Source organism: Streptodolium elevatio (assembly GCF_053592165.1).
This window is the reverse complement of sequence record NZ_JBSFVE010000025.1, coordinates 1-57671: the sequence shown is the minus strand read 5'-3', so window position 1 is coordinate 57671 and position 57671 is coordinate 1. Positions and strand designations below refer to the sequence as shown.

Below are 57671 nucleotides of genomic sequence, written 5' to 3'. Positions count from 1 at the left end.
TTCACCGGGACCTCCGCCACGGCCCGGCACCTGCGCGGCCGGATCGCGCAGTTCGCCGCGCCGCCCCGGCAGGACTTCGCCGCGGACGCCCTCGGCTGCGCGGTGCTGGGCGCCGACGCGGCGCCGGGGTCGGCGGCTTTCGACCTGTTCGTGTCCCGCTTCGTGGCGGGCATGACCGCACACGCCGGGCAGACACCCGCGGCGGCGCGGCGCGCCTTCGTACCGGCGACGCTCTTGGACTCCGTTGCGGATGCAACCGCCGCGGCACTGGACGGAATTCGGCTCGGCGACCCGTACGCGACCGGGGTGGACATGGGGCCGCTCGTGGACCAGGCCCACCGGCGCCGCGTATTGTCGAGCGTCGCCCGGTTGCGCGGCGTGGGGCGTACCGTGCGTGGCACGCCGGGCGCGGTCGACGCCGTGGCCCGGGATGAGCGGTTCGGCGCGTACCTGCCCCCGATCCTCCTCGCCGCCGAGCACGCGGAGTACCAAGAACCGCACCAGGTCGAGGCGTTCGGACCCGTCGGCACCCTCATCCCATACCGCTCGTCCGACGACATCGCGCACGCACTGGCCCTCGGCGCACGCGGGTCGCGTGCCTGGGTGGTCACCGGTGAGCCGGCGAGGGCGGCCGACCTCGTACGCCAACTCGCGCCCACCCAGCGACATATCGAGGTGATCGACAGCTCGGCCGCGCCCGGCGGGCCCGTCGACGAACCCCGATACCGTCCGCCGCTCGACCACCTCACCACCACGACCATACGGACCTCGGCGCGGCACCTGGCGGCGGCCACCGACCGGTGGATACCCGGCGCGGCACACGTACACAGCTTCACGCACCCGCTCCGGCGCCACCTCGGCGACCTGCGCATCGGCGACACCATCACGGTGGGGCCGCGCACGGTGACCCGGGCCGACATCGCCCGCTTCGCCGAACTCACCGGAGACCACTACTACTTGCACACCGACGACGCCGCGGCCGCGGAACACCCGTTCTTCCGCGGGATCGTCGCTCACGGCTTTCTGGTCCTGTCGCTGGCGACGGGCCTGTTCGTGCCGCCGGAACCCGGCCCGGTGCTCGCCAATCGCGGGCTCGAGAACCTGCGATTCCTCGCCCCGGTACGCCCGGACGACTCGCTGACCGCCACCCTGACCGCCCGCCGCATCACCCCGCGCCCCGGCGCCGGAAACGGCGACGTGTGCTGGCACGTCGAGGTCGTGAACCAAGACGGCCGCCCTGTCGCGGAGTTCGACCTCATCACCCTCATCGCAGACCGGCCCGCCGCCGGGGACAAGGACGTTCCGCATGCGCGCCACCACCATTCACAGCCCGTATGACATCCGCGTCGAGCACGTACCCGACGCATCCGTCCGGCAGCCCGGCGACGCCGTCGTCCAAGTGCTCCGCTCCTGCGTGTGCGGCACCGACCTGTGGGCCTACCGAGGCGAGTCCGCACGGCAACCGGGCCAGCGGCTCGGCCACGAATTCCTCGGCACGGTGACGGACATCGGGCCAGAGGTGACCTCCCTGCGCCCGGGCGACCTGGTCATCGCACCGCTCAGCTGGTCCGACGGCTCGTGCGTCTACTGCACCGAAGACCTGCCCAGCGCGTGCCCCAACGGCGGGATCTGGGGCGCGGCCGGTTCCGACGGCGGCCAGGGGGAGGCCGTCCGCGTCCCCTACGCCGACAGCACACTCGTCCAACTGCCCGCGGACGCCGCCTCCGACGACCGCCTGCTCAACGCGCTGCTCACGCTGGCGGACGTCCTGGGCACCGGCTACCACGCGGCGCTGAGCGCCGGCGCGCGCCCCGGCGCGTCGGTCGCGGTGGTCGGCGACGGCGCGGTCGGCCTGTGCGCGGTCATGGCGGCGAGGATGCTGGGCGCGGAGAACATCGTCATCCTCGGCCGCCACCCCGCGCGGCTCGAACTCGCGCAGAAATTCGGCGCCACAGCCGCGGTCACCGAGCGCGGCGACGCCGCGGTGGAAGCCGTACGCGAACTGACCGGCGGCCACGGCGTCCACGCCTCGATCGAGGCCGCGGGTACGGCGGAGGCGCGGAACACCGCCATCGCCGCGACGCGGCCCGGCGGCGCGGTCGGATGGGTCGGCGCCCCGCACGGCAGCCCGTTGGACACCGCCATGCTCTTCATCCGCAGCATCACCCTGCGCGGCGGCATAGCACCGGTCCGCGCCCACATCCCCACGCTGCTCCCGCGCATCCTCGACGGCACCATCGACCCGTCCCCGGTCTTCGACGGCACAGTAGCCCTCGACGCAATAGCCGAGGCCTACCAGGCGATGAACACCCGCACCGCCCTGAAAGTCCTCATAACCCCCTGACCCCCGCCGCCTGCACCCCCCGCAGGCAGACAGAAACGCCACCATCCCCCCACCACTGCCCCGAGTTCCACCGCGCGTTCCCACGCTTGGGCCGAACCAGTGATGCGGAGTTGTTCGACTGAGGACGTGGAGTGTTCGAACTAGCCTGAGGCGGCCGGCGGTTCCCGGATCGGCCCGGCGGGGACAGCATGCCTCCTTTAGTAACAGGCCCTTACTGCATAAGAGTTCACCTCAACATCAACTGCCGCATCAGACGGGCGCATCAATCGCCCGATCGAACCCGCTGCGCCAGATGGGGCAGCGCCGCACCCTCATGGACGCTGCAACAGAGCGTGGCGCCGGCTCAGGTGGACTGTCGTGAAGCGGCGGGTCTGCTCGGCAGGACTGGACGTTTCCTGGGGTGCCGGTGGCCTGCGGTGCGGGGTGGAGGGGTGACCCCGCCGTTTTCTGGGCGTCGCCTTGTTGGGACAAGGGATGCGCGGAAAGCGGCGGGGTCGGTGTGGGGGTGGCTTTGTGGGGCTGCTGGAGGCGGGGGTCAGCCTCCGGACCAGTGTTTTACGCCGTGTTCGAGGGCTTCGATGATGCGGGGGCGCATTTCGGCGGCTCGGATTACCGCGTCGACGGAACCCACTTCGACGGCGCGCCGGATGCTGTGGACGCGGTCGAACTCCGCTGCCACCTCGCCGAGCTTCTCCGCCCGTACGGCCGGCTGGAGTTCGACGAGCTGTGCGTGCAGCGCGGCCCGCTCCGTGCCGCCCGCGGCGGAGACGCGGGCGTTCAGCTCGGTCACCCGCGGGTCGGTCGCCGTACGCTTGTCGACCTCGCCGGCGAAGACCACCGCCGCGGCCGGAGCGCCGCCCAGGACCGAGGCGAAGGAGCCGTCCAGGGCCAGGACCGTCATGTTCGGGTTCAGGGCCTTGGAGAACACCACGAAGGCGCCGCCGTGGTAGCGCGAGATGACGCAGAAGACGATCGGCCCGTCGAAGTTCACGATGGCCCGGCCGATCTCCGCGCCGTACTCGAGCTGGAGCTTGCGCATGGACTCCGGTGAGCCGTCGAAGCCGGAGAGGTTGGCCAGGACCACGAGCGGCCGGTTGCCGGAGGCCGCGTTGATCGCCCGGGCGGTCTTCTTCGACGACTGCGGGAACAGCGTGCCCGCGGTGTAGGTGTCCGGCCCGTCGGTGGGCGGGAAGCCGCGCCGCGGTACGGCCCGGGACTCGATGCCGATCAGGCACACCGACTGCCCGCCCAGGTAGACGTCCTGGACGACCGCGGTGTCCGCGTCGGCCATGCCCGCCCATCGCTCCAGCACCGGGTGGTCCTGGTCGGACAGCGCGCGCATCACGGTGCGGATGTCGAACGGCTTCTTGCGGTCCGGGTTGTGCTCCGCGGAGAAGATCTCCCCGACGCTGGTGAAGTCGCTGCCCTCGACCATGTGCGGGAAGGACGAGATGTCGCGGTCGACCGGGTCCTTGGTCTCGGCCCTGCGCGGCGCGCTCTCGCCGGGTGCGATGTACGTGTGGTCGTAGTGCGCCATCAGGATGTTCCGCGCGCTCGCCAGGTTGGGCGCCCAGTACTGCGCCTGGCCGTTCGGGCCCATGACGCGGTCGTAGCCGCCGATGCCGAAGTTGTCCTCGGCCGAGACGCCGCCGGAGAAGTCCAGCGACTGCTTGCCGGTCAGCACCATCGCCGAGTCCGGCGTCATGATGAGAACGCCCTTGGTGTGCATGAGCATTGTGGCTTCGGCGTTCCAGTACGGCTGCGCGCCGACCGTGATGCCGGCCACCACGATGTTGATCTCGCCGCCCTGCTGGGTGAACTCGACGATCCGCTTGAGTGCCGCGGCCACCCAGTCCATGTTCTCGGTGCCCGAGTCCATGGAGATCCGGGCTCCCGCGGACAGCGCGTACCACTCCAGCGGCACCCGCATGCGTTCGGCGAGGTCCAGCGCCGCGATGACGCGGCGGCATTCGGGCTCGGACAGCGCGCCGAGCGACTTCGTCGGGTCGCCGAGCAGCACGACGCGGGTGACGCCCCGCCGGTGGCGCGGCGTCCGTGTGGTGACCACGCCCGCCACGATCGCCGCGGAGTTGCGTCCCTTCGGTCGGTCGGCGGGCACCAGCTGGTGTGCCTCGTCGAGGTCGTACTCGACGAAGTCGCCCAGGAGGCGAGTCAGTTCGTACGGGTAGACGGTGTTGCGGGCGCTGGCCTGCAGCACCTTCTGCCGGTAGTCGTCGACCGGTTCGACCGGCTCGACGGGCGGCTCGCCCACGACCAGCTCGGCGCCGCCGGCCGCGTCGAAGACGAACCGTACGGCGACCTTGGCCAGTTCGCCGGTCTCGCGGTCGCGCTGCCGCGCGATGAACTGGATCTCCTCCAGCCCCGCGCCCGCGGTGGTCGGCAGCACGCGGCGGCCGATCGTCTCCACCTCCTCGCGGGTGAGCTCTATGGCCGGCCAGACGTAGACCACGATGCGGTTGGTGTGGAACCGCTTCTTCGACGGCCGCTGCGACTGGGCGCTGCGGATCGAGTCGAGGCAGGCCGCGACCGTGTCCTCAGTGGTCGGCAGTGCCACCAACTTGCCGTCGTGCTCACGGAGTTCGGTGAGGTCCCGGACTTGTGCGAAGGCGACAAGTCGGTCGTCCGAGGGGTTCTCGCGGGCCACGCACCGGAAGAGGTAGACCTCTTCGTCCGACGACGGCAGCCGGGTCAGGTCGAACCCGCTCAGCCGCTCCATCTGCATCCGCTCGGCGATGTACGGGTGGAGCCCGCGGATCAGGCGTTCCTCGGTCATCCCGGTGACGAGCGACGGGCGGTACGTGAAGTGGTGGTGCATCACGGCGCCGCCGCGGCCCGCGACGGTCATGGTGATGCGGCGGACCGAGCGGGGCAGCGCGTGCGCGACCAGTACGTCGTGCAGGGCCGCGGCCATGCTGTCGAAGTCTTCCGGCTGGTTCTCCCAGGCCAGGTAGATGTCGGCGTCGACGGCGGACTCGTCGGCGGCGAGCGCGGCGAGCCCGCGCAGCGCGTCGTCGAGCGCGTCGAAGCGCACCGCGGTCGAGGCGACGCACGAGTCGGCGCGCTCGGCGACCACGAAGGTGCAGCCGGTGAACTCGCGGGTGTGGATCGCGGTCAGGCCCTTGTTGCCGTAGTACCGCCGGGTCAGCACCTCCAGCATGACCGCGTGGTCCAGGCCGGCACGGATCAGGCGCTGGCCGAGCAGCCGTACGAGCGGCTCGGTACTGCGGACCATCTCGGCCATGCGCTCGGCGCGGTCCGGGGCGTCCGGGAACGCGTCCAGGTGCCGCAGGTGCTTGCGCACCCCGGCGTACACGCGCGCGCGGTTGCGGCGCAGCAGAGGCTGGGCGAACCAGGCGAAGACCACGCCGCGCGCGAGGTCGGCGACCGCGGGGAAGCGGACCTGGGTCGCGGTCACCAGCCGTTCGAGTGCCAGGCCGACGGGCTCACGCAAGGCCTCGCCGGGCGGGGGCTCGCGCAGCCACTCGCGCAGCAGGGCGGTGACGATCTTCGCGTCGGCGGACGCCCGGCGCTGGGCGAGGAAGACCCGGAACACCGCGGCTTCCAGGTCGGGGGAGCGGTCCAGGTCGGTCACGCCGTAGCGGCCGAGCGCCTTGCCGAGCCGGGCGCGGAACGCCTCGGGGAGGGCGGCGCGTTCGGCGTCCAGGCTCTGCAGGTACAGGTGGAAGTACTCGCGGGCGCTGTACGCGTGGCCGTCGTCGCCGTCCTCGCTGGCCGGCCGGTTGCGGCTCAGTTCGGCGAGGTCGGCGAACGCGCCGATGAGGTCGACCTCCTCGGCGAGCAGCCGGTGGCCTTCCTCCGCGGCGGCGGCGCGTGCGGTGAGGAAGTCGCCGAGCACCCGCCCCTCGTCGTACGGGTCGACGTCGAAGCCGAGCACCACGCTGTGCAGGTCTTCCAGGCCGCGTACGGCCCGCTCGCGCGCCGCGACGTCCGCGGGCCGCTCGGGCAGGTCCAGTTCGACCGGCGGCGCGGCCGCGGTCTCCTCGGCCTCCTCGTCGGCGAGCGGCTCCAGCTTCAGCAGCGGCGCCCCGGTCTCGACCTGGCTGCCGACCGAGACGACGCACTCCTTGAGCCGGGCCTTGAACGGCGCCCGGAGCACGGTCTCCATCTTCATGCTCTCCAACACCAGCACGGGCGTGCCGGCCTCCACCTCGGCGCCGACCGCCAGCGGGGTGGCGACGACCAGGGCGGGTGCGGGGGAGCGGACCACGCCGCCCTCGTCGCGGCTGATGCGGTGGGTGACACCGTCGACCTCGACGAGGTGGGTCGGGCCGTGGGTGCCGATGAGCAGGCGGAAGCGGGTGCCGTTGACGACGATCCGCCCGGAGTGCCGGTCGAAGCGGTCGAGTTCGACGTCGGCGGTGCGCACCGAGTCGCCCGCCTCGATGCCCACGTGGAAGCGGTGTGCGCCGACGCGCGTGACCCGCACGCGGTAGCCGACGCCGCGCAGCCGCAGGTCCAGCGGTCGGCCGGACTCGTGCCGCACCTGCGGGCGGCCGCCGAACGCGGTGGACAGCAGCCGTGCCCGCTCGACGCGTTCGTCCTCCTCGTACGCCTCGACGGCGGCGGCCGCGAGGGCGACGCCGGAGTGCCGGTCGCAGACCAGGCGGCCTTCGCCGCGCACCCGGTCGATCCAGCCGGTGTCGGCGGTCGCGCCGACCACCTCGGGCTGGTCGAGGAGGTCGAGGACGAAGCTCTTGTTCGTGGTGCCGCCCTCGATGACGACCGTGGTCTCGGCCATCGCGCGGCGCAGTCGGCCGAGGGCCTGCTCGCGGTCGGCGCCGTACGCGATGATCTTGGCGATCATCGAGTCGAAGTCGGCCGGGATGGTGTCGCCCTCGCTGACCCCGGTGTCCACCCGGATGCCGGGTCCGGCGGGCGGCACGAAGCGTGCGATGCGGCCGGGTGCGGGGGCGAAGTCGCGGTCCGGGTCCTCGGCGTTGAGGCGGGCCTCGACGGCGTGCCCGATCTCCGCGGGGCGGGTACCGGTGAGTTTGCCGCCGTCGGCGACGTGCAGTTGCAGCCGGACCAGGTCCACGCCGGTGGTGACCTCGGTGATCGGGTGCTCGACCTGGAGGCGCGTGTTGACCTCGAGGAAGGCGAACAGCTTCTCGCCGGGGTGGTAGAGGAACTCCACGGTGCAGGCGCCGCGGTAGCCGACGGCCAGCGCGAGCCGTTCGGCGGAGGCCTTCAGTTCGGCGGTCTGCGCGGGGTCCAGCACCGGGGAGGCGGACTCCTCGATGATCTTCTGGTTGCGCCGCTGCACCGAGCAGTCGCGTACGCCGAGCGCCCAGGCGGTGCCCTGGCCGTCCGCGATGACCTGCACCTCGACGTGCCGGGCGCCGGTGACCAGGCGCTCCAGGAAGACCACGCCGGAGCCGAAGGCGCGCAGCGCCTCCTGGCTGGTGCGCTGGTACGCGTCGGCGAGTTCGTCGGGCGAGGCCACCATCCGGATGCCGCGCCCTCCGCCGCCCGCGGTCGCCTTGAGCATCAGCGGGTAGCCGATCTCCTCGCCGGCGCGCAGTGCCTCGTCGAGGGTGGCCACCTCGCCGCGGCTCCAGGGTGCGACGGGGACGCCGACCTCCTCGGCGAGCAGCTTCGCGCCGATCTTGTCGCCGAGCCGGCGCGTGGCGTCGGGGCTCGGTCCGACGAAGGTGACGCCGATGCGCCCGCACAACTCGGCGAACTCGGCGTCCTCGGCCACGAAGCCCCAGCCGACCCAGGCGGCGTCCGCGCCGGTCTCCTGGAGCGCCCGGGCCAGCACGGCGTGGTCGAGGTACGGCCGGGCCGACGCGGGGCCCAGCGGGTACGCGAGGTCGGCTTCCCGGACGAAGGTGGCGTTGCGGTCGGCGTCGGTGAAGAGGGCGACCGTCTCGATTCTTGTCCCGGTTTCTGCCGATAGATCCCGCACCGCGTGGATCAGCCGCATCGCGGCTTCTCCGCGGTTGACAATGGCGATACGACTGAACACCGGTCGAGCCTCCCAAGAACCTACGCACCGCAGGCGACGTCCGGCTGGAGCGTCGCCTGCACCTGGTTATCACCCTGCTTGATCACCGTATGCCCCACCAATGCGCCGCGCCGCACGGCCCGGGGCTCCCATTTTGTAGGAACCCCACAAATGTGTGTGGGGTCCTACGCCGTCCCGAGCCGCCGGAACCGGCTCAGGCCTCCGCCATGCGGTCGGGCGCGCCGGGGATGGCGGCGTCCTCGGCGGGCGCCGGCTTGGGCGCCGCGCCGTTCTCCGAGCGGGCCGGGGCCGGGGGTTTCGCGACGGGACGGGTCGGGCCGGTGCGCGCGTGCGTGGCGTACATCGTGAGCCCCACGAAGGCCAGGCCGCCGATCAGGTTGCCCAGCAGCGTCGGGATCTCGTTCCAGATCAGGTAGTCCATCACGGAGAAGTCGCCGCCGAGCATCAGGCCGGACGGGAACAGGAACATGTTCACGATCGAGTGCTCGAAGCCCATGTAGAAGAAGATCAGGATGGGCATCCACATGCCGATCACCTTGCCCGAGACCGACGTGGAGATCATCGCGGCGACCACGCCGGTGGAGACCATCCAGTTGCACAGCACGCCGCGGATGAACAGCGTCAGCATCCCGGCGGCGCCGTGGTCCGCGTAGCCGACCGTCCGCCCCTCGCCGATCTTGCCGATCGCCTGGCCGACCGGGTTGGGGTCGACGGTGAAGGCGTACGTGAAAGTCACCGCCATCATCACCGCCACCAGGAACGCGCCGGCGAAGTTGCCGATGAACACCAGCCCCCAGTTGCGCAGCACGAGCCGCGGCCGTACGCCGGGCCGCTTGTCGATCAGCGCGAGCGGCACCAGCGTGAACACGCCGGTCAGCAGGTCGAACCCGAGCAGGTAGAGAAGGCAGAACCCGACGGGGAAAAGCAGCGCCCCGGCCAGCGCCTCGCCGGTCTGCACGGTGACGGTCACCGCGAACGCCGCGGCGAGCGCGAGGATGGCCCCGGCCATGAAGGCGCGGATCACCGTGTCGCGCGTGGACATGAAGACCTTGGACTCGCCCGCGTCGACCATCTTCCCGACGAGTTCAGGTGGACTCACGTACGACATGAAGTCACTCCTCCGCTGGGGCAACTGGTAGGTGGCATGGGCCGTCTGGCATGCCGAGACCAGAGTGCGATCCGGCGATCGTGGGCACAGCGGTTTTCCCACCGATGACAACGCGGGGAACAAGTGGTCAAGGCTCTCTCACCTTCGTGGAATGCGGCGGTGAGAATCCAGGGCTATTTTGCGCGGTTTCCGGGCGTGTCACGCTACCGCGACGACTGCTCGCACGGCACGGGGAAGTGCCTTGGGGACAACGGTTTTCGGCAGGTTTGTGCGGAGCCACAGCACGCGCCTTTTCGGGACTATTCCGCGACACCGGGAAGGCGGCGAAGCCGACTCTCCGCAGCGGCTGTTCGCGGGTTCCGGGCATCGGACACGCGGTTCCTCGGCCAAACGTTTTCGCGTGGCAAGGGCACTTCGCGAAGGCGTGGGCACGGCACGGCACTTCGCGAGGACGGGAGCGCGGCACGGCACTTTGCAGACAAGGTTCGTGTGGACCCGGCCCTGCCGCGGACATGCGCACGGCCCGCCGCGGGGGAGTTTGCGGCGGGCCGTGCCTCTCTCTTTCCCGGGGGTGGGACACGCCCCCCCCGGGGACGACGCTCAGTGTGCGCCGACACCGGTGAGCGAACGCACCTCCAGCTCCGCGTACTTCTGCTCGCTCGCGCGGTCGCGCGACAGCATCGTGCCCAGCCACCCGAGCAGGAAGCCGGCGGGAATCGAGATGATGCCGGGGTTCTCCAGGGGGAACCAGTGGAAGTCGCTGCCCGGGACCAGCGACGTGGGGCGTCCCGAGCCGACCGGGGAGAAGACCACCAGGCCGACCGAGACCACCAGTCCGCCGTAGATGCTGCACAGCGCGCCCGTGGTGTTGAAGCGTTTCCAGAACAGGCTGTACAGGATCGTCGGCAGGTTCGCGGACGCCGCCACCGCGAACGCCAGCGCCACCAGCGCCGCGGTGTTGAGCTTGTCGGCGAACATGCTGAGCACGATGGCCACCGCGCCGATCGCCACCGCGGACAGCCGCGCCGCGGCCACCTCTTCCTTCTCGGTGGCCTTGCCCTTGCGGATGACGTTCGCGTACAGGTCGTGCGCGAAGGACGAGGAGGACGCGAGCGTCAGTCCCGCGACCACGGCGAGGATGGTGGCGAACGCGACCGCCGAGATCACCGCCAGCAGGATCGCTCCGCCCGTGGACCCGGCCCCGCCGCCGACCTCCTCGGCGAGCAGCGGCGCCGCGGTGTTGCCGGACGCGCTGGACTTCTTGATCTCGTCCGAGCCGACCAGGGCCGCGGCGCCGAAGCCGAGCGCGATGGTCATCAGGTAGAAGCCGCCGATGATGCCGATCGCCCACAGGACCGAGGTACGCGCGGCCCGTGCCGTCGGCACGGTGTAGAAGCGCACGAGGATGTGCGGGAGCCCGGCGGTGCCCAGCACGAGCGCGATGCCCAGGCTGATGAAGTCGAGCTGGGTGGTGGCGTCCTTGCCGTACTTGAGCCCGGGTTCCAGGAACTTCTGGCCCTGGCCGGACGCGTCGGCGGCGGACCCGAGCATCGACGAGATGTTCCAGTCGAATTTGAACAGCACCAAAATCGTCACCAGCAGCGTGCCGAGGATGAGCAGCACGGCCTTGATGATCTGCACCCAGGTGGTGCCCTTCATGCCGCCGACCGTGACGTACAGGATCATCAGTGCCCCGACCAGGGCGATGACCCAGCGCTTGGCGCCGTCGCCGGACACGTCGAGGAGCAGCACGACCAGCGAGGCCGCGCCGACCATCTGCGCGATCAGGTAGACGATGGACACGACGATCGTCGAGATGCCCGCGGCGGTACGCACCGGCCGCTGGCGCATCCGGAACGCCAGGACGTCGGCCATCGTGAACCGGCCCGAGTTGCGCAGCGGCTCGGCGACCAGCAGCAGCGCGACGAGCCACGCCACCAGGAAGCCGATCGAGTACAGGAAGCCGTCGTAGCCGGACAGCGCGATCAGGCCCGCGATGCCGAGGAACGACGCCGCCGACATATAGTCACCGGAGATGGCCAGGCCGTTCTGGAACCCGGAGAAGGACCGGCCGCCCGCGTAGAAGTCGGTCGCGTCCTTGGTCTGCCGGCTCGCCCACACGGTGACGGCGAGGGTGGCGAGGACGAATGCCAGGAACAGGCTGATGATGAGCGCGCGGTGGTCCCCGGCGTTGCTGGTGGCGGCGAACGTCATCGCACCTCACCTCCGGCTGCGGCGGCACCGGCGTCCGCGGCGGCGGCGCCGTCCATGCGCTCGCGCACGGTGGCGGCGGCGGGGTCGATGTGGGTGCGCGCGTACCGGGCGTACGCCCACGCGATGAGGAAGGTGGTGACGAACTGCAGGACCCCGAAGACGAATCCGAGGTTCACGTTGCCGACGACCTCCGTCCCCATGAAGTCGCGGGCGTAGACGGCAAGGAGCACGTACAGCAGGTACCACGCGCAGAACGCCACCGTGACCGGGAACGCGAAGGAGCGGAACGAGCGCCGCAGCTTCCGGAAGTCGTCGCTCGCCTGCACGGCGAGCGGTCCGTCCGGATTCCCGGTGCCGCCGCCCGCCGCGGCGACCGCGGGAGACCCGGAAGACGCGGGGGACTCGGGAGACGCCGGGGACTCGGGAGACGCCGGAGATGCGGGGGATGCGGCCGCGGGGGGCGCGCCCGCACCCCCGGGCGGCGGTCCGTCGGTACCTGAGGTCCTGCGCATCTGTCCTCCTCGACCGCGGTCGGTCGGTCGGGAGCCGACCGGACCGCCAGGGCGTACGGACCGAACCTGACGCGGCGTCACGCTAGCGGCGCGGGGCGTGCCCGCGGGACCGGGCGGGGCACGCCGTGCGGCGAGCGGACCGGCCGGTGCGCCCGCCGGTTGCCCTGATGCGCCGAACGGTGCCAACGGTGCGCCGAACGGTCAGCGCGGCGACAGGCCCAGCGACTCGGGAGCGTGCAGCCGGGCCAGCGCGCGGCCGGCGCCTTCGGGGATGTGCCGTCGCGTCAGGTACGACACCCCGACCATGACCGCGAACGTCAGCGGCACCGTCCACGCCGCCGGGCGGCTCAGCAGAATGGCCGCCCAGCCCTCGTCCGGCCCGCCCGCCATCGTCAGCACGACGGCGGCCATCGCGGTGCCTCCGCCCACCAGGAGCCCCGCCGCCGCGCCCTGCGGGGTCAGGCCCCGCCACCAGATGCCGAGCAGCAGCAACGGGCAGAACGACGAGGCGGCCACCGCGAATGCCAGGCCCACCACATCGGCCACCGAATAGTGCGTGGCGATCAGCGACAGCAGGCACGGCACCGCCGCGGCGGTGACACCCGACAGCCGCAGCGTCAGCAGCTCGCGCCGCGCGGGCCGGGCGACCGCCTCCCGGGCGCCGCCCCGACCACGATCCGCCCGCCCCCGTTCGATCTCCTGCGCGAACACCCCCGCCACCGACATCGTCAGCCCCGACGCCGTGGACAGGAACGCGGCGAACGCCCCGGCTAGGACGAGCGCACCCAGCAGCGTGCCCAGGGTGCCGCCGACCACGCGGCCCGGCAGGAGCAGCACGGTCGCGTCCGTGCGGCCCGTCATCAGCAACTCGGGTGTGTAGATGCGGCCGAGCAGCCCGTACAGCGGCGGCATGAGGTAGAAGACCGACAGCAGCCCCAGCACGTTGCGCGTCGTGCGCCGCGCGGACGGGCCGTCCGGGCTGGTGTGGAAGCGGACCAGCACGTGCGGCAGGCCCATGGTGCCCAGCAGGGTCGCGACGAGCAACGAGTAGGTGGCGTACAGGGGGTGCTCGGTGCCGGCCAGCGGCAGCGTCCACGAGCGGCCCTCGCGCGGCGGCGTGCCGACCGGGTGCGGAACGTCGGCGCCGGCCGGGAACGTCGCCCTGGCACCGTCCGCGAACCGGTGCGTCCCGGGCGTGAGCAGCACCTGCCCGCCGTCGTACGGGCGGTCGTCCAGATGGCCGCGCACCGTCACCACAACCGGTTCGGTGACCCGGATTTCGACCGGCTGGCGTATCGACACCGTCGTCGTCTCACGGAACCGCGGCGGCGCGTCGGAGTCGGGCCAGGGCGCACCGTCGGCGCGCCACGCCAGCAGCAGGAAGACCACCGGCAGCGCGATGGCGGTGAGCTTGAGCCAGTACTGGAAGGCCTGCACGAGCGTGACGCTGCGCATGCCGCCCCAGGCCACCACCCACACGACGACCACCGTCACGGTCACCGGGCCGGCCCACAGCGGGGCGCCGGAGACGGTGCGCAGCGTCAGACTGGCGCCCTGCAACTGCGGCAGCAGGTACAGCCAGCCGATCAGCACGACCATGACCGCGGCCAGCCGCCGCACCCGCACCGACCCGAGCCGCACCTCGGCGAAATCGGGGAGCGTGTACGCGCCCGAGCGCCGCAGCGGAGCCGCGACCAGCGCCAGCAGCACCAGGTAGCCCGCCGTGTAGCCGATGCCGTACCAGAGCATGTCGGCGCCGAACGCCAGCACCAGGCCGGCGATCCCCAGGAACGACGCCGCCGACAGGTACTCCCCGCCGATCGCCGCCGCGTTCCGCATCGGCGAGACCGTGCGCGACGCCACGAAGAAGTCCGAGGTCGCGCGGCCGGGCCGGAGTCCGTGCACGCCGAACAGCGCCGTCGCGGCGCACACCAGCACGACGGCGACCAGCGGGTGCCCGGAGATCACCCGAGCCGCTCCGGCGCTGCCCCGGACCCGCTGTCGGGACGGTCCATCAGATTGGCGAAATCCCGCTCGTTCGCCTCGGCCTGACGCGTGTTCAGGATGCCCAGCAGCACGAAGACCGGGTGCGGCGCCACCGCGACCAGCAGCCACGGGACCGGTACGCCGCCCGCCGTCGCGTCGCGCAGTTCGGGCACGGTCGCGCAGGCCAGCGGGATGCCCGCGAGCAGCACCACGAGCGCGCCGACCACGGCGAGCCCGAGGCGCAGTTGCGTGCGCATCAGCGACCTGAGATAGAGGTCGCCGAGGCGGGACGGGGCGCCGAGGTCGTCGGCGGTGGCGGCGTAGGGCGGGCGGCCCGGGTCGCCCGCCGCCCCGGTGGGTCCGCCGCCACCTCCCGTGGCCGCCCGGGACAGCGCCGCGAGGGTCCGTGGATGCGCCACCACTTCCCGGCGCGGCGGGAAATCCGTCGGCTCCCGGAACTCCCGTGCGGCGTCGGGTGTTTCGGCGGCCTCAGCCATGCCCCGCCGATCTGGCCGCCGAGGTGCCCGCGTCGGGCCGGAAGCCGGGCGGGGTGTCCGGTCCGACGCGGACCAGGACGTCGCGGACGCCGCGCGTGTGCCGGCGACTGATCGGCAGCACGAAGTCGGCGACGCGCACGAACGCGCGCCCGGACTCCAGGCGCAGTTCGCGCACGTGCCGCACCGCGACCAGGTGCCTGCGGTGGATGCGGATGAACCCCGCGTCCGCCCAGCGTTCCTCGAGCGTCGCCAGCGGCGTGCGGACGAGGTGACTCCCGGCGGCGGTGTGCAGGCGCGCGTAGTCGCCGTGGGCCTCGACGTACATGACCTCGCTGCGGCGGACGAAGCGCGTCACACCGGCGAGTTCGACCGGGATCACCTCGTCGTCGGGGGAGCCGCCGGTGGACGTGCCGGTCGACCCGTCGGCCGGCACGCCCGCCGACCGGCCTGCCCGTACATCGTTCGGCACGCCGTGCGACCAGGCCGCGGGTCCCGAAGGCCGCGCGCCGGAGCCGACGGAACCGCCGGAGCCGCCGGGTCCGACCGGTCCGTGAGGTCCCGCCGGTTCGAGCGCGTCACGCGGGCCCGCGGCGGTCCCGGCGGCCTGCCCGGCATGGGCCGCGACCCGGCGCACCGCCTCCGCCAGGCGGTCCGGGTGGATCGGCTTGAGCAGGTAGTCGACGGCGCGCAGCGCGAACGCGTCGACCGCGAAGTCGTCGTGCGCCGTCACGAAGACCACGCTCGGCGGGTCCGCGAAGCGCGAGGCCACCCGGGCGACCGCGGCCCCGTCCAGGCCCGGCATGCGCACGTCCAGGAACAGCGCCCCGAACGGCCGGCCTTCGGCGAGCGACCGGTCGAGCGCGAGCAGCGCCGTGGCGCCGTCCCGCACCGGCTCGACGTCCGTCACGCGAGCGTCGCGGCGCAGCAGGTACGTCAGCTCCTCCAGCGCCGGAAGCTCGTCGTCCACGGCCAGAATCCGCAGCATACGGGGCAGGCTAGCCGTGCCGGGGCCGCCGCGGAACCCGTCGGCGGGCCGCCCGGTTCAGTGCGGGTCGTTGGCCGAGGGATGGAATTTGGGAATGCGGACGCGCACCTTGGTCCCGGCTCCGGGCGCGGTCTCGACGACGATCCCGTAGACGTCGCCGTACACCTGCCGGAGCCGCTCGTCGACGTTGCGCAGCCCGATCCCGGCGCCCGACCCCCCGCCCCGGACCGGTGGTTCGCCGCCGCTCGGGCCGGCGGACAGCTCCGCCCCCGCCGAGCCGGGCCGGGTCGCCGGGGGGCCGCCGGCCAGGACGGCCGCCAGCGCCGCGGGCTCCATGCCGACACCGTCGTCCTCGACACATATCCAGGCCTCGGTTCCCTTGTCCTCGGCGGTGATGACCAGGTGCCCCGGACCGGGGCTGCGTTCGAGCCCGTGCCGCACGGCGTTCTCCACGAGGGGTTGCAGGCAGAGGAACGGCACGACCACCGGCAGCACTTCGGGGGCGATGCGCAGCGACACCGACAGCCGGTCGCCGAACCGGGCGCGTTCCAGCAGCAAGTAGCGGTCGACGCAGCGCAGTTCCTCGGCCAGTGAGGTGAAGCTTCCGTGCCGGCGGAACGAGTAGCGGGTGAATTCGGCGAACTCGACGATCAGTTCACGGGCGCGCTCGGGGTCGGTGCGTACGAAGGAGGCGATCGCGGTCAGCGAGTTGTAGATGAAGTGCGGCGATATCTGCGCCCGCAGCGCGCGGACCTCGGCGTCCGCGAGGGCCGCCCGGGATCGGTCCAGCTCGGCGAGTTCCAACTGCGTCGAGATCCACCGCCCCACCTCGCCCGCCGCGCGCACCAGCCCGGTCGAGGCCTGCGGCGCGAACACCGCGAACACCCCTTCGACCCGGTCGGACACCACGAGCGGCACCACCACCGCGTGCTGCAAGGGGCACTCCGAGACCCCGCATTCGACCTGGTCGGGGCCCAGCACGGTGACCCGGCCCGGCCGGGACGTACGCTCCGACCCGGCGCGTACCGCCGCCGCGTGGCCGTGGTCGCCGCCCGTCGTGGGCCCCTCCCACGCCAGGACCTCGCCGTCGCTGCGGCACAGTGCCAGCGCCGGAACGCCGAGGAGGGCGCGCAGGTGCCGGGCCGAGCGTCTCGCGGAATCGGCGGTCAGCCCGGCCCGCAGCAGCGGCGCGGCCTGGGAGGCGTGGTGCAGCGTCTCGAACGTGGCCCGCTCCGTCGCGGTGCCCAGATGCCGCCGGCCGCGCGACGCCCACACGGCGAAACCCGCCCCCAGGACCAGCGGACCCGCGATGACCAGGACCGCGAGCGGCACAGCGGAGGACCGCAACATGCGCGCGACGCTACACCCGGTACGCAGGCGGCGGGCAGCGCCCGCCGCCCGCCTCAGGTCCCGAGGGTCGTGAGGTGTTCCTCGACCTTCGGCCACTCGGCCCGCAGGACGCTGTAGAAGATGGCGTCGCGGCGGCGCCCGCCGGGCATGTAGTTGAAGCTCCGCAGGGTGCCTTCCTCCACCGCGCCGATGTTGCGGAGGCCGCGGCGCGCCTGCTCGTTGAGGATGTCGGTCTTGAACTCGACGCGTTCCGCGCCCAGATCCTCGAACGCGTGTTGCAGGAGAAGGTACTTGGCCCAGCGGTTGACGCCCTGGCCGCGGAAGTCCCGCCCGAGCCAGGACCAGCCGATCTCCAGCCGGGCGTCCGCCTCCGCCATGTTGCCGTAGCTCATGCTGCCGGCGATGCGGCCGGAGGCCTTGTCGGTGACGATGAAGACCACGCGCCGGCCGGCCGCCTGGTCCGCCAGGCAGGTGTCGAAGAACAGCTTGAAGTCCTCTTCGTTCTCCACGGCCGAGACGAAGTACCGCCAGATGTCCGGGTCCATGGCGACGGCCCGTAGGCCCTCGCGGTCGGCCTCGGTGACCGGCTGGAGCCGCACGTGGTCGTTCTCCAGGACCGCGGGTGCCATCGTTGCCCAGGTCATGTGTCAGGCTCCGTTGCTCATGTGCCGGGACAGGGCCTTGGTGACGTCGCGGAGGGTGCGCATGTCCGCGAGGTCGTCCTCGGTGAAGTGGGCGAGGTCGACCCCGGTAGCCTCGCACAACTCGGTCAGGAACAGGACCTTGTTGAGCGAGGTCAGCGCGTAGGAGCCGACCATGTCGGCGTCGAGGTCGAGGGTCCCCGGCTCGATGTCGTGGGTCAGGACGGCGGAGAACTGTTCGCGGGCCGCGGTTTCCACGTCAGCGGGCATGGATTCCCTCCTCGGGGTTGTGGACGGCCTGGCGGTAGGCGTCCAGGATCTGCTGCCGTTTCGGCTTGTACTGCGAGGTGAGCAGGCCGTTCTCGATGCTGAACGGCGGGTCGGCGACGACGGCGCGGCTGATCCGCTCGTCGGCGGTCACGGCCGCGTTGGTGGCGTCCAGGCACGCGGCGACCGCCTTCGGGTCGATGTCCGGCGAGGCCGGCGACACCACCGCCACCAGGTCGGTCTGCCCGGGGCAGAACAGCACGCACTCGGCGATCGCCGGATCGGCCTTCATGCGCTCCTCGATCGGCCGGACGACGACCTTCTTGCCGTTGTCGAGCACGATCACGTCGTCGGCGCGCCCGCGGATGAACAGGAAGCCGTCCTCGTCCAGGTGTCCGAGGTCGCCGGTGCGGACGGTGCCGTCCGGGCCGAACACCCGTTCCGAGTCACCGGGCTTGGCGTACATGTAGTGGTCGTTCACCGGGTGGTCGCTGCGCACGCTGACGACGCCGTGCTCGTCGATCAGCACCTCCTTGCCGCGCAGCACCCGGCCGACGCTGCCCTCGCGGTGCGCCGCCGGGTGGTTCTTGGTCACGATGCACGTCTCGTTGAGGCCGTATCCCTCGTAGATGGGCAGGCCGGCCTCGGTGAAGAAGCGCAGCACGGCCGGCGCCGCGGGGGCGGAGCCGGTCCACAGGTAGCGGATGCGCTCGCCGAAGACGGCCCGGGCCTCCTGCCGCAGGACGTCAGCGCCGGTGCCGCCGGAGTCGCCGGTCCGGCGGACGCGGGCCTCGATCTGCCGTTTGGCCGTCTCGTAGAAGGCCGGTACGCCCATTACCACGGTCGGCCGCACCCGGCGCAGGGCCGCGAAGGCCGCCTCGTACGTGCTGACCGTGACGTCGTGGCCGTACAGCAGCGCCGAGTAGACCCAGTACCGCTGCTGGAGCAGGGACAGCGGCAGGAACACGAACAGGTCGTCGCCCGGCCCGTGTTCGAAGATCTCCTGGACGGCCAGCAGCGAGCTGTCGATGCTGCCCGCGGTGGCGCCCAGCCCCTTCGGCTCGCCGGTGCTGCCGGACGTGAACTTGACCGTGGTCACGTCCTTCGGCGCCCAGGTGACCGGCGGCAGCGGCGACAGTTCGCCGGCGTCCCGGCCCGACGAGCAGGCCGCGACCTCGCTCATCGGCACGATGCCGCCGCTCTCGCCCGGGTCCAGGTGGTCGGTGGACTCCGCCGTCTCGGTGGACCGGTCGGTGAACAACAGCCGGATGCCGTAGCGCCGCATCAGCCCGACGCCGGGCACGAACTTGCCCGGTTCCAGCCCCGCGGTCTGCACCTTGAGCCGCAGCGCGGCCAGGTCCAGCAGCACCCACTCCAGACTGTTCGCGGCCAGGATGCCGATCCGGTCGCCGGGCCGGACGCCCTGCTCCAGCAGCCAGTGCGCGACGCGGCCGGACCGCTCGTACAACTCGTGCAGCGTGATGCTCTGCGTGCCGAGCAGACTGGCCACCGAGATCCGGCCGCCGGAGGGGCCGGCCGCGACGAGTTTGCCGAGCGTCTCGTCCGTCATCCGTCCGCCCCCCGGGCATCCGCGGCGGCTCGCGCGGCCGGCTCGTCGGACAGCGTCGCGGGCTTGAAGAACACCGCGTCGGCGAGCCGGATCTCGCTGCCCGGCGGGACCAGCTCGACGGTGTCCGGCCAGGCCGTGGGCGCCGGCAGCCCGAGCGCGGCGGCCAGCCGGCCGGCGAAGCGGGGCATCACCGGGGTCGCGGCATGCGCGAGCAGCCGGGCCGCGGCCAGCTCCAGCGCGACGGCGGTACGCGTCTCGTTCTGCCAGTACGCGCTTTGCGCCGTCAGGGCCTCCCGCCGCGAGAAGCGCAGTGTGTCGTCGACCAGCCCGTCGAGTTCGGCCGCGGCCTGGTTCAGCGAGAACCCCTCGCTGCCCAGCGCGGCGGTGACGGCCGCCAGGCGGTTGCCGAGCCTCGCCAGGAACGCGGAGTGCTCGGGGGTCCAGTTCCCGGCGTCCGGCGCCTTGCCGTCGTAGTGCTTGGCGACCCGGCAGCCGAGGTCGTTGAGCCAGTGCTGCCAGGTGCCGATCAGCGTGTCCCGCAGCGCCGCGTCGTACGCCGGGCGCCGGAAGTCGGTGCGCTCGGCCTCGGGGCGGTTGCGGGAGAGGAAGTACCGGACGGCGTCCACCGAGTCCGGGGTCAGGATCTCCTTGCCCCAGATCGCGTGCCGCCGGCTCGTGGAGAACTTGGCGCCGTCCAGCAGGTAGAACTCGTTGACGTGGTAGTCGATGTCCGGCGACCAGTCGGGGTGGGCAAGCTGGTACAGCACCGGGTAGAGCACCGAGTGGTAGAAGCTGTTGTCGTAGCCGAAGAAGTGCACGATCTTCCAGTCCGCGCCCGGCTCGTCGGCCTGCCACGCGCGGCCGAGCCGGCCGCCCAGCGCCTGGATGCCGTACAGGAAGCCGTACGACATCTCCGGCCACACCCAGATCACCTGGCCGTCGACGTCGGTCTCGGCCGGCGGCACCCCCCACGACGACGGGTGCGTGAGGGGGATGTCCAGCTCGGGCCGGGCGAACAGGCGGTCGGCCAACTCCCGCAGCCGGGCCGGGACCCGGCCGAGGCGGTGGTGCGCGGCGACGTCGTCCCGGAACACGTGCAGCGGCAGGGACCAGCGGGCGAGCGGCGCGCGGCGCGGCTCGGCCGGGGAGATCCTGGACTGCGGCGCCTCGAGGTCCGCCACGGTGTTGGGCTCGCCGCAGTCCTCGCAGATATTGCCGCCGGTCGGCGCGCCGCAGCCCGGGCAGTCCCCGCTGACGTCCACCTCGTAGAGGTACTGGCCGCTCTCGGCGTCGAACAGCGCGTCCTTCGCGGCAACCGAGGCCCATCCCGAGGCGACCATCCGGGAGAAGAAGTCGCGTAGGCCCTCGCGGTACCCCGGGTCGACGTTCGTCACGGTGTACTGGTCGAGGGGTATGTCCATCAGCGCGAGCGTCTCGGCGATCTCGGCGCTGTAGTGGGCCGCGGTTTCGGCCGGCTCGCGACCCTCCTTGCGGGCGCAGGCGATCACGTAGCTCTGGTAGTCGTCGCTGCCCGTCAGGTGCCATGCCTCGGTGCCGTTCATCCGCTGGAACCGGACGAACGCGTCGGCGCCCAGGTAGGGGCCGGACAGGTGTCCGAGGTGGAGATCGCCGTTGGGCGTGGGCGGCGTGGAGAAGACGAACACCGGGCGGTCGCCGAACGCCATGCGCTCCTGGTTGCCGGCGGACTTGAGAGCCCGCCCGGAGTCCCGCCAGTACTGGGTGAGGAAGACCAGGTCGGTGTCGCCGGTGTTCTCCAGCACATGCGACTCGAAGGGTTCGAACAGGGCGAGCGTGCCCGGCCGGGCGTCGTACCGGCGGCCGTCCACGACGAACTGGCCACGGCCCTCGACGATGACGAAGAACTCGGTCTCGTCGTGCTGGTGGCTCGTCGACGCCTGGCCCGGGGCGACGCGGCCCCAACCGGCCCCCACGCCCAGTCCGTCGATGTCGCTCATGCGGATGCCGAAGGCCGCATGAAGGGTCTCGGCGTCGTACCGGTCGTAGATCATGTCGCGATCTGCCTTTCGGGTCGGGAGACTTCGGCGGTCTCGGGGGAGGCCTCGGCGAGCAGCCGTACGGTCGCCGCGGCGATCGCCGGCGCGAAGCGGTAGCCGGACCCGCTCGCCGCGCCCGCGAACACCACGCGCCCGTCGTCGGTGACCGGGCGCACGATCGGGATCCCGCCGGGGGCGTACGCGTCGCAGAAGACCCGGCCCGACACGGCGCGGTCGACCAGCCCGGGCGCGTAACGGCCGAGCACATCGAGGGCCTGGTCGCGGTTGGCCGCGGTCAGGGCGGGGTCGACGGTGTCGGGGTGCACACCCCATTCGGGGCACGTGTAGCTGAACAGCCAGTGCCCGCGGTGCCGGTAGGGCAGCAGGAAGGCGTCCTCGTCGTGGAAGACCACCGCTCCGTCCCGCTCGGACACGGGGTGCTCCACGTGCAGCGCGACGATCTTCTTCACCCGGGCGCCCAGCGGCTCGACGAGGTGCCGCCAGGCGGGGGCCGCGAGCCAGGGACCGGGAGCCAGCACCGCCCGGTCCGCGGCCACGGTGTCGCCGGTGCCCAGGGTGAGGCGTACGCCGTCCCCGTCCGACGCCACACCGGTCACGGTCACGCCCTCGAGGAATTGCGCCGACGGCCGCAGTTCGGCGGCGAGTGCCTGGGTGAGCGCCGCCACGTCCGCGTACTGGCAGCCGTCCCCGGCCCACGCGGCCGCGCCTTCCGGCAGGGCGGTCCCGTCCGGCAGGACCGCGGCGCCGCCGACGCGCCGCAGGTTCGCCTCGGGCAGGTAGACCTCCCGCACCGCCGGCTCCGACGTCTCGGGGGCCACCACCGTCATGCCGAGCCGGTGGATCGGCAAGTCGGTTCGGGCGGCCGTGAGTTCGGCGTAGTAGCGCTGGCTCTCGGCGGCCATGGCGCGCGTCTCGGGTGTGGCGCCACGCGGGAAGTGCAGACCGGCCGACCGGCGGGTGGCCCCGCCGGCGACGAGGTCGCGGTCGAGGACCGTCACCGCGGCCCCCGGGTCCGTGGCCAGGATCTCCCGCGCGATCAGGCACCCGAGCACCCCCGCGCCGACCACCGCGATCCCGGTGCCGTGTGTCGCGTTCACGGCGCGCTCCCCGGCTGCGGACCGGGCTTGGTCGACCACTCGATGAACGACGGCAGCTGCTCGGTGCTCGACTCGCGGCTCAGCCGGTCGGCGATGCGGCGGCTGCGCCAGGCGTTGAGGCTGAGGTTGGGGTCGGCGAGCCCGCGTTGGTTGCGTGCCGCGTTCTGCACGAACACCCGGCGGTCGTCCGGCCCGTCCCAGTACACGGCGTAGTCCTCGTCGATGCGCAGTTCGTCGCCGTCGCGCTCCAGCCGGTGCGCGATCGGCTCCAGGAAGTCCATCCGGGTGGGCCGGAACCCGGTCGCCCAGATGACCACCTCGGCCTCGAAGACCTCGGTCGCCTCGTTGTTGTCGTTGTGCCGCGCGGACACCTGCCAGTCGCCGTACAGGCCGGGGCTGACGTCGAACACCTCGCGGTTGGGGTACAGGCCGACCAGGTCGACGTTGCCGTCGACGAAACGGTGCAGATACGTGCGCTGGTAGATCTCGCGCAGCGTGCTGAGCGATATGCCGTCGCTGGTCAGGACGTGTTGGCGGTTGAAGGCCTCGCGGGACTCGCGCTCCAGGCCGAAGAAGTAGTCCGAGTGCGAGGGCATGTAGTAGTCGTTGGTGAACGGTGAATCGTCGATGGGGAAGTAGTTGCCGCGCCGGGAGATCCACGAGACCCGGCGGGGCAGCGCGCTGCCGTGCTGGGAGATCATGTCGAGGAACGCCTCGGCCCCGGACTGCCCGCCGCCGATGACCACCACGCGCTTCCCGCCCAGTGTTCCGGACGTGTGCACGTAGTCGCTGACGTGGAACTGCTTGGGCCCCAGCTTGTCGCAGAGCTGCGCTGGGACGTGCGGCTCACTGCCGATGCCCACCACCACGTTGTCCGCGGTGACGGTCCGGCGGTCGGTGCGCACCCGGAACACGCGGTCGAACGTGACCTCGCGCACGGCCTCGCCGAACACCACGTTCTCGTTGCTGCGGCTGGCCCAGGCAAGGTAGTTGCGGAACTCCGCGCGCGGGACGGCGTCGAACTGGGCGTTCAGGAAGTGGTAGAGCCGTCCGTTCTGGTGCAGGTACGCCAGGAACGTGAACGGGTTCTTGGGGTCGGCGAGCGTCACCAGGTCCTTGAACAGCGAGACCTGGAGCGCGTTTCCGGGCATCTGCTGGCCGTCGTGCCAGGTGAAGGACTGCTTCCGGTCCAGGAACAGGTTGCTCACGTCGGGCCGGCCGTACAGCAGTGACGCCAGGCTCAGGTTGGCCGGACCCACGCCCACGCCCAGGCATGTGTAGTGCGTGGGACCGGATCGTTGGGGCTCGTGCGCCATTTGGGCCTCTCCTTCGGGCGGATCGCCGCGCTCGATGGGGTGGGACGGATCGGTACGGAGGTCCGCGGGCGGCCGGCCGTGGGCGGCTGCGCTCCCAGGATCACGGCGTGCCTCCCGGTGCGTCGGGAAGCGAGTCGTCGAAGGTGCCGCGGATGCCGTGGCCGCCCAGGAAGTCCAGCCACCGGGCGGCCTCGTCGGCCGATTCGGCCGCGCGGTTCAGACCGGCCGGGAGGGCCGAGTCGAGGACGCGGGTCACGCCGAGGGCGAGCGGCACCGACACGCATCGGGCCATGGCGCTCTCCTCCGGGTCGCCGGTCAGGTCGAGCAAATGGGCTCCGCGCCAGCGGGTACGGCCGTCGGTGCCCCGGACTTCCAGTTCGACGGAGAGCACCACCCGGTCCCGGTCCGCCTCGGTGGTCGGGTAGCGGTCGGCAAGTTCCTTGGCCAGTGCGCGGATACGGGTCTCGTCGCCGGTCGTGACGGTCTCGAAGACGTCGCGCCACGCGGCACGCCAGCCCGCGTTGCGGAGCGTGCCGCGGATGAACGTGGTGGCCCGCCACGCCTGCGGCAGCGCGTACTGGGCGAGGAACGGCAGGCTGTCGCGGTTGGGGTAGACCTCGAACTCCTCCCCGGCGAGCACCAGCGACCGCGTGGCCTGCCAGGGATGCCGCGCGGTGCGGGGGCCGCCCTCGTCTATGTACTGCGCGGGCGAGCCGAGCGCGGCAAGCACCCCGTAGGGCGCCCAGCTGAACCGGTAGCGGAAGTCGTCGGGTTCGGCGGGGATGCCGCCGCAGTACGAGGTGAAGGCCACGGACGCCGCGCCGTCGCCGGCCTCGCGGCGGGCCCGGTCCACGAGCACATGGGCCATCAGGTGGTCGATGCCGGGATCGAGGCCGGCCTCGGTCAGCACCACGATGCCGGCCTCGGCCGCGACCGCGGCCTGCTCGCTCAGCGCCTCGGTGGTGTAGCTCGTGCAGGCGAAGTGGGCGCCCCGCGCGACGGCGAGGCGCAGCAGGCCGGTGTGCTCGGCGGCCGGCAGCATGGAGACCACCACGTCTCCGGCCTTGACCTCGGCTTCGAGGGCGCCCGGTTCGAGGCCGCGCACGTCGGCGCGGTCGGTGAGTCCGAGCGCCGCGAGGCGTGCCGCGGCGCGTTCGGCGGTACGGTCCCACAGCACCACGCGCTCGGCGCGGTCGCAGACCAGTCCGAGGCCGGTCCGGCCGGTGGACAGCCCGGTCCCGATCCAGTGGACGGTGCCGCTCGCGGGGGCGGTTCGGTCACCGGACATGCGCGTCCTCCTGGAATTCGGCCGGGGATGCGGCCTGGGTATGGGTCCGGGATTCGCTCCCGGACTCGCTCCGGGATTCGTTGCGGGACTCGGTTCCGGAACCGGCTGCCGCCCGCACGAACTCGCCCAGGCAGCGGGCCCACGCGGGATCGTCGGAACCGAGGCTCGCGAGCACCGGCCACAGGTCCGCGGAGAACGCCCTGGCGGCCTCCGCGGGAAGCAGCGAGGGAAGGTTGTCGATCGCCACGAGGTCGACCGGGCGCCCGCCGTCCCGCAGCCGCCGGACCGGGTGCTCCCAGTCGGTGACCGCGTCGTACACGGGCAGGACGTTGCACTCCGACCCGACGTCGCAGGTGACGTCCGCGATCACCGAGAGGCGGCGTCCGGGGGCGTCGAGGTCGGCGGGGCGCAGGAACGGCGGCACCGGGTGGGTCGTCAGGACGGTGTTGACGAGGATGTCGGCGCCGAGCAGGGTGTCCCGGTCAAGGTTGCGGGTCTCCGCCAAGTCCCAGCGCAGCGGGCTGACTCCGGCGGTTTCCAGGGCGTCGCAGGCACCGCGCCCGCTCCGGCCCAGGGCCCCGATCACGAGGGCGTCGCCGTCGGCCACGCCTCCGGTCCCGTCTCCGGCACCGGCCCGGAGCCGGGCGTCCAGTTCCTCCCGGTCAAGGGAGCGCAGCGGCACTTCGAGCGTGCCGCGCCGGTGCAGCACGGCAAGTGCCGCGCCCACGTACCCCGCCCAGTAGCCGAACGCGGCCAGACGCCGACCGCCGCCGTCGGTCAGGTACTCCAGATCGAGGAGCGCACCCCCGCCTGTCGTGAACCGGGCGAGCAGTTCGCGGGCGCCGGGCTGGCCCTTGTAGGCGTGCCCGAAGTAGATGTGGCGGTGCCGCAACTCCGCCGGCTCGCCGGGAAGTTCCTTGAGTCCGAGGATGTACGTGCCGTCCGCCGCCGTCGGCCAGCCGCCCGCCGGCGCCGTGTCGCACCCCGCGTCCGCGTAGTCGGAAAGCGGGAACACCCGCTGGGGCGACTCCTCGACGGTGATCCGGACACCCCGGTCGACCAGGCGTGCGGCGTCCTCGGGTACGAGCGGCGCGCGGCGTTCGGTGGCGCGCGACTCGCACCGCATCCATAAGTGCGTTGCCACGGGCACCGGAGCTGCCGTCGCAATCGGGTGCGTCAACCTTGCCTGCCTTCGGGTGGTGGGATTGGGCGGCGGTGCGGTCTCGGGCAGGCCGTCAGCCACCGCGGTCGGCCCGGCGCATGTCGAGGCCGTCGGCGATCGCCAGGCGCAGGACGTCGGTCGCGCCCTCGTAGATGCGCAGCGACCGGATCTGCCGGTAGAGGCGTTCGGTGACGCCGCCGCGGACCACGCCGGCCGCGCCGAACAGCTGCACGGACGCGTCGACGATCTCCTGGGCCGCCTCGGTGGCGTACACCTTGGCGATGCTGGAGTGCCGGGCGAACCCGCGGCTGCCCTGGTCGCACTCCCAGGCGGCCCGTGCCACCAGGAGGGAGGCGGCGTTCAGGCGGATGTCGGTGTCCGCGAGCTTCGCCTTCACCAGTTGGAGGTCGAAGAGCGTGCGGCCGTACGCCTCCCGGCCGCGGGTGTGCGCGAGTGTGGCGTCCGCGGCCCGCCGGGCGAACCCGACGGCCGCCGCGCCGACCGTCATCCGGAAGCGGTCGAGCAGGTCCATGGCGACGACGAAGCCGCGGCCCTTCCTGCCGAGCAGGGCTTCGTCCGGGACCGGGCAGTCGTCGAAGTGCACGTGCCCGAAGGAGCGCGGCGCGATGGCGTCGAGCCGCTCCACGCGCAGGCCGGGGGTGTCCGCGGGCACCAGGAAGGCGGACAGGCCCAGCGGTCCCGGTCCTTCGCCGGTGCGGGCGATCACGACGAACAGGTCGGCGATGGTGGCGTGGGCGATCCACGCCTTGCGGCCGGCCAGCACGTAACCGCCGTCCGCGGCGCGCCGGGCGGTCAGCCCGACCGCGGCGACCTCCGAGCCGGCCTCCTTCTCCGAAACGGCGAACGCGCCGATCAGGGTGCCGTTCGCCATGCCGGGCAGGTAGCGGGCCTGCTGCTCCTTGTCGCCGTACCGGATAACCGGCGTGGCGGACAGGGACTGGATGGAGTAGGCGAAGTCCGCCAGGTCCTCGGCGTAGGCCAGGGCCTCGCGCGTCAGGCAGACCGCGCGGAAGTCCCAGGGCAGGTCGGGCGACGCCGCGGACGGGTCCAGGCCGGACAACCAGCCTTCCTCGCCCAGGAGCCGGACCAGGCGGCGGCCCGCCTCGTCCGGCGGCATCCGGCGCACGGTCTCCCACAGTTCGCCGTAGATGTCGCACCAGACGCCGATCTGCTGCGCGAGACGACGGTGGCCGTCGTCGTAGAAAGGAAGCCCGAGAACCTCCGGGTCGTGACTGGTGTTCAGGTCCACTGCGGCGCTCCCTGCGGCTGTCCCTGCGGACGACGGGCCGGATCGCGGCGCGGCCCTGCCGGGCCGTGGCATCGCGTCATGACCCCAGCACCGCCCTGGCGATCGCGTCCGCGTCCTCGAGGATCACCGAGCCGACCCCGGGGCGGATGCCGGCGGCCGTCGCCCAGTGCACGAACTCGGTGGGCACCCCGTAGGCGAAGCAGCGCGGGTGGGGTGTCCCGGAGGCGTCCACCACGCGGTACGGGCGCGGCGTCACCTCCACGCCGCCGGTCTCGTACGCGTCACCGTCCGGATCGGGGATGCGGTACGGCCGGCACTGGCCGGTCGCCTGCATGTGCCGCAACAGGGCGTTGGTGGTGCGGCGCAGGTCCGTGTCGGGAATGCGCGCCTCGATGAGCGTGGTGGCGGGCACCTCCGAGCCGGGGATCGCCGCCGAGCCGATGAGGAAGCCCTCGCCCGCGGGACCGGACCGCACCCGGGTGCCCGGCCCCACCACGCGGAGCAGGCCGCACTCCATCAGCGCGGTCATCTCCTCGATGCGGGACAGCGGCGGACCGATGGAGAGGTACGCGTTGAGCGGCGTGAACCAGTCCGCCACCTCGTCGCGGTAGGAGCTGCCGGTGATCCCGGCGTGGTCGATCGCGAGCCGGACCTCGTTGCGCATGTCGCGCAGCACGTCCAGAGCGGCTTTGAGCGGGTTGTCCACATTGCCGCCGCGGGCGTTCCGGACGTCCTCGCGCAGGTGGCCCACCAGCCATCGGCCGAATTCCTCCTGATGGGTGAACACCCGGTTCCCCCAGGGGCGTTCCACCCGTGACCAGTCCCATTCGTCGGCCGTCCGGAGGCCGTGCCGGCGCAGCACGCCGGTGCGTTCGGCCGGTTCGGCGGCCACGTACTCGGCCAGGAACCGGTCGGCCGTGGGCCGGTCGGTCCGCCCGGCGACAAGCGCGTGGTGGTAGACGGACCGGACTTCGGCGTCCAGGAGCGGCCACACGTGCCGCTTGAACGTCGCGTTCGGCGTGGCGCGGATCCGGGCGATGGCGTCGAGGGTCAGGAACAGCGGCTCGTGGCGGCCCGCCGCGCCCTTCTGGTTCTCGCCGCGGGCCTGGTAGGGCACGCCGCGGCGGGACCCCGCGTACAGGACGGGCTCCTGTCCGGAGGGGAGGTAGTGCAGGCCGTCGGGGCCGGAAACGTACTTGCCGCCCCGGCCCTCGGTCAGCAGGGCGAGCACGTCGAAGAACGCCAGCCCGAGCCCGCGGATGCCGACGGTCTCGCCGACCCCGATGCCGTCGAGGTCGAGGTCGGCGGGGTTGCCCGGGCGGATGTAGCGCAGCCCGTGCCGCCCGGCGTACGCCGCCAACCGCATTTCCTCGGAGGTGGGTTCGTTGGCGCCGTGGCCGAGCGTGAGGACCACCGCGTCCAAACCCGCCAGCAGCGTGCCGTCGTCGAGCGTGACGCACTGCCCGCTCGGGTCCTGGTTCAGGGCTATGGCGGTGCCCCGGTGAACCAGGATGCGGACGGAGTCGGGGGCGGTGGACTTGATGCGGCCGAGGACCCATTCGAGGTACCGGCCGAACTGGGCGCGCGAGGGGTAGTCGTCGGGACCGAGCCGCTCCGCGCCCGCCCAGATGTTCCCGGCGCCGAACTCCACCGGTTGGAGCCAGTCGTACAGGCTCGGCCCCGGCCGGATCGGCCCGGCGCAGTTGACGCTGGTGTCGGTGAACTGGCTGATCTGCGATGTCACGGTGTTCATGAGCAGGTGGTGGGACTGCCGGGTACGCCAGGTGCGCCCGGCCCCCGGCGGGTACGGGTCCACCACGTGGATCGACAGCCGGCGCTCGCCGCTGTGGTTCGCACACAACCGCTCGAGGACCGCGAGGCCGCGTGGACCGGCGCCCACGACGCAGATTGCCTTGGCCGGTCGAGACACGGTCACTCCTCCTTCAATCGGTCCGCTCGCCGCGAGACGAGCGCCGGGACAATGTCGAGCCGAGTGCTACTTCTCCGACTTGCGCCGCGCGGCTTCCTCGGCGAACTGGCCGAAGGTCATCGTCGACAGCGTCTCCATCTCGTCGTCCGAGAATTCGATGCCGAATTCGTCGAGCTGCATCACCAATTCGGCGAGCGAGAGCGACTCCAATTCGAGTCCGCCGTCGCCCAGTGGCGTTTCGTCGGTCAGTGCGTCCACTTCGAAATGCATGCTGCGTAGTGCGTCGACCATGACTTCCCGAAGGTCGGTGGGCATTTGGTGAACCTCCTGTGAGGGGTGCGGGGCGGTACGTGTGGCTCGGTGGCGACCAGGCGGCGGTTCGGCGGCGCACCGGGGGCGGAGACGGGCCCGGCGATCGGCCCGGCGATCGGCCCGCTGACGGGCGATGCCCCGACGGGTCGCGTCAGACGTCGATCTCGACGTCCGTGAGCGGATAGGCGACACAGCTGTGCGCGAATCCGAACTTCGAGTCGGCCATGCGGAGTTTGGCCTCCTGGGCGTGGAAGACCTCGCCGGAGCAGACCCGGACCCGGCACAGCGAGCACTCGCCGGAGCGGCACGACGGCTCCTGGGGGATGCCGTTGTCCTCCAGTGCCTCGAGCATGTTCTGGCCGCGCGGCATGGCGAACGTCTTGCGACCGCGGACCGTGACGGACACCGTGCCGGCCGGGTCGAGGTCCGCGGGCCAGCGCGGGTCGTCGCCCGGCTGCACCGCGACGCTGTTGTCCTCGTACCGGATGCGCCGGCGCGGGTGCCCGAGCGCGGTCAACTCGTCGATCAGGAACTCGTATTTGCCCGGTGGGCCGCACAGGTAGGTCATCCGGCCGGCCAGCGGGCCCACCAGGGAGGTGATCAGTTTCCCGTCGAGCGGCGTGACCGCCCCGGTCCAGTCCGGGCCGGGCTGGGCGATGACGTGGTGCACGGTCAGGCCGGGGAGCCGGTCGGCCAGTGTGTCCAGTTCCTCGCGGAAGATGACGTCGTCGGCGCGGCGGGAGCCGTACACCAGGGTCATCCGGCGGGCCAGGTCGTTGTCGGCGATGTCCTTGATCATGCTCATCGCCGGGGCGACACCGGATCCGCCGGCCAGGAAGACGAGGTCGTCGCCGTGGTAGAGCGGGTCGTGGAAGAACGTGCCGATCGGCCCGCCGCTGGTGAAGCGGTCCCCGGCCTCGGTGGTGTCGAGCAGGTGGTTGCTGACCCGTCCGCCGGGCAGCCGGCGCACCGTCAGGTCGTAGTGCTCGCGGGCGTTGGGCGACGACGAGATGGAGAACGCGCGGCTCGTCCGGACGTCGCCGACCTGGACGTGCAGGTTGATGTACTGTCCCGCGAGGAACGGCGGCAGCGGCCCGCCGCCGGTCTTGCGCAGCCTGAAGGTCTTGGTGGTGACGGTCTCGTCGACGACCTCGGCGACGGTGAGGTCCAGCCGGCGCGGATGGAGCGGTTCCAGGTCGCCCCAGGCGTCCGCCGGGTGGTCCACCTCCCCGGCTTCCTCCCGCCGCCGCATCGCGGCGAGCACGTCGTCGGCCCCGTCGAACAACAGGGCCAGCGGATTGGCTGTCATATCCGACTCCGTTCTGGGGTTACATGGACAAGATCCGCTGGCACACCCGGGCCGCCATGACGATCATCGAGTTGTAGCCGCCCGCGCCGGTCCAGTTGCTGATGCAGACCAGGCCCGGCACGTTCGGCGCCAGATCCTCGTTGCGGAACAGCCAGCTGTCCGAGATGTCCTGGTCGAAGCCGTAGATGGTGCCGGCGGGCTGGCTGAGGTAGCGCTTGAAGGTGAGCGGTGTGGAGACCTCGGCCTCCTCGATCACGTCCCGCACGCCGGGGGCGATGGCCTTGAGGAGTTCGAGCTGGGACTGCGCGTACGCGAACTTCGTCCTGGCGTACTCCTCCGGCGCCAGGGCCTCCCACGGTGCGCCGTAGTGCAGCGAGGCGAGTGCGACCTGCGAGGCGCCGGGTGGCGCGTAGCCGGTCGGCCGGACGTCGTAGCAGGTCGCGACCAGGTACCGGGCGGGCTCCAGGGTGCGGTTGGCCCGATCGAGGTTGCCCTCGTCGAGGTCGGCGGTGATGAAGCTCGTCGAGGTCAGGAAGCCGAGTTCGGCGGCCGGCGCGTCCAGCCCGAGGTAGAGCACCGTCGCGGACGGGCCGAGGGCCCGGCCCCGCAGGTCCTTGAGCACCCGGTCGGGCACCACGCCGTCGTCGAGCATCCGCGTGTACGTCGTCACGGTGGGTGCGTTGGAGATCACCATCCTCGACGAGATCTCCGTGCCGTCGGCCAGCCGCACGCCGGCCGCCGCACCCCCGCGGGTGACGATCTTCGACACGTCGGTGTTGAACTTGACCTCGCCGCCGGCCTCCAGGAAGGAGGCCAGCATGGCCGAGGACATGGACATGCTGCCGCCGACCACCTGGTAGGGCTTGTACTCGATGTACAGGGTCAGCAGCCGGGCCAGGTCCATGAACGCGCACACCGACGCCGTCTGGCCGTTGTAGCTCCAGTACGAGGCCAGCACGTGCTTCAACCGCTCGTCGGTGAAGAACTCGTCCAGCACCGCTTGGAACGACTTCAACCCGTAGCGGCGTACGTCGGACATGCCCGACAGCCATTCGATCTGCTCCTGCATCTTGTGCAGGTTCGCGCGGGCGACCAGCTGCCAGACGCCGGTGTCCCGGACCAGTTCCATGAAGCGCGTCAGCTGGGCGCGGTTGCCGGGGTAGTGGCTGTCGAGCGTGTCGACGACGCCCTGCCAGTCGGCCGGCAGCGTCACGTCCAGGACACCGGGGACGACCGTGCGGTAGAGGTCGTCGTCGACGACGAACTCCAGCCGCTTCGTGACGTCCAGCATGTCGAAGACGGCACGCAGCGGGCCGTTGCCGCCCTCGTCGCCCATGCCGGCCAGCTGGTGCAGCGACACCTCGAACTCGAACCGGCCGCGGACGAACGAATGCGCCGCCCCGCCCGGGACGTTGTGGCGCTCCAGCAGGAGCGTCCGCCTGCCGCCGCGCTGCATGGTGGCCGCCGCACTCAGCCCGGCGTTGCCGGCGCCGATGACGATCACGTCGTAGTCGGTCATTGCCTTCCTTCCTCGGGGGACCGCGGCGGCGCCGGAGGCCGCCGGTCGTGGTGCGGTCCGGGTCAGCGGCAGCCCTCGACCAGCGCGCCGGCCTGCTCGCGCACGATGCGCTTGAGGACCTTGCCGGTGATGCCGACCGGGATCTTGTCGTCGGAGACGATGACCGCGCCGGCCACCTCGGGCAGCCCGTGCTTGGCCAGCGCCGCGTTGATCCAGGCCGTCGGGTCCTCGGGCGAGGCGGCGTCCGCGGCGAGGGTCACCAGCGCGTACGTCTCCGCGACGCCCTCGTCCTCCCAGCCGAACCGCACGCCCTCGTCCGCCAGTCCGACCACCGTGACGTCGTGGATCTCGGCGTACTCGGAGAGCAGCAGCTCTTCGGTGTACGCGCTGAACACCCAGCCGTCCTTGGAGCGGATGGCGTCCGACGTGCGGTCCAGGTGGTAGAACGTGTTCCCGGGGTCGCGGTAGACCAGGTCCCCGGTCAGGAAGTAGCCGCCCAGCCACTGCTGGTGCCAGCGGACGTTGTCGTTCCAGAAGCCGGGGGTGAGCGACTTCGACCGCACGCCGAGGCGGCCCACCTCTCCGGGGGGGAGCACCTCGCCGTCCTCGGACAGCGCGACCGCCTCCGCGAACCGCATCGGACGGCCGATGCAGCGGCCGACGTTCTCCCCGCCGATGCGGTGCACGTAGTCGAAGAGCACGTAGCCCATCTCGGTCGAGCCGAACATGTCGATGAAGATCGCGCCGGGCATGATGTGCTGCTTGAGGTCCCGGCCGGTGTAGGGGCTCCGGCCCTTCGCCAACAGCTTCTGGATGTGCACCTTGTGTGCCGCGTCGCCGGACGCGTAGTACGCCGCGACGCACGACAGGTCGCGGTCCGTCAGGTCCTCGGCCGCCATCTCGGCGAAGGTGTGGGTGAAGCCGAAGACGATGACCGGGCGGTGCTTCTCGATCCCGTCGAGGACGGCCTTGCCGCTGGGGTCGGTGTAGTGCACCACCGGCGCGCCCAGCAGCAGCCCGAGCAGGGTGTTGGACATCGCCGATACGTGGTGGCCCGGAAGTGCCAGTAGACGCTTGCGGATGCTGCAGTCCTGGCCGTCCGAAAGCCGGCTGAGCGCGCCGTGGAACAGCGTCTCGTGGGTGTGGTACGCCGACTTCGGGATGCCCGTGGTGCCCGAGGAGTGCGAGATCAGGATCGGGTCGACGCGGGTGTGCCGGAACGGGAACTTGGCCGGCAGGTGCGCGCGGTGCGCGGGCGTGATGTCGGACTGCATGGCGACGAACTTCGGTGCCGGGTCGTCGTCGACGTGCGTCAGCAGCCCCTTGTGCCAGGGCTCGCGCGTCATGATGCCGGTCACCTGCTGGCGACGGATGTACTCGCGGCGCACCTCGGCCGGCATGTGCGCGCTCACCAGCGAGGCGACCGCGCCGAGGCTGGTCAGTGCCATCAGGTTGATCGCGAAGTCGGTGATCGAGGTGGACACGATGGCGACCGCGTCCTTGGCCCGCACCCCGGCCTGGCGGTAGAAGCCGGCGTACGTCTCGACGACCTCGTGCAGCTCGCCGAGGGTCAGGACCTCGGGGTAGTCGCCGGCGGGCGACTGCCAGGTGCCGTCCAGCCAGAGGACCTGCTCGTCGAGGGACCGCCCGTATTCGGGAAGCCGGTGCACCACGTTGCCCGCACCGAGGGAGCGGTCGGCGAGGATCTTCCGGCGGAGTTCGTCACTGATCAGCATTGCGCAATCTCCAATCGTCCGAGCGTTGGGCGGTTCGGTTCCGCGTCGGACCCGGCTCCGACGTGCCCGCGCCGGCTCGCGAGCGGTCGCGGGCGGCGCTGCTGGGGCGTTGCGGCGGTCGCCGTCCCCGGGAAGCGCCAGGTATGGGGACGGTCGGGCGTGGCGGCGCCCCGCACCACCACCGCCGTGATCACCGGTACGGAGGACCGGGGTGGGGTGAACCGGTCGGTGCGGGCGGACCACTTCCGCGCACCACCGGTGCCGGCGCCGATGCCGAGGAGTGCGCAGTGGCGCGCGCCCGGCGGCCGGTGCAGCCGCACGTCGCCGGCGCCCTTGGCGAGCCCGCGCCCGGTCGCCTTGACCGCGGCCTCCAGCAGGGTCCACGCCGACAGGAACACCTCGGGGTCGTCGATGTCCCCCAGCGCGGCGGTGTCCGGGTAGAACGTGCGCAGGACCCGGCCGGGGGACTTGACGGGACGTACGGCCTCGACGTCCACGCCGACCGGGCCCCCGCGGCTCACCGCGACCAGCAGCACGCCTGCCGACCGCGACCAACTCACGTGCATTCCGGGGTGGTTCGGCAGAACCGGGCGTCCGTTCGGGGCAGCGGCGACCGGCAGGTCCGCGGGGGAACCGCCGAGCACGTGGGCGAGCACGCGGCGGACGGCCGAGCGGGAGCGGACGTACGTGACCGCCGACGCGGGGCGCAGGCGAGCGGCCCGGCGGGACTCCTCCGGCGACAGGTCGCCGCGGCACGCCGCGTCGTCCCATACGTCGTCGGTCCCGTGCAGGTCGATCAGCCAGCTCTCCGCGCCACCGGTCATGCCCCCTCGCCTCCGGCCGCGTCCACCCGGAAGACCTGCGGCGCAACCGCGGTCCGGGAGCCCAGCAGGTGCATGTCGCCGTGCGCCGGGCGCATCACCGCCACCGCCACGGTGCGTTCGCGGCGGATGTCGCCGTTGTCCGGCACGAAGATCGGCGGTGTCGACAGAAGGTCCAGGTGGTCCTGCGGCGAAGCCGTCTCCGGCAGGGCGTTCAGCCGCACCCCGCACGCCTCCAGGCGGCGCAGCGAGCCGTTCTTGGCGAAGACGTTCAGCTCGTCGAACGGCATGAACTCCCGGTGCAGGAAGTGGTTGGTGTGCAGCAGGCGGGCACCTTCGACCACCTGCATGCGCCCGTCCAGGAACTCGGCGTACGCGGCACCGCGCCGGTCGCACAGCATCAGCGACCGGGAACTCGCCAGCTTCAGCCCGCGCAGGACCTCCAGGCCCTCCGCCACCGACCCGGCGCTGTCCAGCACGTGCCGGACCGCGAGGTAAGGCGGTATCCCGGCACGCCATTTGCCGCCCAGGACGAGGTTGATGCCGACGGCGAGGCCGTCGCTGTTCATCCCGAGGTACCCGAGCAGGCCGCCGAAGCTCAGCACCAGGACCTCGCGCCGCGCCCCGGCCTTGCGTACCGAGAGGACGCCGGCCTGGTCGTCGAGGTTGCCGTTGAGGTCGACGGTCTGCGCCAGCACGGTGTTCGGCGCGTTCTTCGCCACCCGCGCGTACGTGGTGCAGTCGCCCTGCGGGCGGCTGGTGCTGCGGTAGCCGACGATCTCCCGGCGCATCTGCAGCAGCAACGCCTCCGGATGGCTGATGCCGGCGCCCTCCGCCAGACCGCGGATCTCCTCGGCGAGGTCGGGGGTGGCCGCCTCGATCTCGGTCCGGAACGCCGAGATCATCGGCAGCAGCGCGGCCGTCGAAATCCGGTTGTCCAGAAGATGGTTCATCCGGGCGAGCCCGTCGTCGAGGAAGGCGTGCAGCGCCGCGGCGCGGGCCGCGCCGTGCTGCCGCCCGAGCTCGAAGGGGTCGCCGGCCAGCTTCAGGAACGGTGCCGGGGCGGGGGCACCCGGCACGTCGCCCCGGCCGCCGGGGCGGGGGGCGTACGGCGCGTCGAGCGGTCGGGCGGGGTTGTCCGTCTCGACCCCTGGCACCATGCGACACCTCTCTTCGACGTCACGCGATCTTTCGGAGCAGGACCCCGTGCCTGGCTCCGGGGACGCTGGAGGCCAGCAGAAACAGCTCATCGATCTCCTCCTCTCCGGACGCGGCAATATCGACGAGGTTGATGAGCGGGTCCGCGGCGAAGCAGTGGCCAATACGTTCGATGTTCTGCGTGCGTACTTGCCGTGCGGTGAAGCCGGCCTGGCGCTCCTTGAGGGTCACCAGCGGCCGGACGAGGTTGGCGGGCAGCATCGCGCCGACCTTCTCCAGCGGGATGCCGGTGGCGCGCTGGAGCTGGTCGTTGACCGCGACGGCGAGCCGGGGGTCGATCTGGTCGCGCTGCCCCATGACCTCGGCGTCCTGTGCGGAGGCCGAGGCGAGGAACTGGTAGGCGTCCGGTCCCTGTTCGACGGAACTGACCAGGCAGCTGGCCGCGCCGTCGCTGAACAGGGCGAATTTCTCCAGGCGTTCGGCCTCGTCGGCGATGCGGTCGGCGGTGACGACGAGGACGGTGCGCAGGCTGCCGTTCTCCACCAGGGACCGGGCGACGTGCAGGGCGGCGAGCAGGTTGTTGCACCTGTTGATGGTCATTCCGCACGCGAAGGACACCGCGGGTAGCCGGAGTTCCCCCAGCACGGTGCCGAGGAGGCCGGCGTGGTCGTCGACCGAACTCGGGAACGCGGTGGTGCACACGATGAACCCGTCGACCGATCTCCGGGGCACACCGGACGCCTTGAGCGTGGTCTCGGCACTGGCGACCGCCAGCTCGACCGGGGTGCGGTCGGTACGGAAGTAGCTGCCCCAGCCCCAGGCCCGGGGCGCCATGGGGATGCCGTAGCCCGCCACCCGGGCCTCCAACTGCTCGATGGCGGTGTGCGGTTGCTCGGTCTCGCCCAGAACGTAGCCGGGCGAGAGCAGATAGGCCGGAGAACTCATCCGTCGTTTCTTCCGTTCCGGTCGCCGTTGGACGGGGGGCGCGCCGGCCGTCGGTCGCTTGGGGTACGCGTCCGGTGCGTCATGGCGCGAGCCGCACGACGGCGCGGGCCTCGCTGAGGACCTTGGCGCCGCCGCTGGTCACCACGAGGTCCACGCGGACCTGTCCGCCGTCGAGCAATGCGCCCACCCGGCCTCGGATTTCGACGTCCGTGCCGCGCTCGTCGTCGGGCACCACGACCGGCTTGGCGAAGCGGGTGCGGTACTCGACGATCGCGCCCGGGTCGCGCACCCAGTCGGTGACGGTGCGGGCGGCCAGCGCCATGGTGAGCATTCCGTGCGCGATGACGTCGGGCATGCCCGCCTCGCGCGCCACCCGGGGGTTCCAGTGCACGGGGTTGAAGTCCTCGGAGGCCCCCGCGTACCGCACCAGGTCGGCCCGGGTGAGGGTGACCGTCCTGGGCGGGAGTTCGGTGCCGACCTCCGCGTCCTCAGCGCTGATCGCCATCGGGGCCACCGCCCTCCATGGCGTTCATGGAGACAAAGGTCATGTGCGTGGTGACGACGTGCCCGCCGTCCGCGTCCGCGAGGTCGGCCCGTAAACTCAGCACGTCGCGGCCGCGCAGGGTGCGGGCGCCGGTGATCTCCAGAGTGGTCACCAGACGGTCGCCCGCCTGGATCGGCCGGGTGTAGTCGAACCGCTGGTTGCCGTGCACGACGTACGTCGGATCGAACCCGATCTCCCGATAGTCGAACACGTCGTGCATCGCGCGGGCCACCACGACGAAGGAGAACGTCGGCGGTGCCAGAACGGCGGAATGGCCCAGGGCCCGTGCGGCCTGCGGGTCGGTGTACACGGGGGCGGGGTCGCCCACCGCTTCCGCGAAGCGCCGGATCGTCTCGGATTCCACCGGATACGGGTGCGCCGGCGGGTACTTCGTGCCGACGCACCTCGGGTTCAACGCCATGTCACTCCATCAACGTCTTCGGAAGTCGGTCGGGGCAGAGCGGTCGCCCGGCACGGTCAGTCGTCCCAGTGGTCGACGACCCTGCGCCGGATTTCGGCCGGGTAGGCCTGGGCGAACGAGGCGTGGTCCAGCCGCCCTTCGCCCCATGCGGGGAGCAGGCCGTCGTGCAGCACGCCCGGACCGCGCATCGCCTTGCGTTCCTCGTCCGTGTAACAGGCCATGAACGGCAGGACGACGGTGTCCCACGCCTCGCGCCGGTCCCGGGGGTGGAGGCGGGTGGCCAGCGCCCACAGCAGGTCGGCCTCGTCGGAGGGGTCCACGTCGTCGTCCAGCACGAAGGTGGTGGGCATCATCGCGCTGGGGCCGCCGCTGTTGTGGATCACCTCGCCGATCCGGTGCACGAACTCCGCGGAGTCCACGCCGGGGAGGACGGCGCGCCAGTTGTCCGGCACGGTCACCACCGTCCAGTGCATGGCGGCGGGGAACGGCATCCACACCGTGGTGACCGGCAGGCCGGCGCGCCGCAGTCCGTACAGGGCGTTCGCGGCCCGGCCGGTGCCGGTCACGGTGTGGTACTCGTCGGCGGGCCGTCCCTCGGCGACGATGGGCCAGATCGGCGCGTCGCGGTGGGTGATCGCCTCGACGGAGAACACCGGTTGGAGGGACGTGTGGTTCGACGCGTAGCCGGCGTATTCGCCGAACGGGCCCTCCATGCTGTCCCGGCCCACCGACAGGTGCCCCTCGATCACCACCTCCGCGTGCGCGGGCACCTCGAGGTCGACGGTCTCGCAGCGCACCACGTCGACGGGCGCGCCCTGCAACGCGCCGATGTAGCCGCCCTCGTCGACGCCTCGCGGCAGCGGGATGCCGGCCACGAAGGGGATCGCGGGGGCGCCGCCCTGCACCAGGGCGTACGGCATCGGCTCGCCGCGCTCCGCCCAGGCCTGCCAGACCAGGCCGAGGTGCTGCGGCGGGATCACCAGACCGGTCATGCGCTTGCCGTCGAGCACCATGATCCGGGTGATCGACCAGTTGTTCCACGAGCCGTCGGGTGTCTTCGCGACGATGACGCCCCATGTGTTGAGGTAGTGGCCGCCGTCCTTCTCGTGGATGCGCGGCATCACGAAGCGGTCCAGCGTGGCGTCGTCGCCGAGCAGGACGTTCTCCTTGCACGGCGCACCCGCGGCCGGCACCGGGCGCGGCGGCACGGGTTCGGCGTCGCGGGTGTGCACCAGATGGTCGACCAGTTCGGCGGCCCCCGTGGTCGGCGGGAGCCCGACCGACAGCGCGAGCCGGGCCAGCGGCATGTCCGCCCGGGAGCTGACGCCGACCGGGGCACCGAACATCCGCATCCCGATTCGGTCGTCCACGATATTGGTGAAAAACGGTGCGGGGGACCGTAGTTCGTAGGAGCGCCGGGTGTGCGCGGCGGCCTCCAGATCGGCACTCACCGGGCGGTCGACGGTCTTCAGGTCGCCGATGGCGGCAAGGGCGTCGAGGTAGCTGCGCAGGTCGGCGAGGTGGCTCATGAGGTCGTCCCCCGGGTGGTGTTCGCGGTGACGGGGCGGCGTTCGAGGCCGTCGGCCGTCGGGGTGAGGTTCGCGTCCGGCAGTCCCTGCCAGCGGCGTGCGCGGTGCGCGGCGATCCCGAACTGGTCGAGGACCCGGGAGACGATGTGGTCGACCATGTCGTCCACGCCGGAAGGGCGGTTGTAGAACGTCAGCACCGGCGGCAGGATCACCGCGCCCATGCGCGACAGCGTGAGCATGTTGTCGAGATGGATGTCGTTGAGCGGGGTCTCCCGCGGCACGAGCACGAGCTTGCGTCGTTCTTTGAGCGTGACGTCGGCGGCCCGCGCGACGAGGCCGTCCGCGTAGCCGATCCGGACGGCGGCGAGGGTCTTCATGCTGCACGGCATGACGACCATGCCGTCCACCGGGAACGACCCGGACGAGATCGCCGCCCCCTGGTCGTCGGGGGAGTACGCGGCGTCGGCGAGCGCGGCCACCTCCGCGGTGCTCAGACCGCTCTCGACCGTCAGCGTCGAGCGGGCCCACCTGCTGATCACCAGATGGGTCTCGACGTCCTCGTGCAGCCGCAGCTCCTGGAGCAGGCGTACGCCCAGGACCGCCCCGGTGGCACCGGTGATGGCCACGACCAGTCGCATCGTTCGCACCTCGCTCCTCTGCTCCGGGCGGTCAGCTGTCGGCCGTCGCCGTGGTGGTCGGGTGTTCCCGGCCCTGGCCGTCGTCCCGGCCGAGGCGGGCGTGGAACCGGCAGACCGCCGACCCCTCGCGCTTGCACTCCACGACCGAGTCGGCGGCCGCCACGCCGAGGCCCTCGAACCAGCCGCCGCGCAACTCCAGGCACGGGCATACGTAGTTCTCCAGCGAGCGGCTGGCCTTGAGCATCTTCAGCGCGTAGTGCTCGCTGACGACCGTGTCCCAGGTGCCGTCGTCGCCGAAGTCGGTCGACTCGAGGCGTACCGTGTCGGCGAACATCAGGCGGGCCAGTGCCTCCAGGACCCCGGCCACGTCCTTGGCCGAACCGTCCCGGCCGGACAGGTCCAGGCGGGTGCAGCGCGCGTAGAGCGTGGCGACGCGGCGGGCCACGAACTGCATGACCTCGGCGTTGAGTTCGTTGGCGGCGTCCTGCCCGAACCGGGCCTTCACCGCCTGGTACCACCGGGCGTCGTGCAGCCACCAGAACTGCCGCAGCAGTTCGATCTCCGTCGACTTCGGGAGTTCCGAGGAGGGTTCGCTCACCGCGCGTCCCCGCCGTCCGCCCCGCCGCCGGTCACCAGGAGGCCTCGGGCCCGGTCCGGCTGCTCGTCCCGGGAGGCGAGTTCGACCAGGACCAGGAGGACGTCGTCGGCGCTGCCGTCCTCGATCAGCAGCTGCGCCAGGTCCATGCCGTCGGCGAGCGCGTCGCCGGCCGGGCTGATGCAGATCACCGGGCCGCCGAGGCCCCAGCGCGCGGCCACCACGCCGAGCACGGCGCTGGGCACCGACTGGTAGAAGAGCAGCGGGGAGGCCGGCTTGCCGGAGTCGACCGAGCCGGTGACGGCGGCCTCGGTGGCCATGTCGCCGAGCCGGGTGACCAGGACGATCGCGGTACGGTCGCCGCGCTCCGGCGGCGCGGGGTGCTCGCCGTGGTGGGCGCCCAGGCAGCGGTCCGCCACGTGGGCGATGATCGGGCCGAACGGCGAGGCGGTGAACCCCGGGAGCTTCGGCGCCTCGGCGTCGTCCGGTGCGGGCCAGACGGTGTGCGCGAGGGTGGTCAGCGAGGACGCGGGCGCGGTCATACGGCGCTCACCACCAGTGCGGTGTTGGCACCGCCGAAGGCGGCATTGAGGCTGAGCACGTGTCGCGCGTCCCGCTGCCTCGGGGTGTCGAGGACGAGGTCGAGGCGGCAGTCGGGGTCCGGACCCAGGTAGCCGGAATTGACCGGCAGGCTTCCGGACCGCAGGGCCAGCATGCAGATCACGAACTCGACGAGCCCGGCGGCCTGCAGCGCGTGCCCGTGCATCGACTTGGTCGAGCTCACCGGTATTTGCTCCGCGTGCTCGCCGAACGCCCGGTGCAGCGCGGCGGTTTCCGCGGCGTCGTTGTACGGGGTCCCGGTGCCGTGCGCGTTGACGTAGTCCAGGTTCTCGGGTCCCAGCCCGGCCCGGTCCAATGCGGCGCCTATCGCCCGGGCCATGCCCAGCCCCTCCGGGTGCGGCTGGCAGACGTGGTGCGCGTCGCCGGCCATGCCCCAGCCGGTCAGGTGCGCCAGCGGCCGCTGCCCGGCCCGGCTGTCCGCCGCCTCCAGGACCACGGCCCCGGCCCCGTCGCCGAGCAGCAGCCCCTTGCGTCCGGCGCTGAACGGCCGGAGCCGCCCGTCCGGCGCCAGCGCCTTGCCGGCGTTGAAGGTCGTGAAGGATTCGGCGTCGACCAGGTGGCCGCCGGCGACGACCACCCGGTCGTGTCGGCCGGTGGAGATCAGCGCAGCCGCGTCTGCCATGGCCGCGCTGGCCGCGACGCAGGCGTTGATGTACGTACGCCCGGCCCCGCCGAGCCCGCACGCGGCCGACAGCCGCTGCGCGGTGTCGCTGATGGGCCGCGACTCCTGCTCGGTCCGGGGCAGCCGGGAGACCTCGGGGTCGGCGTGCCGGGCGAGCACGACGGGGGCGCCCGCCCGCTCGTCCGCGGACAGGCCGGCCTGCTTGCAGGCCTCCTCGGTCAGCAGGACCAGTTCGGTGTCGAGGTCGAGTCCGGCGTCGGCCTGGGCGGCGACGCCGACCCGGTACCTGCTGGTGTCGAACCTGGTCACCGGGACGAAGGCCGGCTCACCGGAGTAGATCCCCTCGCGCAGCGCGTCGACCCCGTGCCCGTAGCCGGTGGTCACCGCCATCCCGGTGACGGCGACCGTCCTGCCGGCCCGACGTGGCCCGGATTGCCTGTTCACGTGCACCCTCCCGACGTCGCCAGTGAGTCATCTCGGTGCGGGGAGCGCATCAGTGCCCCATCGCCATGCCGCCGTCCACCGGGATGACCACGCCGGTGATGTACGCGGCCTCGGCGGAGGCCAGGAACGCGACCGTGACGGCCACCTCGTCCGCGGTGGCCATGCGCCCCAACGGGATCTGGCCGACGATCTTGTCGCGCTGCCCCTGGGTCAGTGCGGCGGCCATGTCCGTGTCGGTGAGACCCGGCGCGACCACGTTGACCGTCACCCCGCGCGGCGCGAGCTCGCGGGCGAGCGAGCGGGCCATGCCGATCAGACCCGCCTTGGAAGCCGCGTAGTTGACCTGCCCCACGACCCCGCTCATGGCCGCGGTCGAGGAGATGACGACGACGCGCCCGGCCTTGGCCCGCATCAGGTGCCGCGCAGCGCGCCGGACCACCCGGTACGTCCCGGTGAGGTTGGTGTCGACCACCGAGGTGAAGTCGTCCTCGGACATCCGGATCAGCAGCGTGTCGTTCGTGATGCCGGCGCTCGTCACCAGCACCTCGACCGGTCCCTGCGCGGCCTCGACCTTGTCGAAGGCGTCGTCCACGGCGGCGGTGTCCTGGACGTCGCACCGCACGCCGAACAGGCCTTCGGGGGGTGGCCCCGAGCGGTAGGTCACCGCCACCCGGTCGCCGCCGGCCCCGAGCCGCCGGGCGACGGCCAGCCCGATTCCACGGTTTCCACCGGTAACCAGGACAGAACGGCTCATCAGAAGGTCTCCAGCCTGACGCTCGGGGATGCGCGGCCCGGTCCGCGCCGTGGGGCAGAACCCACCCCCACGGGTGTTTCGTACGCCTTCGGGGGATGGGCAAATCTCATCGCCAGTGCACCCGAAACACCACGTCTCGCGCTGTGCCTTCCTGCTGCCTCATTACGGGCCAGTAGGGCAAGGCACACCCAAGGCACAGGGGGATATGGGTGCTTCGCCCGTCGGCCGTGCTGCAAACTGGCCCCGAGCCGGCGACCACGCTCCGGGTATACCTGTGACCGCAGTGTGTACGGCGTCGAGCCTGCGTCGGCGTTCGGTGCGGCGGGGTGTGCCTGGTACGCCCCCGGAATCCGTCCGCAGGCCGCCTGGTACCGGTCCGCCGGTGCCCGGTGGCCCGGAAACGTGCCGAGCGGGGCCGGAAGACACCCGGCCCCGCCCTGCCACGACCGCCGCGATACGGGCGTGTCGTGTCGGTCGCTCGCGTTCGTCGTGTCGAGCTGGTCGTGTCGAGCTGGTCGTGTCGAGCTCGTTGTTTCGTGTCGGTCGTCTCGTGTCGGTCCGGGGCCCGCCCGAGCCGGTGGCCCGGGCGGGCGGTCACGGAGCGAGCCGCGCTGTTCCTCCACTGGGTCCCGCGGGAACTTCCGGAGCTCCCAAGGGCCTTCCTAGATGGATTCGAGGAATTTGTTCACCGACGGCAGATGGGTGTACGCATGCAGCGCGAACCGCACGCGTTCGGCTGCCGCCGCGCGTACGCCGCCCAGCAGGGTCGCGGCTCTGGCCGCCGTGTCGGCGGCGGCCACTCCGTCCCCGAGGGCGACCTGGGTCTCGGCGGCACGCAGCATGTACATGGCGCGTGCGGCCGGCGGCAGCGGCAGGCGGGTCGCCTCCGCCGTGGACAGGACCGGTGCGAAGTGCTTGATCGCGCGGTCCGGTTGGCCCAGATCCAGCAGCGAGACCCCGTCCATCAGGCGGAGCCAGGCGTGGCAGCGGATGGGCAGGATCGGAAGGCTGCCGGAGGCGACTCCGGTGTCCAGGACCTGCCTTCCCGACGACAGCGCCCTCCTGCGGCCCAGATCGTCCCCGCGCATGGCGTGGATGCGGGCGGTCTGCGCGTGCATGAGCGCGACCAGCGCGGGGTCCTTCACGCTGATCTGCTGGTCGTTGAGCAACTTGCCGACCGCCATGACCAGTTCGGCGGCCTCCTCGTGCAGTTGCAGGTCGAGGTACTGACCCACGTGCAGCGTGACGATCGCCGCCGCCGTCTCGGCGTCCGCGGCGGCCGTGGCGCACCGCAGCGCGGCGAGGTAGTACCGCTGCGAATTGATGTGCTCGCCCTGGAGGCGGGCGATGAACCCGCACACGGCCAGGCCCTCGGCCGCGATGATCAGCAGATCCGGGCCGCTCCGAAGGGCCTCGGGCGCGGCCAGGAAGTGGTTGGCCAGCGTCCGCAGTTCCATTTCGCTCGCGTGCACCAGCCAGTCGGCGGTGAACCGCTTCGTGAACGTCTGGAGCTCGCGCAGCCGGGTGCAGGCCTCCAGGACCGACCCGCTCTCGCTGTCCGTGCCCGGCCGGCGCAGGAGCCCCGAGCCGTCCCGGGCGACGTCGTCGGAAGATCTGCCCAGCGCCTCGGACATGGCGTCCGTCCAGGCCTCCGCGAGAGACCTGGCCGCCTTGCCGGTCGCGAGGAGGTACTCCTGCTGGATGAGCTTCCGGCCCACGACCGCGTCGAGTATCGCTTCCGGGACTGCCGCGCTGGTCCAGGGCAGTTCCAGTTGACGCGCGTCCCCGATGGCCAGGTGCAGCCAGTCGGGCCACTTGCGACTCATCACCTCTTCCTGGGGGACCGCATGGATGTGTGCCATCGCCAGTTGGGCGGTGAGTTCCGGCACTGCACGACCGGCCTCCCACCGGGAGACCTTCTCCCGCCGTGCGGCCATCTGGCCGAAACCGAGTTCGGCGTGTGTCTTGGCGATCAAGTGCGCGTATTCGCCGTGTGTGTAGCCTGCTTTGGCTCGTAACGCCGCCAAGGGATGGCGGTACCGGGCAGTGGACGCAATACCTGTGACGTCGCTCAACCTCGTGCCCCTCACTGAAGTCGGCCGTCGAGGAACCTCTTGTGTGTGACGAGGCCTTCACCTTGCTCTACGGCCTCGAAACCAGTACGGCCCGCGGGGAAGGGCGGGTTCACCATGCACGGGCCGATGCGGGCCACGCCGGGCGGAGCGGGCTCCGGCATGTTCCGTCGGCCCCTCACATGACGATAATGTGAACTCCGTATAACGAACTCTATTGACAATCACGGTGATTGGACATATGTCCCGCCCTCCTGCCGGCCGCCAGCCTGCCCGGCCGGAAGGGTTTCCTGACGGAGCGCAACCAACTGCAGTCGGCGCCGACAAGGAGTTAGAGACTTGCGCGAGTTCAGCGTGCCATCCCTGTACGACGTTCCCCCAGACGGAAATCTGACAGAACTGGTCCTGCGCAACGCCTCCGAGTACCCGGACCGGGCGGTGCTCGCCCGCAAAGTCTCCGGACGCTGGCAGGACGTCACCGCGGCCGGGTTCCTGGCCGAAGTGCGTGCTGCTGCCAAGGGTGTCATAGCGTCCGGCGTCCAGCCGGGCGACCGGGTCGCGCTCATGTCGCGCACCCGCTACGAATGGACGCTCCTGGACTTCGCGCTGTGGTTCGCCGGCGCGGTTTCGGTGCCCATCTACGAGACCTCCTCGGCCGAGCAGATCGAGTGGATCATCGGTGACTCGGGCGCGGTGGCGTGCATCGTGGAGTCCGCGGAGCACCAGGCCGTGGTCGAGGAGGTGCGCGATCGCCTGCCGCTGCTCAAGAACCTCTGGCAGATCGACGCGGGTGCGGTGGCGGAGCTGACCGAGGCGGGCCGCGACGTGGCCGACTCGGAGGTCGACGAGCGCAGCGCCTCGGCCGACGCCGACTCGCTCGCCACCATCGTCTACACCTCGGGCACCACCGGCCGCCCCAAGGGCTGCAAGCTCACCCACCGCAACTTCCTTGCGGAGTGCGGGAATACGATCGCGCTCAACAAGCCGCTCTTCTCCGACGACGCGTCCGTGCTGCTCTTCCTGCCGCTCGCACACGTCATGGCCCGCGTCGCGGCACTCGTCGCGATCATGGCACCCGTCAAACTCGGCCACCTCGGTGACGTCAAGAACGTCACCGAGGAACTCGCCGATTTCAGGCCGACGTTCCTCCTCGCCGTGCCGCGCGTGTTCGAGAAGGTCTACAACTCGGCCCGGTCGCAGGCACGCGCGGGCGGCAAGGGCAAGATCTTCGACCAGGCGGTGGAGACCGCCATCGCGTACAGCAAGGCGCTGGAGACCCCGTCCGGACCGGGCCTGCCGCTGCGCCTGCGGCACAAGGTGTTCGACCGGCTCGTGTACGCGAAGCTGCGCGCTGTGCTGGGTGGTCGCGCCACCCACGCCATTTCCGGCGGCGCCCCGCTCGGGGCGCGCCTGGGCCACTTCTACCGCGGCCTCGGCTTCACCGTCCTGGAGGGCTACGGTCTCGCGGAGTCCTGCGCGGCGAGCACCTTCAACCCGCACGACCGCCAGAAGATCGGCACCGTCGGCCTGCCCATGCCGTGCAGCGGGGTGCGCATCGCCGACGACGGCGAGGTGCTGCTGAGCGGCGACCACATCTTCACCGGGTACTGGAACAACGAGAAGGCCACGGAGGCGGTGTTCACCGGGGACTGGTTCCACACCGGGGACCTCGGCGCACTCGACGACGAGGGCTACCTCACCATCACCGGGCGCAAGAAGGAGATCCTGGTGACCGCGGGCGGCAAGAACGTCGCCCCGGCGGTCATCGAGGACCGCATCCGGGCGCACGCGCTCGTCGCCGAGTGCATGGTGGTCGGTGACGCGAAACCGTTCGTGGCGGCGCTGGTCACCCTGGACGAGGAGTTCCTGCCGCGCTGGGCCCGGCAGAGCGGCAAGCCGGAGGACATCTCCCTGGCCGAACTCCGCGCCGACCCCGACCTGTTGGCCGAGATCCAGCAGGCTGTCGACGACGGGAACACTGCGGTCTCCCGCGGCGAGGCGGTCCGCAAGTTCCGTGTCCTGGACATCCAGTTCACCGTGGCGTCCGGCCACCTCACCCCCTCGCTGAAACTCAAGCGGCACGTGGTGATGGCGGACTTCGCGGCCGAGATCGACGGCCTGTACGCCTCCTGACCGGCGGGCCGGCGGCGGCGCGGGGCACGTCCCGCGCCGCCGCGTAGGGTTGAGAAGCACCCTATGTGGGTCGGTCGCGGACCGGCTCAGGGCCTGGGGACCCCGATGGGGTTCGGCACCGGGAACAGGCCGTCGTCGCTGATGCGCCGCCCGAGTCGCAGCGCGAGTCCGACCGCCTCCCGGACACCCTCGGCACCGAGCCGGTCGACCGGTCCCGTGGCCAGTCGGTCGGTGGCGGCCTCCACCGACTCCCGCAATGCCAGTCCGGCGGGTGTGATCAGCCCGTCGCGGTCGAGCAACCCGCGTTCCGAAAGCCGCTGTTCCGCCCCGCGCCACTCCTCGTCGGTCCAGCCCCGGGTCCCCTGGATGATCTCCCGGGCCACCTGACCGGTCGCGACATGGCTCACCCCGGCCTCGAGTCCGGAAAGCCCGTGGTGCACCACGGAGACGACATGCCCGTCGCCGCGGTGCTCGCGCAACACCGCGGTCGCGAGCCACAGGCGTCCTTCGAGGTCGTCCGGGCGCGGTACGCCGGACCACGCGGCGGCAAGCGTGCGGCCCTCGTACGAGCAGCCCTCGACGGCGGCCTCCAGCAACTCGACCAGGCGGGCGAGGTCCGCGCGGGACACGGCCGGGGAGCCGGCACCCGTACCGGGGGCCGCGGCCGTCGCGGCGTCCGCCGCCGCGGCGCTCCCGAGCACCAGGGGCGGGCGGCCCGAGGACCCGGGCACCTCCGTCATCGCCCGGGTCAGGGCCGCGGACACGGCGTCCAGCCGGGCCCGCACCGCCTTCTCGGGAGTCGTCACCGCCCAGGCGTCCGGCAGGGCGCGCGACACCCGGCGCGGCGCGAAGGAGAAGCTCAGCGCCTGGGCCGCGGGCGCGTCCAGGGCGCCCACCGGGGCCAACCGGCCCACGAAGTAACCCATCCAGTATCCGACCAGCCCGAGTGACCGGGACGCCTCGGCCGGCTCGGGCGCGTAGTAGGCCACGCCGTGGATCGGCTCGATCGCCTGCCACAGCCGGCGAGCAAGTGCGGGCACGTCTGTAGTCGTCATGGGCGCCAGTATGGATCGTTGCCCGAATCCCCCGACAGGGCCGACAGGCCTATTGAGAAAGGCAGTTGGTGGCTCGATGGGGAGGCGCCGCGCGGCCGTCCGGCCGCTGCTACCTGCCCCCTCGGCCGAGGTCCCGCGGCCGCCACCCGGGCCAAGACAGTGGCGCGCCACAGGATTTCCGCGCGTGAACGGCACTTCCCCCACCGGCGACCGCACCGGCCGGCACGGGTATGGGACGGACACAAGAGAGTTGGAGGCGGCAGATGGGGGACCGCGGACCTGGTGCGCCGCGCGTCTACAGAGTGTCGACGAATCGTCTACCCGGGATCGCTAGCATCCGTCGCGGGGGACGGAGTGCGGATGCCGTGCGCTCCACGGGCACCCGAAGGGGACTACGTGACGCCGTTCAACGTGCTCGGCCCCTTGGAAGTCGTACGAGACAGCACATCTGTGCCGCTAGGGGGCCTGCGGCGCAGGGCAACGCTTGCCTACCTGCTGCTCCACGCCAACAGCACCGTGCCCGTCGACCGTCTGGTCGACGCCTTGTGGCACGAGGAGCAGCCGCAAAGCGCCCGCAAGATACTCCAGAACGCCGTGTCCAGCCTGCGCCGCTCCGACGACCTGCTCTGCTCCATCGTCACCTGCCGGGACGGGTACCTGCTGCGCGTGGCCCCGGAGCACATCGACGCGTCCTGCTTCCGCGACCTCGCCGAACGCGGACGGCGCGAACTGGTTCGCGGCCAGTGGCGGCAGGCGGCCGCGACACTGCGCCGGGCGCTCGGCCTGTGGCGCGGGGAGGCACTCGCCGACCTGCTCGAAGTCGGTTTGCGCTGGCCGGAGTTGACCGAACTCAACGAGGCGGGCGTGGCCGCCTTCGAAGACCGCGTCACGGCCGACCTGATGCTGGGACGGCACACCGAGGTCGTCGCCGAGCTGGCCGTCGCGCTCGACGCCGACCCCGCGCGCGAGCGCATGTGTGGGCAGTTCATGCTCGCGCTGTACCGAAGCGGACGGCACACCGACGCGCTCGACGCGTACCGGCGCACGTGCCGCGCGCCGGCGGCGGACCCGGGTCCGGCGCCCGGTGCGGAGCTCATCCGGCTGGAGAACGAAATCCTGCTGCACGACCCGGTCCTGCACGCGACCGAGGCGGTGCTCAGGTTCGTGGACTGGCCGCACCGTTCGTCGGACGGGGGGAACGAGATCGGCCGCGCGGTCATCAACGGACTGAGTCACCCCGCGACTGCGTGACCGGCCCGACGTGCCGCCGCCACGCTCCGTCCCGCCCGGAACCTGGAGGCACTGATGCACCACGGCACGAGATTCACGCTCCTGGGGCCGCTCGCGGCGGAGCGCCACGGCACCGATCTCCCGCTCGGCGGCGCCCGGCAGCGCGCCGCCCTCGGCTACCTGCTCCTGTATCCCAACCAGGTCGTCGCCACCAGCCGCCTGATCACCGCACTGTGGGGCGAGTCCGCACCGGTGTCGGCACGGAAGGTGTTGCAGAACACCGTCTGGCGGCTGCGCCGGCTGTTCGACGCCGACGACCGCCGCGACCGGACGTCCCGCACGCGCGTCGAACTCCTCACGCGCGCCCCGGGATACCTGCTGCGCGTCGCACCCGAGCAGATCGACCTGCACCGTTTCCGCGGCCTCGCCGCCGAGGGACGCCAGGAACTGGACGCGGGCTCGCCGGAAAGCGCCTCGCAGCTCTGGCGCGACGCCCTCCACCTGTGGCGCGGGCCCGTGCTCGCCGACCTCGTGGAGGACGGCATCACCTGGCCCGAGCTCAAGGCCATCGCCAACGCCCGCCTCGACCTGCTGGAGGACCACTTCGACAACGAACTCGCCCTCGGCAGGCACGAGGCCATCGCCGCGGAACTCCAGGTCACCGCACGGGCCGAGCCGCGCCGCGAACGCCTGCTCGGGCTGCTCATGCTCACTCTCTACCGCTGCGGCCGGCACACCGAGGCCCTGGAGACCTTCGACCGGGCCCGCCTCGCGCTCATCGAAGAGCTCGGCCTCGAACCCGGCCGCGAACTGCGCGACTTACGGCAGTCCATCCTCACCCACGACCCCGCCCTCCTCTACGCCCCGCGCACCCGGATCACTGCCCTGCCCCGGCCCGCCGCACCCGGCGCCACCCCCGTGGCCGCGGGCCGGACCGGTCCGCCGGACGCCGCGCAGGACCCCGGGCCCACCGGTCCGCCGGGCAATCCCGCGGCGGCCCGTCCGGCGGTGCCCGAACGCCGCGAGGAGGCCGCGGCCACCGAGCACAAGGAGGTCACCGCGGTCTTCGTCCGCGTGGCCTTTGCGCCCCGTGCCGAATACGCCGACCCCGAGGACGTCGAGGCGGCCACCGAACGCGTGGACAGCGCAATCCGGTTCGAGATCGCGCGCTTCGGGGGAGTGCTCACCACCCGCCTGGGCTCCCTGTGGGTGGCGGTGTTCGGTGCGCGCCGCACCCGTGACGACGACCCGGTCCGCGCGGTGTCCGCCGCGATGGCCGTCCGGCACCACGTGGAGGCGTCGTCCGGCATGGTCCCCGGTGCCGTCGTCCGCGCGGCGGTCGCCACCGGACCCGCCCTGGTCCGAGGCCGTACGGGGGCCGGAGCGGCGCCCCGGGTCACCGGCGCGATCCTCGACATGTGCCACTCGGTGCTGCCGCTGATCAGCGCCCACGAGGTGTGGGTCGGCGACGAGACCCGGCGCCAGACCGCCCGCGCGATCGCGTACCGGCGCGCCGGTGCGGCGTCGAACGCCTGGGCGGCCACCGGAATCCGGCTGCCCGGCGAACCGCCCGCCGCCGGTTCGCTGCTCGGGCGCTCCCGCGAACTGGACACGATTGTCGGCCTGTTCCGAACCGGCAAACGGCCGAGCCCGGCCCTCGTCGTCGCCGACGCCGGCATGGGCAAGAGCCGCATGATCGACGAGTTCGAGCACGTGCTGCGCTCGACGGCCGGCACCGAGCCGCGCCCGCTGGTCGTACGCCTCCCGCCGCGCCTCGTCGACACCAGCCTGCTGCCGCTGATCGCCGACGGCCTGTGCGACTGCTGCGACATCACCCCGGACCACACCCCGGAGGAGGCCAGGGAACGCCTGCGGCAGGCGATCCGGCGCGCGGTCCGCACGGAGCGCGACGCGGAGTGGATGCTCGCCCGCCTGCACGCGGCGTTCGGCAGCGTCCCCGAGCACGGCGCCCCGACCGACCTCGACACGATCGTCACGGCATGGTGGCGCCTGCTCGAACACACCGCACTGGAAAGACCGGTGGCCGTCCTCATCGACGACCTGCACACCGCGGACGACACGATCCTCGAACTCGTCGGAAGGCACGTCACCCCGTCGGCCGCGAGCGAACTGTTCGTCCTGGCCACGGCCCGTCCCGAACTCGCCGAACGCCGCTCGCTCTACACGGCCGACGAGCGCAACGTCACCATGGTGTCGATGTCCCGTCTCCCGGACGCCGTCATCGACCGTCTGATCCGCACGCTGCTGGACGAGCACGGTCTGCCCGAATATGCGGGCGACGCGGAGCACTCCGACGAGGTGGCCGCCGAGGCCCGTGCACTGCTCGTCTCCCTGGCCGCCGGAAATCCTCTGCTCGCACACGAGTTCGTGAAGGCGTTCGTGGGCCATGTGCGTGAGGGGGAGCCGTGTGCGGTCGACCGTGAGCCGCACGACCTCGCGGCGCGCCTGCTGCCCAACGCGGTGCGCCGGGTCGTCGCGGCGCGCCTCGACCACCTGCCCGACTATGCGCGCAGTGTGCTGCGCGACGCCGCCGTCGTCGGGGACACCGTGTGGCCGGGGGCGGTGGCGGCGGCGTCCGATCGCGATCCCGCCGAGACCGAGGCGGCACTCGAAATGCTGGCCCACTACGGCCTGTTGACCCGCGTGACGGCCGGCGAGCTACGCGACGAGGCACAGTACGTCTTCCGGTACGGCCCGGTCCGGCACGTCGCCTACACGCGCGTCCCGCGCGCGGTCCGGATCGCCACCCAGACCCGGGTCGCGCAGTGGCTGGAATCCCAGGAGGATCCGGACGCGCTGCGCAAGCTCACCGCGTCCGGGCCCGCCTCGCGGGAACTGGTGCGACTGGCCGCACTGACCGAGCGCCTGCGGATCCGGCTGGCAGGCGGCGCGCCCGGAACGACCTGGCACGGCGACTGGGGCACCGTCTGACCAGGGCCGGGGACCGCGGGCCCGGCTCACTCCTCCAACGCGGTCTTCAGCCGGTCGAGTGTGGTGCGCATCGTGCGCCGGTTGTGCGCGGGACGGTCGCGTACACCGGTCACGATCGTGCTGAGCACGTACATCAGCGGGTTGCGCCGGTCGGTCCACGTCTCGGTGACCCGGGTGGCGGAGCCGTCCGGCGCCGGCGCGAACTCGTAGCGCCAGTTGGAGATCGCGAGGCCGCCGGACTTCACGTCGTACGCGAACACCCGGCCCGGCTCGGCCTCGGTGACCGTGCAAAGCGTCGACCAGCGGAAGCGCCCGTTGCGGTTGTGGCCCTTGAACCGCGCGCCCACGGCGAGCGGCACCGAGGCGCCGCGGAGTGTCACCGCGACCGTCTCGGGGCTGCGCGTACCGACCGTGCGCACGTCGCTCACCGCGGCGTACGCCTCCTCCGGCGACACGGCGACGGTCACGGACTCGGAGACTGCTCCGGATGCGATGGTCCCTCCCCAGAGACGGGCGGCGCGCCTTCGCGCCAGGTCAGACGGGCGGCAGGTAGTCGGGCAGGTCCTTGCCGACCTGGCCCGGGAACACCGGGTCGCGGCGCGACAGGAACGCGTCGAAACCCTCGCCGGCGTCCGGGCTGCCGAGACTGTCCGCCATGAGGCGGGAGTCCAGCACGTGCGTCGGCACCGGGGACGCCATCATCCCCGTCCGATATACCATCCGCCGGATCGCCGCGACAGACACCGGCGCGGTCTTGTCCACGATCGCCTTGGCCAACTGGTAGGCCTTGGGAAGGAGTTGCTCCGACTCGTGGATGCTGTGCGCGAGGCCCGACGCGACGGCCTCCTGGGCGTCGAACGCGCGCCCGCTGATCAGCCAGTCCAGGGCGCAGCCCATTCCGACCAGGCGCGGCAGGAACCACGTGGACGCGCCCTCGGCGAATATCCCGCGGCGGCTGAAGACGAATCCGAAGCGCGCGTCGGCGGCCACCAGCCGGTAGTCCGCGGACAGCACGATCGTCGCGCCGGCACCGACCGCGGCACCGCGGATCGCCGCGATCACCGGCTTGTTCATGGCGAAAATGCGCATGGTGCAATGCCCGGCCGGTTCCTGCCAGGTCTCCCCGGCGGACGAGTCCGGCACCTTTTCGGCGATCAGCGCTATTTCCTCGGGAGCGAGGTCGAGCCCCGTGCAGAAGTGGTCGCCGGCGCCCGTGAACACCACCACGCGCACGTCCTCGTCGGCATCCGCCTGGTCGAAGGCGCGGACGAGTTCTTCGGACATGCGCAGCGTGTAGCCGTTCCGGGCTTCCGGGCGGTTCAGCGAAATCGTCGCGATCCGGTCGGCCACCGAATACGTGATCTGCTGGTAAGCCGCGGTATCCCTGGGTTCGTCACTGGCCATGGCCGCCAAGTTAGCCGCGAACCGGGCCATTTGGCCCACCGTCCGTTAACCGCGCGCTCGCGGCCGGTGTGAAACCGGGCGGTTACCACGGAATGGACGACAGCGGCCTTGCGGTCGGTAGCTTGACCGACGTGTCTGCTGACAACCGATTCGGGCGAAGCGACGGGCCAAACATGATGGATCGCTCCGACATCATCGACCTGTACCGCAAGCATCTCGGCGAGGGCCAGGGCCGCGTCGCGACCCTCCTCGACCTGCCGGTCGAGGAATCCGCGAGCGGCGCGCGCGTCCGCTGCATCGACGGCCGCGAGATGCTGAACTGCGGCGGCTACGGCGCGTTCTTCGTGGGCGCCGGCCATCCCGCGGTGCTGGCGGCCGTACGCGAGCAGCTGGAGCGCCAGGCGCTCTCCACGCGCGTGCTCATCAACGAGGCCGCCGCCCGCGCCGCCCAGGCGTTGACCCGCGTCGCGCCGCCCGGGCTCGACAAGGTGCACTTCTCCTGCTCGGGGGCCGAGGCGGTGGAGACCGCGATCAAGATCGCCCGGGTCAACGGCCGGGGGCGGCTGATCTCGATGACCGGCGGCTACCACGGCAAGACCATGGGCGCGCTGACCGTGACCGCCCGTTCGGTGTACCAGGACCCGTTCCGGCCGCTGCTGCCGAACGTCGCGCACGTGCCCTTTGCGGACGTGGGGGCGCTCGCCGACTCGCTCGGCGACGACGCCTCCGACGCGTGCGTGATCGTGGAGCCGGTGCAGAGCGAAGGCGGCGTACTGGTGCCGCCGGAGGGCTACCTCAAGGCCGTCGAGGAGGTCTGCCGGCAGCGCGGGGCGATGCTCGTCCTGGACGAGGTCATGACCGGGCTCGGCCGGCTCGGCGCCTGGTGGGGGGCCGACCTGGAGGGCGTGGTGCCGGACGCCGTGCTGGTCGGGAAGTGCCTCAGCGGGGGCATGGTGCCGGTCGCCGCGACCCTGGTGTCGCGCGAGTACTTCGCGCCGTTCGACGCCGACCCGTACCTGCACACGTCGACGTACTCGGCCGCGCCGGTGGCGATGGCGGCGGTCCGCGCGACGGTGGAGACCATCGAGGCCGAAGGGCTCGTCGACCGGGCACGCCTGCTGGGCGAGCGCCTGGTGGCCACGTTGCGCCGGCTCACCGACACGCACATCCCGCACCTGGTCGCCGAAGTCCGCGGCCGCGGCGTGCTCATCGGCGTCGAGTTCGTCGACGGCCACCTGGCCGCCGAGTTCCTGATGGACCTGATGGACAACGGCGTGATCGCCAACCACTCCATGAACGCCCTGCCCGTCATCCGCTTCACGCCGCCCGCGGTGCTGACGGAGGAGGACGAGAAGCAGTTGGAGGCCGCCGTCGAGGCCGCGTGCGTCGCGTGCGCACGCCGCTTCCCGCGTCCCGAGGGAGCGCGCGCGTGACCGTGCGCAGCTCGCCGGCGGGCGGGGGAGAGAGCGCGGTGGCCGGCAAGACGATCCTGCTGACCGGCGCGAGCGGCGTGGTCGGCACCGCGATCCTCCAGGCCCTCGACGGCTACGACGTGGTGTCCGCGGTGCACCGCCGCCTCCCGGCCGGTTCGGGGCGCGTCGTGCAGGTCGACCTGACCAGGCCGCGGCTCGGCCTCGACGCGGCCGCGTATCGCCGCCTTTGTGCGGAGATCGACGTGGTGGTGCACTCCGCCGCCATCGTCAACTTCACCGCCGACCAGGCCGAAGTGGACCGCGTCAACATCGAGGGGCTCGGCCGCGTGGTCGAGTTCACCGCGGACGCCGACGCCCTGCTCGTGCACGTCAGCACCGCCTTCGTGATCCGGCACGTGGACGCGGGCGGAACGCTGGGCGGGGTCGCGGCGGCCAAGTCCTCGGCACGTCCGGACGAGTACGTCGACTCCAAGTACATCGGCGAGAACATCGTGCGGTCGAGCGGGCTCGACGTGGTGATCGTGCGCCCCTCCGTGGTCATCGGCGACTCCAAGTCCGGCGAGATCCGCGAGGCGCAGGGCGTGCACAGCCTCGCGGAGGCCACGCTCAAGGGCACCATCCCGTTCATTCCGGCCGCCGACGGCGACTGCGTGGACGTCGTGCCGTGCGACTATGTCGCCCTCGGCGTGAAGAGCGTGCTCGACGCGGGCTACCGCGAGGGCGAGTTCTGGCTCAGCGCGGGCGAACACGCCTTGTCCATGGACCGCTTCGTCGGGCTGGTGGCGGAGATCGGCCGGGAGGCCGGGATCGACGTGCCCGCGACCAGGGTCGTCGACCCGGAGATGGTCGAGCGGCTGGTACGTCCGGCATTCGCCGACGTGCTGAGCCCGGAGGACCTCAGCAAGCTCGACGGCCTGCTGGCGGTGTGCAGCTGTGTCGTGATCCCGGAGAAGCTCCCCAGCTCTCTCGGCGCGCTGCTGGGCGGCGACGTACCGCTCGACGCGGACGATTTCGAAGAGGCCTGGCGCATTTCGGTGCGGCGGCTGATCCAGGACATGAACGCGCCGAGCCGGGCCAAGCCGGCGTTCTCGTGGGACGAATGAGTCCGTCCCCACCAAGACTCCGGAAAGGGAATCACCGATGGAATGCTCGGTTGTACTGGATGCCCGGTTGCCCGGGCAGGACCCGGATGCGGCCTTCGCCTTGGTCGCCGATTTCGAGCAGTATCCGAGGCTGACGGAGAACGTGCGGAGCGTGCAGATCTTCCACCGCGCGGAAGGCGACATGGAGTCCACGTGGGCGGTCAACTTCCGCCGCGGCATCCTGGAGTGGACGGAACGCGACGAAGTCGACTCCGCCGCCCGCCGCCTGGAGTTCACGCAGACGAAAGGCGACTTCGCCAAATTCATCGGCACATGGACCGTGGAGCCGGCTCCCGGCGGTGCTCTGGTCACCTTTTCCAGCCGCTTCGATCTCGGCATCGCGTCGCTGGCGTCGCTGGTCGACCCCGTCGCCTGCGCGGCGCTGCGGGACAGCATCAGCGACATTCTCCGCGGCCTCTTCGGGACCTCGACGGAAATCCGCGAGATAGAGGCGGCCCCGATCACCGGCTGAACCCCACGCCCCGCGAACCGCCCGCCCCGGAACCTCGGGCCCGGGCGGTTTCCGCACGGGCGCGTGACACGGTGCGTGACACGGCGCGTGACACGGGCGCGTGACACGACGAAGGGGTCGGGGGCCGGGAGGGCCGGGGTGGCCCCCCCGCCCCCCCCCCGCCGCCCCGGGCCGGGGCCCCCGGCCGGGGGGGGGGGGGCGGGGCGCGGCTGCGCGCCGGGCGCGGA

General features: G+C 71.9%; 45 protein-coding genes (1 of these 45 running past the window's edge). 8 read left to right on the top strand and 37 right to left on the bottom strand.

What is annotated here, in order from left to right; all coding sequences use genetic code 11:
• A protein-coding gene (locus ACWD12_RS34060; RefSeq protein ID WP_450102819.1) for an aldehyde dehydrogenase family protein crosses the window boundary here: on the top strand, positions 1–1338 show its 3' portion. 723 nt of this gene lie to the left of the window's left edge; only the last 1338 of its 2061 coding nucleotides appear in the window; the start codon falls outside the window, past its left edge; its stop codon occupies positions 1336–1338.
• Positions 1307–2344, top strand: a complete 1038-nt coding sequence (locus ACWD12_RS34055) for a zinc-binding dehydrogenase (protein ID WP_450102818.1) — start codon at positions 1307–1309, stop codon at positions 2342–2344. The genes ACWD12_RS34060 and ACWD12_RS34055 overlap by 32 nt, the downstream gene beginning before the upstream one ends.
• A gap of 535 nt (positions 2345–2879) precedes the next feature.
• Here ACWD12_RS34055 and ACWD12_RS34050 read toward each other — a convergent pair.
• The 34 genes from ACWD12_RS34050 to ACWD12_RS33885 form a co-directional block, all read right to left on the bottom strand.
• Positions 2880–8354, bottom strand: coding sequence for an ATP-binding protein (locus ACWD12_RS34050; protein WP_450102817.1), 5475 nt, complete (start codon positions 8352–8354; stop codon positions 2880–2882).
• A 193-nt stretch (positions 8355–8547) separates the two neighbouring features.
• Complete coding sequence (locus ACWD12_RS34045; RefSeq protein WP_450102816.1) at positions 8548–9462, bottom strand: formate/nitrite transporter family protein; 915 nt, start codon at positions 9460–9462, stop codon at positions 8548–8550.
• 600 nt (positions 9463–10062) lie between these two features.
• Positions 10063–11676: a solute symporter family protein gene (locus tag ACWD12_RS34040; RefSeq protein ID WP_450102815.1), complete on the bottom strand. Its 1614-nt coding sequence runs from the start codon at positions 11674–11676 to the stop codon at positions 10063–10065.
• Positions 11673–12188, bottom strand: a complete 516-nt coding sequence (locus ACWD12_RS34035; RefSeq protein ID WP_450102814.1) for a DUF485 domain-containing protein — start codon at positions 12186–12188, stop codon at positions 11673–11675. The genes ACWD12_RS34040 and ACWD12_RS34035 overlap by 4 nt, the downstream gene beginning before the upstream one ends.
• A gap of 201 nt (positions 12189–12389) precedes the next feature.
• The gene (locus tag ACWD12_RS34030) at positions 12390–14156 is read right to left on the bottom strand and encodes a sodium/solute symporter (protein WP_358356964.1); all 1767 of its coding nucleotides are present in this window, start codon (positions 14154–14156) and stop codon (positions 12390–12392) included.
• Entirely contained in the window at positions 14153–14671 is a 519-nt protein-coding gene (locus ACWD12_RS34025; protein ID WP_450102813.1) for a hypothetical protein, read from the bottom strand. Before ACWD12_RS34025 ends, ACWD12_RS34030 begins: the two co-directional genes overlap by 4 nt.
• Positions 14664–15656, bottom strand: a complete 993-nt coding sequence (locus ACWD12_RS34020; protein WP_450102812.1) for a LytR/AlgR family response regulator transcription factor — start codon at positions 15654–15656, stop codon at positions 14664–14666. Before ACWD12_RS34020 ends, ACWD12_RS34025 begins: the two co-directional genes overlap by 8 nt.
• Positions 15657–15713: 57 nt before the next feature.
• On the bottom strand, positions 15714–17006 hold the full coding sequence (locus ACWD12_RS34015) for a sensor histidine kinase (protein WP_450102811.1): 1293 nt from the start codon (positions 17004–17006) through the stop codon (positions 15714–15716).
• Between the two features lie 53 nt (positions 17007–17059).
• Entirely contained in the window at positions 17060–17650 is a 591-nt protein-coding gene (locus ACWD12_RS34010) for a GNAT family N-acetyltransferase (RefSeq protein WP_450102810.1), read from the bottom strand.
• Positions 17651–17653: 3 nt separating this feature from the next.
• On the bottom strand, positions 17654–17917 hold the full coding sequence (locus tag ACWD12_RS34005) for an acyl carrier protein (protein WP_450102809.1): 264 nt from the start codon (positions 17915–17917) through the stop codon (positions 17654–17656).
• Complete coding sequence (locus ACWD12_RS34000) at positions 17907–19484, bottom strand: AMP-binding protein (protein WP_450102808.1); 1578 nt, start codon at positions 19482–19484, stop codon at positions 17907–17909. Before ACWD12_RS34000 ends, ACWD12_RS34005 begins: the two co-directional genes overlap by 11 nt.
• Positions 19481–21514, bottom strand: coding sequence for a class I tRNA ligase family protein (locus tag ACWD12_RS33995; RefSeq protein WP_450102807.1), 2034 nt, complete (start codon positions 21512–21514; stop codon positions 19481–19483). The genes ACWD12_RS34000 and ACWD12_RS33995 overlap by 4 nt, the downstream gene beginning before the upstream one ends.
• Positions 21511–22617: an NAD(P)/FAD-dependent oxidoreductase gene (locus ACWD12_RS33990; RefSeq protein WP_450102806.1), complete on the bottom strand. Its 1107-nt coding sequence runs from the start codon at positions 22615–22617 to the stop codon at positions 21511–21513. Before ACWD12_RS33990 ends, ACWD12_RS33995 begins: the two co-directional genes overlap by 4 nt.
• The gene (locus tag ACWD12_RS33985; RefSeq protein ID WP_450102805.1) at positions 22614–23933 is read right to left on the bottom strand and encodes a lysine N(6)-hydroxylase/L-ornithine N(5)-oxygenase family protein; all 1320 of its coding nucleotides are present in this window, start codon (positions 23931–23933) and stop codon (positions 22614–22616) included. The genes ACWD12_RS33990 and ACWD12_RS33985 overlap by 4 nt, the downstream gene beginning before the upstream one ends.
• Positions 23934–24033: 100 nt before the next feature.
• A complete protein-coding gene (locus ACWD12_RS33980) occupies positions 24034–25221 on the bottom strand; it encodes a saccharopine dehydrogenase C-terminal domain-containing protein (RefSeq protein ID WP_450102804.1) in 1188 nt (395 codons plus the stop codon).
• Positions 25211–26347 carry a saccharopine dehydrogenase gene (locus ACWD12_RS33975; protein WP_450102853.1) on the bottom strand — a complete coding sequence of 379 codons (1137 nt, stop codon included), beginning with the start codon at positions 26345–26347 and terminating at the stop codon, positions 25211–25213. The genes ACWD12_RS33980 and ACWD12_RS33975 overlap by 11 nt, the downstream gene beginning before the upstream one ends.
• A gap of 109 nt (positions 26348–26456) precedes the next feature.
• Positions 26457–27653 (bottom strand): acyl-CoA dehydrogenase family protein, encoded by a 1197-nt coding sequence (locus ACWD12_RS33970; RefSeq protein WP_450102803.1) that lies wholly within the window; start codon positions 27651–27653, stop codon positions 26457–26459.
• Between the two features lie 76 nt (positions 27654–27729).
• Positions 27730–29583, bottom strand: coding sequence for an FAD/NAD(P)-binding protein (locus tag ACWD12_RS33965; protein ID WP_450102802.1), 1854 nt, complete (start codon positions 29581–29583; stop codon positions 27730–27732).
• A gap of 66 nt (positions 29584–29649) precedes the next feature.
• Positions 29650–29898: an acyl carrier protein gene (locus tag ACWD12_RS33960; protein WP_358356937.1), complete on the bottom strand. Its 249-nt coding sequence runs from the start codon at positions 29896–29898 to the stop codon at positions 29650–29652.
• A 148-nt stretch (positions 29899–30046) separates the two neighbouring features.
• The gene (locus ACWD12_RS33955) at positions 30047–31204 is read right to left on the bottom strand and encodes an FAD-binding oxidoreductase (RefSeq protein ID WP_450102801.1); all 1158 of its coding nucleotides are present in this window, start codon (positions 31202–31204) and stop codon (positions 30047–30049) included.
• Between the two features lie 19 nt (positions 31205–31223).
• Positions 31224–32723, bottom strand: coding sequence for a phytoene desaturase family protein (locus ACWD12_RS33950; RefSeq protein ID WP_358356933.1), 1500 nt, complete (start codon positions 32721–32723; stop codon positions 31224–31226).
• A gap of 62 nt (positions 32724–32785) precedes the next feature.
• Positions 32786–34459: a class I adenylate-forming enzyme family protein gene (locus ACWD12_RS33945; protein ID WP_450102800.1), complete on the bottom strand. Its 1674-nt coding sequence runs from the start codon at positions 34457–34459 to the stop codon at positions 32786–32788.
• Entirely contained in the window at positions 34453–35283 is an 831-nt protein-coding gene (locus ACWD12_RS33940; RefSeq protein WP_450102799.1) for a 4'-phosphopantetheinyl transferase family protein, read from the bottom strand. Before ACWD12_RS33940 ends, ACWD12_RS33945 begins: the two co-directional genes overlap by 7 nt.
• Positions 35280–36440, bottom strand: a complete 1161-nt coding sequence (locus tag ACWD12_RS33935) for a C45 family autoproteolytic acyltransferase/hydolase (RefSeq protein WP_450102798.1) — start codon at positions 36438–36440, stop codon at positions 35280–35282. Before ACWD12_RS33935 ends, ACWD12_RS33940 begins: the two co-directional genes overlap by 4 nt.
• 19 nt (positions 36441–36459) lie before the next feature.
• Positions 36460–37383: a 3-oxoacyl-ACP synthase gene (locus ACWD12_RS33930; protein ID WP_450102797.1), complete on the bottom strand. Its 924-nt coding sequence runs from the start codon at positions 37381–37383 to the stop codon at positions 36460–36462.
• A 79-nt stretch (positions 37384–37462) separates the two neighbouring features.
• Entirely contained in the window at positions 37463–37888 is a 426-nt protein-coding gene (locus ACWD12_RS33925; RefSeq protein WP_450102796.1) for a MaoC family dehydratase, read from the bottom strand.
• On the bottom strand, positions 37872–38348 hold the full coding sequence (locus ACWD12_RS33920) for an FAS1-like dehydratase domain-containing protein (RefSeq protein WP_450102795.1): 477 nt from the start codon (positions 38346–38348) through the stop codon (positions 37872–37874). The genes ACWD12_RS33925 and ACWD12_RS33920 overlap by 17 nt, the downstream gene beginning before the upstream one ends.
• A 56-nt stretch (positions 38349–38404) precedes the next feature.
• Positions 38405–39877: a UbiD family decarboxylase gene (locus ACWD12_RS33915; RefSeq protein ID WP_450102794.1), complete on the bottom strand. Its 1473-nt coding sequence runs from the start codon at positions 39875–39877 to the stop codon at positions 38405–38407.
• Positions 39874–40515, bottom strand: a complete 642-nt coding sequence (locus ACWD12_RS33910; RefSeq protein ID WP_450102793.1) for a UbiX family flavin prenyltransferase — start codon at positions 40513–40515, stop codon at positions 39874–39876. The genes ACWD12_RS33915 and ACWD12_RS33910 overlap by 4 nt, the downstream gene beginning before the upstream one ends.
• Positions 40516–40546: 31 nt before the next feature.
• Positions 40547–41113 (bottom strand): hypothetical protein, encoded by a 567-nt coding sequence (locus ACWD12_RS33905; protein ID WP_450102792.1) that lies wholly within the window; start codon positions 41111–41113, stop codon positions 40547–40549.
• Positions 41110–41652 carry a beta-ketoacyl synthase chain length factor gene (locus ACWD12_RS33900; protein ID WP_450102791.1) on the bottom strand — a complete coding sequence of 181 codons (543 nt, stop codon included), beginning with the start codon at positions 41650–41652 and terminating at the stop codon, positions 41110–41112. Before ACWD12_RS33900 ends, ACWD12_RS33905 begins: the two co-directional genes overlap by 4 nt.
• The gene (locus tag ACWD12_RS33895; protein WP_450102790.1) at positions 41649–42797 is read right to left on the bottom strand and encodes a beta-ketoacyl-[acyl-carrier-protein] synthase family protein; all 1149 of its coding nucleotides are present in this window, start codon (positions 42795–42797) and stop codon (positions 41649–41651) included. The genes ACWD12_RS33900 and ACWD12_RS33895 overlap by 4 nt, the downstream gene beginning before the upstream one ends.
• 49 nt (positions 42798–42846) lie before the next feature.
• A complete protein-coding gene (gene fabG, locus ACWD12_RS33890) occupies positions 42847–43551 on the bottom strand; it encodes a 3-oxoacyl-ACP reductase FabG (protein ID WP_450102789.1) in 705 nt (234 codons plus the stop codon).
• A 662-nt stretch (positions 43552–44213) separates the two neighbouring features.
• On the bottom strand, positions 44214–45527 hold the full coding sequence (locus ACWD12_RS33885) for a transcriptional regulator (protein ID WP_450102788.1): 1314 nt from the start codon (positions 45525–45527) through the stop codon (positions 44214–44216).
• Positions 45528–45962: 435 nt separating this feature from the next.
• Between ACWD12_RS33885 and ACWD12_RS33880 the strand changes: the two genes are divergently transcribed.
• Positions 45963–47756, top strand: coding sequence for an AMP-dependent synthetase/ligase (locus tag ACWD12_RS33880; RefSeq protein WP_450102787.1), 1794 nt, complete (start codon positions 45963–45965; stop codon positions 47754–47756).
• An 86-nt stretch (positions 47757–47842) separates the two neighbouring features.
• Here the strand turns inward: ACWD12_RS33880 and ACWD12_RS33875 are convergent, their stop codons facing one another.
• Positions 47843–48811, bottom strand: coding sequence for an SCO6745 family protein (locus ACWD12_RS33875; protein WP_450102786.1), 969 nt, complete (start codon positions 48809–48811; stop codon positions 47843–47845).
• Positions 48812–49207: 396 nt separating this feature from the next.
• Between ACWD12_RS33875 and ACWD12_RS33870 the strand changes: the two genes are divergently transcribed.
• Together ACWD12_RS33870 and ACWD12_RS33865 are read left to right on the top strand one after the other, a co-directional pair.
• Positions 49208–50062: an AfsR/SARP family transcriptional regulator gene (locus ACWD12_RS33870; protein WP_450102785.1), complete on the top strand. Its 855-nt coding sequence runs from the start codon at positions 49208–49210 to the stop codon at positions 50060–50062.
• Positions 50063–50116: 54 nt separating this feature from the next.
• Positions 50117–52993 carry a BTAD domain-containing putative transcriptional regulator gene (locus ACWD12_RS33865; protein WP_450102784.1) on the top strand — a complete coding sequence of 959 codons (2877 nt, stop codon included), beginning with the start codon at positions 50117–50119 and terminating at the stop codon, positions 52991–52993.
• Between the two features lie 26 nt (positions 52994–53019).
• Here ACWD12_RS33865 and ACWD12_RS33860 read toward each other — a convergent pair whose 3' ends face one another.
• Together ACWD12_RS33860 and ACWD12_RS33855 are read right to left on the bottom strand one after the other, a co-directional pair.
• The gene (locus ACWD12_RS33860; protein WP_358356970.1) at positions 53020–53487 is read right to left on the bottom strand and encodes an SRPBCC family protein; all 468 of its coding nucleotides are present in this window, start codon (positions 53485–53487) and stop codon (positions 53020–53022) included.
• Positions 53488–53527: 40 nt separating this feature from the next.
• A complete protein-coding gene (locus ACWD12_RS33855; RefSeq protein ID WP_450102783.1) occupies positions 53528–54397 on the bottom strand; it encodes an enoyl-CoA hydratase-related protein in 870 nt (289 codons plus the stop codon).
• A 173-nt stretch (positions 54398–54570) separates the two neighbouring features.
• On the opposite strand from ACWD12_RS33855, the gene ACWD12_RS33850 reads away from it, so the two are divergent.
• From ACWD12_RS33850 to ACWD12_RS33840, 3 genes are read left to right on the top strand one after another with little or no spacing between them, the layout of a single operon-like run.
• A complete protein-coding gene (locus tag ACWD12_RS33850; RefSeq protein ID WP_358356901.1) occupies positions 54571–55830 on the top strand; it encodes an aspartate aminotransferase family protein in 1260 nt (419 codons plus the stop codon).
• The gene (locus ACWD12_RS33845; protein ID WP_358356899.1) at positions 55827–56933 is read left to right on the top strand and encodes an SDR family oxidoreductase; all 1107 of its coding nucleotides are present in this window, start codon (positions 55827–55829) and stop codon (positions 56931–56933) included. Before ACWD12_RS33850 ends, ACWD12_RS33845 begins: the two co-directional genes overlap by 4 nt.
• A 37-nt stretch (positions 56934–56970) precedes the next feature.
• A complete protein-coding gene (locus ACWD12_RS33840; RefSeq protein ID WP_450102782.1) occupies positions 56971–57444 on the top strand; it encodes a type II toxin-antitoxin system RatA family toxin in 474 nt (157 codons plus the stop codon).
• Positions 57445–57671: the final 227 nt, after the last annotated feature.

Coding starts and splice junctions, on each gene's coding strand:
- ACWD12_RS34055 (WP_450102818.1), top strand. CDS start 1,307: ATGCGCGCCACCACCATTCACAGCCCGTATGACATCCGCGTCGAGCAC.
- ACWD12_RS34045 (WP_450102816.1), bottom strand. CDS start 9,462: ATGTCGTACGTGAGTCCACCTGAACTCGTCGGGAAGATGGTCGACGCG.
- ACWD12_RS34040 (WP_450102815.1), bottom strand. CDS start 11,676: ATGACGTTCGCCGCCACCAGCAACGCCGGGGACCACCGCGCGCTCATC.
- ACWD12_RS34035 (WP_450102814.1), bottom strand. CDS start 12,188: ATGCGCAGGACCTCAGGTACCGACGGACCGCCGCCCGGGGGTGCGGGC.
- ACWD12_RS34025 (WP_450102813.1), bottom strand. CDS start 14,671: ATGGCTGAGGCCGCCGAAACACCCGACGCCGCACGGGAGTTCCGGGAG.
- ACWD12_RS34020 (WP_450102812.1), bottom strand. CDS start 15,656: ATGCTGCGGATTCTGGCCGTGGACGACGAGCTTCCGGCGCTGGAGGAG.
- ACWD12_RS34015 (WP_450102811.1), bottom strand. CDS start 17,006: ATGTTGCGGTCCTCCGCTGTGCCGCTCGCGGTCCTGGTCATCGCGGGT.
- ACWD12_RS34010 (WP_450102810.1), bottom strand. CDS start 17,650: ATGACCTGGGCAACGATGGCACCCGCGGTCCTGGAGAACGACCACGTG.
- ACWD12_RS34005 (WP_450102809.1), bottom strand. CDS start 17,917: ATGCCCGCTGACGTGGAAACCGCGGCCCGCGAACAGTTCTCCGCCGTC.
- ACWD12_RS34000 (WP_450102808.1), bottom strand. CDS start 19,484: ATGACGGACGAGACGCTCGGCAAACTCGTCGCGGCCGGCCCCTCCGGC.
- ACWD12_RS33995 (WP_450102807.1), bottom strand. CDS start 21,514: ATGATCTACGACCGGTACGACGCCGAGACCCTTCATGCGGCCTTCGGC.
- ACWD12_RS33985 (WP_450102805.1), bottom strand. CDS start 23,933: ATGGCGCACGAGCCCCAACGATCCGGTCCCACGCACTACACATGCCTG.
- ACWD12_RS33980 (WP_450102804.1), bottom strand. CDS start 25,221: ATGTCCGGTGACCGAACCGCCCCCGCGAGCGGCACCGTCCACTGGATC.
- ACWD12_RS33975 (WP_450102853.1), bottom strand. CDS start 26,347: ATGCGGTGCGAGTCGCGCGCCACCGAACGCCGCGCGCCGCTCGTACCC.
- ACWD12_RS33960 (WP_358356937.1), bottom strand. CDS start 29,898: ATGCCCACCGACCTTCGGGAAGTCATGGTCGACGCACTACGCAGCATG.
- ACWD12_RS33955 (WP_450102801.1), bottom strand. CDS start 31,204: ATGACAGCCAATCCGCTGGCCCTGTTGTTCGACGGGGCCGACGACGTG.
- ACWD12_RS33950 (WP_358356933.1), bottom strand. CDS start 32,723: ATGACCGACTACGACGTGATCGTCATCGGCGCCGGCAACGCCGGGCTG.
- ACWD12_RS33945 (WP_450102800.1), bottom strand. CDS start 34,459: ATGCTGATCAGTGACGAACTCCGCCGGAAGATCCTCGCCGACCGCTCC.
- ACWD12_RS33940 (WP_450102799.1), bottom strand. CDS start 35,283: ATGACCGGTGGCGCGGAGAGCTGGCTGATCGACCTGCACGGGACCGAC.
- ACWD12_RS33935 (WP_450102798.1), bottom strand. CDS start 36,440: ATGGTGCCAGGGGTCGAGACGGACAACCCCGCCCGACCGCTCGACGCG.
- ACWD12_RS33930 (WP_450102797.1), bottom strand. CDS start 37,383: ATGAGTTCTCCGGCCTATCTGCTCTCGCCCGGCTACGTTCTGGGCGAG.
- ACWD12_RS33925 (WP_450102796.1), bottom strand. CDS start 37,888: ATGGCGATCAGCGCTGAGGACGCGGAGGTCGGCACCGAACTCCCGCCC.
- ACWD12_RS33920 (WP_450102795.1), bottom strand. CDS start 38,348: ATGGCGTTGAACCCGAGGTGCGTCGGCACGAAGTACCCGCCGGCGCAC.
- ACWD12_RS33915 (WP_450102794.1), bottom strand. CDS start 39,877: ATGAGCCACCTCGCCGACCTGCGCAGCTACCTCGACGCCCTTGCCGCC.
- ACWD12_RS33910 (WP_450102793.1), bottom strand. CDS start 40,515: ATGCGACTGGTCGTGGCCATCACCGGTGCCACCGGGGCGGTCCTGGGC.
- ACWD12_RS33900 (WP_450102791.1), bottom strand. CDS start 41,652: ATGACCGCGCCCGCGTCCTCGCTGACCACCCTCGCGCACACCGTCTGG.
- fabG (WP_450102789.1), bottom strand. CDS start 43,551: ATGAGCCGTTCTGTCCTGGTTACCGGTGGAAACCGTGGAATCGGGCTG.
- ACWD12_RS33875 (WP_450102786.1), bottom strand. CDS start 48,811: ATGACGACTACAGACGTGCCCGCACTTGCTCGCCGGCTGTGGCAGGCG.
- ACWD12_RS33865 (WP_450102784.1), top strand. CDS start 50,117: ATGCACCACGGCACGAGATTCACGCTCCTGGGGCCGCTCGCGGCGGAG.
- ACWD12_RS33855 (WP_450102783.1), bottom strand. CDS start 54,397: ATGGCCAGTGACGAACCCAGGGATACCGCGGCTTACCAGCAGATCACG.
- ACWD12_RS33850 (WP_358356901.1), top strand. CDS start 54,571: ATGATGGATCGCTCCGACATCATCGACCTGTACCGCAAGCATCTCGGC.
- ACWD12_RS33840 (WP_450102782.1), top strand. CDS start 56,971: ATGGAATGCTCGGTTGTACTGGATGCCCGGTTGCCCGGGCAGGACCCG.